Raw genomic sequence first — 55,892 nt, forward strand, 5'->3', positions numbered from 1 at the left:
GGCGATGATCGTCCTGTCGGAAACGCCGGATACCCGGATATCGGCGGCGGCGCAGTGACGGTGCTGCGAACGGCCGGAATTCGCCCTCAGGCCCGAGGTGACGAGCGGCCGGCGCCCTGCCCTGTCGGCAATGTAGGCGAGGATACCTCTCAGTTTCGGCGGAAAGCAGCCGGCGCGGACGCTGACGGTCTGCAGGCCATAGGCAAGCGTTTCATTTTTCTTCAGCGGTCCGATCGACAGCTTTCGCATGTTCTGAGCGTTCGCGCCGTCGATGCAGGAGAGGCTGAAAAGGCCGGCCAGTACGATTGAGAATGCAGGATGCATCATTTCGTCCCCCACTTGGGAGCACCGCACAGCGCGGCGCTCATGTTTGCGGGCGGCAAAACTCTCCTCAAAAATGGCCAATTTAAGGAACATCCTACCTAGTATATCACGTACATGCCTTATTTTACGTCGAATTGATACATTCAATATACCTAAAATGGGGTATGAATTGCCCTTTTCGCGAGAGCGCCGGAGCATATTCACACCAAATCGGGGCGTCAATTTTCCCCACTCGAAAACCCCGCCCTACAATAAACGCGTCCCGTCATCGGATACCCCGGCAGGCGTGCCGGCGAGGCGGGATCGGCGCGGAGCGTGAGGGTAGGACGCAAAACCTCATGATCCGGGTCCGCGGAAAATGATCTCCCTCCGGTGACGGCGGTATCCCTTGCAAGAGGGTGCCGAGTTGAGCCCGGACGTGCCTGTGAGGCACACATGGTCTCGCCGCGAAGTTGGGCGAGAAGGCAGAGAGATCGGAGTCGCGGATAAAAACCGCCGAACGGGGCGCTGGGAAGCGCCATATCTTACTTACTCAATCGAGGTGATTTCCAGCGCCCCGTCCGAGTGAAGTGCATGGTTGAAACCACGGGCCTTCGGGCGGCGTGGGGTTTTGGTGTGTTGGTGGATTGGGATGTGAAGAGAGAGGTTTTTGCCGTGGAATACCCCCCTCTGCCCTGCCGGGCATCTCCCCCCACAGGTGGGGGAGAAGACTCGCGGTGACCGCCCAAATCAATCGTGGCTTCGGCAGCGCCACAGATTAAGCCCTCCCCCTTGTGGGGGAGGGTTGGGAGGGGTCTTCATTCCAGCCCTTCCCGCTTGACCGCCCGCCAGTCCCCGGCAACAAACTCAAGACCACAACAGGAGCCCATCCATGTCCCAATCGCTCTTCCTCATTACGCTCGTCATCGACGACTACGATCGCGCCAAGGCGTTCTACTGCGATGCGCTGAGCTTCGAGTGCCTGCAGGACGAGGTGCAGCCGGAGGGGAAGCGGTGGGTGGTGGTGAAGCCGAGGGGCGCAAGCGGGGCCGCGTTTCTGCTGGCGCAAGCGGCCAACGAGCGGCAGAAGGCCGTGGTCGGAAATCAGACCGGCGGGCGTGTCGGGTTCTTTCTTTCGACCGACGACTTTGCCCGCGACCACGCCGCGATGACCAGGGCCGGCATACGCTTCCTGGAGGCGCCGCGGCACGAGGTCTACGGCACCGTCGCGGTGTTTTCCGATCCTTACGGCAACACCTTCGATCTCATCCAGCACGCCACCACCACAGCCCCTTGATCACAAGCCATCCGACGTGCATAAGCCGCGACGTTAGCAACATGGGCCGTTGGCCCTGGGGCCCTCCACAAGCCTAATCGAGGACATGATGAACGAATTCAAGAAACTGGTCTTTTCGGGCGTTCAGCCGACCGGCAATCTCCATCTCGGCAACTATCTCGGCGCGATCCGCAAGTTCGTGGCGCTGCAGGACGGCAACGACTGCATCTATTGCGTGGTCGACATGCATGCGCTGACCGCGCAGCTGGTGCATGAGGACATGCCGAACCAGATCCGTTCGATCGCCGCCGCCTTCATCGCCGCCGGTATCGACCCGAAGAAGCATATCGTCTTCAACCAGTCGGCCGTGCCGCAGCATGCGGAACTCGCCTGGATCTTCAACTGCGTGGCGCGCATCGGCTGGATGAACCGCATGACGCAGTTCAAGGACAAGGCCGGCAAGGACCGCGAGCAGGCCTCGCTCGGTCTCTACGCCTATCCGAGCCTGATGGCCGCCGATATTCTCGTCTACCGCGGAACGCATGTTCCCGTCGGCGACGACCAGAAGCAGCATCTGGAACTTGCCCGCGACATCGCGATGAAGTTCAACCTCGATTACGCCGAGCATATCCGCAAGGCCGGATACGGGGTGGATATCACCGTCGGCAAGGAGCCGGTGCATGCCTACTTCCCGATGGTCGAGCCGCTGATCGACGGCCCGGCGCCGCGCGTCATGTCGCTGCGCGACGGCACCAAGAAGATGTCGAAGTCGGACCCATCCGACCTGTCGCGCATCAACCTGATGGACGACGAGGATGCGATCTCCAAGAAGATCCGCAAGGCCAAGACCGATCCGGACGGCTTGCCGAGCGAACTCGACGGCCTGCAGGGCCGCCCGGAGGCCGACAACCTCGTCGGCATCTACGCGGCACTCGCCGACACGTCGAAGGCCGAGGTGCTCGCGGAATTCGGCGGACAGCAGTTCTCGGTGTTCAAGCCGGCGCTGATCGACCTCTCGGTCAAGGTGCTGTCGCCGATCACCGCCGAGATGCGCCGCCTGATGGCCGATACCAGCCATATCGACGCAATCCTGCGCGATGGCGGCGAGCGAGCTCGGGCGCGCGCCGAAGTGACGATGAAGGAAGTCCGCGACATCGTCGGCTTCCTCTACTAGCAAGTTGAGCCGGGCGGCTTCGGCCGCCCGGGCTTCCTGGGCCTCGAAGGCCCACACTTGTCGAAGACCGGACTGCGGCGTACTCTCCTTCAAGCCATGAGGAGGCCAAGATGCGCGACCGGAACCTCATTCAGATCGGCATGATGGAGGTTCGGCTGCTGGTCGATGAGGACCAGAGCGCGGGCAGCATGGTCATGTTCGAATTCGTCGTCCCCTACCAGTCTCGCGTGCCGGCGGCGCATTACCACGAAGATGTCGACGAGGTGATCTTCGGTCTCTCCGGAACGATGACGACCACCGTCGACGGCGAGCGCTGCGAGGTGCGGGCCGGCGACACGGTGTTCATTCCGCGCGGCATCGTCCACACGCATGAGAACCTGCACCAGGAAACAGCACGCGCGCTGATCACCATGACGCCGGGGCTGATCGGCAGGCGGTTCTTCGAGGAGATCGCCTCGGCCATCAATGTCATCGGCAAGCCTGACATCGAACATGTGAAGGAAATCATGCTGCTTTACGGACTGGTTCCCGCCGGACGATAGGTCCGGCTGCATGCCTGTCGGGGACCGGACAGTTCGCGGCAAAAACGGGGACTTGCAAATCTCCCGGATCAAGTGTCAGAGTCCCGCTCATGGTATCAAAACGACTCTCACGGCTCGAAGGTCACCGCCGCAAGTTCATGGCCGTGATCGATGACACGCCCGAATGCCAGCGCGCCGTTCATTATGCCGGCCGGCGCGCCAAGAATTCCAATGGCGGATTGGTGCTCGTCTACGTGATCCCCGACGGCGACTTCCAGCAATGGCTGGGGGTCGAGGAGATCATGCGGGCCGAAGCACGCGAGGAAGCCGAAGCGGTCGTGGCCAAATCGGCGCAGCTGGTGCGAGAGAATATCGGCATCGAGCCCGAGATCGTCATCCGCGAGGGAAGCGCGGCCGAGCAGATCAACGCCGTCATCGAGGACGACCGCGACATCGCCATTCTGGTGCTGGCCGCGAGCTCCGCCAAGGAGGGGCCCGGACCCCTTGTGTCGTCGGTCGCCGGCCGGGGTGCGGCCTTTCCCATCCCCGTCACTGTTTTGCCTGATACACTGAGCGATGAGGAACTGGACGCGTTGGCATAAAGCGCTTTCTTGAGTATCAGTCTCTTGAATAGCAACGCCAAACGGCTTATTTCTACTTTTGAAGAATTCTAAATACGTCGCGGGCGCGCGCCTGCCGCACGGAGAGCACCATGTTTATCCAGACCGAAGCCACGCCGAACCCGTCCACGCAGAAGTTCCTGCCGGGCAAGATCGTCATGGAGAGCGGCACCGCCGAGTTCCGCAACCGCGAGGAAGCGGCCGCCTCGCCGCTCGCGGCTCGCCTGTTCGAGATCAACGGCGTGACCGGCGTCTATTTCGGCTACGATTTCATCAGCGTCTCCAAGGAAGACCAGGAATGGCAGCATCTGAAGCCCGCCATCCTCGGCTCGATCATGGAGCACTTCATGTCCGGCAAGCCGGTCATGGGCGCCTCCTCGGTACTCGGTGAAGCAGCCGATGCCGATGGCGAGTTCTTCGACGAGGGTGACGAGACGATCGTGCTGACGATCAAGGAACTGCTGGATACGCGCGTGCGTCCGGCCGTTGCCCAGGATGGCGGCGACATCACCTTCCGCGGCTTCAAGGACGGCACCGTCTATCTCAACATGAAGGGCTCGTGCGCGGGTTGCCCGTCCTCGACGGCAACGCTGAAGCACGGCGTCCAGAACCTGCTGCGCCATTTCGTGCCCGAGGTCCAGGAAGTCGAAGCCGTCTGACGAGCTGAACCGACATTCGCGACGACGCGGCGTTTGCAAGCGCGGCGTCTTGCGATGTATGGAGCGGTGTAAAGATGGGCAGGAACGGTTTATTCGGAAATAGATGCCATGATCATACTGGCGCTCGACACCGCGGGGTGGATTGCGCTGCTTCTGTCTATGACAGCAGCAGGAATACGGTGCTGGGGGAGGCATCGGACATGATCGGCAAGGGGCACGCAGAGCATCTGATTGGGGTTATCGACCGCGCGCTGGATCAGGCGGGCGTTCGGCTCGCCGATGTCGAGCGCGTTGCCGTCACCATCGGTCCGGGGTCTTTCACCGGTATCCGCGTCGGCGTCGCCGCCGCCCGTGGCTTTGCCCTTTCGCTTGGCGTGCCCGCCGTCGGCATCACGACGCTCGCTGTCATGGCCGAGGCAGAGCGTGAACGCTCGCCGGGCCGACGGGTGCTGGCCGCCATGGATGCCAAGCGCAACGAGATCTATCTGCAAGCCTTCGACGCAGACGGCACGCCGCTCGATGACGCCAGGGCGGTGACCGTCGAGGACGCGCAGGCCTTCGCGGCCTCCTTCGACGGCGTGGTCACCGGCTCGGCGACGCCCTTGCTGCGGCCCGATGCTACCGGCGAACACGCCAACCATTTCCCCATCTCCATCGTGGCGCGCCTTGCCGCCGCCGCCGATCCCTCTTCCGGAAAGCCGAAGCCACTTTATCTGCGCGGACCCGACGCCAAGCCGCAGGCCGGGTTTGCGATTGCGCGAGTATGACCATGCTGGAATCCTATCTTTCGCTGAAACCGGAATTCGAAATCATCCCTATGGATGCCGATGATTGCCATGCGGTCTCGACATTGCACGGCGAACGCTTCGCGCGCCCCTGGGGCGATGGCGAGTTCTACAGCCTGCTCAGCCAGAACAACGTCTTCGGCTTCGTGGCGCGGCAGACCAACGCCTTCCTGAAAAAGCCGCTGCCGGGCTTCGTCCTGGCGCGCGAGGTTGCCGGCGAGGCCGAGATCCTGACGATCGCCGTGCAGGCCAAGGTCGGGCGGTCGGGTCTCGGGTGGCGGCTGATGCAGGCGGCGATGCGCGAGGCCAAGCAGCGCGGCGGCGAAAGCATCTTCCTCGAGGTCGACAAGGGCAACGTCGCCGCACTCGGCCTCTACCGCAAGCTCGGCTTCGATCAGGTCGGAGAACGGCGTGGATACTACAAGGACGCCAATGGCGAGGTATCCACGGCGCTTGTCATGAAGCGCATTCTTCGCTAGTTCCGTCTTGAAACGCAGACTATCGGAAGGCACCTCATGACGGAAGCTGACAAAACCCTTGAGGATCTTTGCACCGAGCGCGGCATGCGCATGACCGAGCAGCGCCGCGTCATCGCGCGCATCCTCGAGGAATCGGCGGATCATCCCGACGTCGAGGAGCTCTATCGCCGCTCGGTGAAGGTCGATGCCAAGATCTCCATCTCCACCGTTTACCGCACCGTCAAGCTGTTCGAGGACGCCGGCATCATCGCCCGCCACGACTTCCGCGACGGGCGTTCGCGCTACGAGACGGTGCCGGAAGAGCATCACGACCACCTGATCGACTTGAAGACCGGTATCGTCATCGAGTTCCGCTCGCCGGAAATCGAGGCGCTGCAGGAGCGGATCGCCCGCGAGCACGGTTTCACGCTGGTGGACCACCGGCTCGAGCTCTACGGCATACCGCTCAAAAAGGACGATCACTGATATCATGCGTGCAGCCGCGGAGTGTTCGATTTGATCGCCTGGCTGCGCGTCGCCTTCGCCGGCATCGTCATCCTCCTCGCCAGCATCCTGCTCATGCCCTGGCAACTTCTGGCCCTGCGCTACGACTGGAAGATGCGCCGCCGGCTGCCGCGCGTCTGGCATCGCATCATCTGCTTTTCTCTCGGCATTCGGGTGCGCGTTCACGGGCGGATTGAGACGCACAGGCCGTTGATGCTCTGCGCCAACCATTCGTCGTGGATGGACATCATGGTGCTGTCGTCGATCGCCGACGTCGCCTTCATCGCCAAGAACGAGGTGCGCGACTGGCCGATCTTCGGAACGCTCGCCAAGCTGCAGAAAAGCGTCTTCGTGGTGCGCGAGGAAAAGCGCAACACCGGCAACCAGGTGAACGAGATCGCCGCGCGCATGGCCGACGGCGAAATCGTCGTCCTGTTTCCCGAGGGCACGACGTCCGATGGCAACCGGCTGCTGGAGGTGAAATCCTCGCTGTTCGGCGCCGCCGCCATGGCCATTCCCGCCTCGCCGACCGGGACCGTCATCGTGCAGCCGGTGGCGATCGCCTATACCGGCGTGCATGGGCTTCCGATGGGCCGCTATCACCGCCCGCTCGCCTCCTGGCCCGGCGACGTCGAGATGCTGCCGCACCTGAAGGACATGCTGCGCTGCGGCGCCTTCGAGGTCGACGTCCATTTCGGCGAAGCGGTCTCCTACGGCGCCGAGACCAAGCGCAAGCAGGTCAGCTCGACGATCGCCCAGCGCATCCGCGCCATGCTGGGCGCGGCGTTGAGAGGCCGGGACGCGGGTTGAGGCAAGATTCCCTTTTCTCCCGGCGCAAAAACCACTAAATAGCCGCCATGACCCAGGACAGCGCCCTCCTCCCGGCCCCGGAGACAACACTCCGCGATGGCAGCAACAGCCGCAAGGTTTTCATCAAGACCTATGGCTGCCAGATGAACGTCTATGACTCCACGCGCATGAGCGATGCTCTGGCGCGCGACGGCTACGAGCCGACGGAGGACATGGAGCAGGCCGATCTCGTGCTGCTCAACACCTGTCACATCCGCGAGAAGGCGGCCGAGAAGGTTTACTCGGCGCTCGGGCGGCTGCGCGACATGAAGAGGGAGCGCAATAAAGAGGGCCGCGAGTTCATGATCGGCGTGGCCGGTTGCGTGGCGCAGGCGGAAGGCGAAGAGATTCTCCGCCGGGCGCCCGCCGTCGACGTCGTCATCGGGCCGCAGACCTATCACCGCCTGCCGGAAGCGTTGCGCCGCGCCAAGGAAGGGCAGCGCATCGTCGATACGGAATATGCGCTGGAAGACAAGTTCGAGCATCTGCCGATCGCCGAGAAGACCAAGATCCGGGCGCGCGGCGTGACCGCGTTTCTGACCGTGCAGGAAGGCTGCGACAAGTTCTGCACCTTCTGCGTCGTGCCCTATACGCGCGGCTCGGAAGTGTCGCGCCCGGTTTCGCAGATCGTCGAGGAAGCGCAGAAGATGGTCGAGGGCGGCGTGCGCGAGATCACGCTGCTCGGCCAGAACGTCAATGCCTGGCACGGACTTGGCCCTGATGGCGAGGAGTGGACGCTGGGCGACCTGCTCTACCGGCTGGCCGAGATCCCCGGCCTTGCCCGCCTTCGCTACACCACCAGCCATCCGCGCGACATGGACGACCGCCTGATCGAGGCGCATCGCGATCTCCGCGCGCTGATGCCCTACCTGCATCTTCCGGTGCAGGCGGGCTCCGACCGGATCCTGAAGGCCATGAACCGCCGGCACACCGCGGCCGAGTATCTGACGCTGGTCGAGCGCATCCGCGCGGCGCGTCCCGATATCGCGCTGTCGGGCGACTTCATCGTCGGTTTTCCGGGGGAGACAGACGCCGATTTTGAGGATACACTGAAACTCGTTGAGAAGGTCCGCTACGCGCAGGCCTTCTCGTTCAAATACTCGACGCGGCCGGGCACGCCCGGCGCTGATCTGAAGGACCAGGTGCCGGAAGAGATCAAGGCAGAAAGGCTCGAACGCCTGCAGGCGCTTCTCCTGAAGCAGCAGCAGGAATTTGCCGAATCCTGCGTCGGAAAGACCATCGAACTGTTGCTCGAAAAGCCCGGTCGCATGTCTCAACAACTTATCGGCCGTTCCCCCTGGCTTCAGTCGGTGAATGTTGATGCAAAAGCATCGCAAATCGGTGACATTATCAATGTGCGAATCACAGGTACCGGACCCAACAGCCTGTTTTCCGAGATCGTAGAGGCTGGTGCCTAACTCAAGGAGCTCGACCGCTTGAACGGACAAGAATTGGTTTCTTCTTCACCGCGCCACCCACGCATCGCGAGCGACGCCAATCACTTTATTCTGACGTTCGAAAACAACCGGTTCGCCAGCGAACTGTTTGGTCAATTCGACCAGAACCTCAAGCTTCTCGAGGAACGCCTGAACATCGACGCCCGAGCGCGAGGCAACTCCGTCGTGATCTCGGGTGACATCGTCACCACCAACCAGGCGCGCCGCACGCTGGACTATCTCTACGACAAGCTCCAGAAGGGCGGCAGCGTGGAACGTTCCGACGTCGAGGGCGCGATCCGTATGGCTGTGGCCGCCGACGATCAGCTGAGCCTGCCGACGATGGAGAAGAAGGCCAAGCTGACGATGGCGCAGGTTTCCACGCGCAAGAAGACCATCATTGCCCGCACGCCGACGCAGGATGCCTATCTGCGCGCGCTGGAGCGTTCCGAACTCGTCTTCGGCTGCGGCCCCGCCGGTACCGGCAAGACCTATCTGGCCGTCGCCCACGCCGCGCAGCTTCTGGAGCGCGGCGTCGTCGAGAAGATCATCCTCTCCCGCCCGGCCGTCGAAGCCGGCGAGCGCCTCGGCTTCCTGCCCGGCGACATGAAGGAGAAGGTCGATCCCTATCTGCGCCCGCTCTACGACGCGCTCTACGACATGATGCCGGCCGACAAGGTCGATCGCGCCATCACCGCCGGCGTCATCGAGATCGCGCCGCTCGCCTTCATGCGCGGACGTACGCTGTCCAACGCCGCCGTCATCCTCGACGAGGCGCAGAACACGACATCAATGCAGATGAAGATGTTCCTGACGCGTCTCGGCGAGAACTCGCGGATGATCGTGACCGGCGACCCGAGCCAGATCGACTTGCCGCGCGGCGTCAAATCCGGCCTGGTCGAGGCGCTGCAGCTCTTGAACGGTGTCGAGGGCATCTCGATCATCCGCTTCAAGGACACGGACGTCGTGCGCCATCCGCTGGTCGGCCGCATCGTTCGCGCCTACGACGCGACCTACCTGACGGATACACCAGAGGCCGCGCAGCAGGACTGATGGCCGAACTCGACATACAGATCAGCATCGAGGAGGGCGAATGGCCCTCCGAGGACGCGCTCCAGGCGCTGGCCGACCGCGTGCTGGAAACGGCCGCGACCTATCTGCGCGAGACCGAGAAGCAGCCGTTTCCGAAAATGGTCCCCGAGGTGTCGCTGGTCTTCACCGACGATGCGTCGATCCAGGACATCAACGCGGAATGGCGCGGCAAGGACAAGCCGACCAACGTGCTTTCATTCCCCGCCTTCCCGGTTCAGCCGGGCAAGGTTCCGGGGCCGATGCTTGGCGATATCATCATCGCCAGGGAGACCGTGGCCCGCGAGGCGGTCGAGCTCGAGAAGAGCTTCGACGACCATCTCACCCACCTGATGGTGCACGGCTTCTTGCATCTCTTCGGCTACGATCATAATAATGATACCGAAGCCGAGATAATGGAGGGGCTGGAGACTCGCATTCTGGCGAAACTCGGCCTATCTGACCCATACGAGGGTCAAGACCTTAAAATGGAACCATGAGCGACTTTACGACGAGACCGGCCACCGAGGCCAAGGACACCGCCGATCAATCATCCTCCGACGAGGGTGGCAGTAGTAGCAGGCAGTCCGGACGATCCCAATCCTTCTGGTCGCGGGCTGCCCGCATATTGAGACCACAGCAGGGTTCGCGCATCCGCGAGGACCTGGCCGACGCGCTGATGACCGACGCGGCCGATGGCGATGCCTTCTCCGCCGACGAGAAGGCGATGCTCAACAACATCCTGCGCTTCCGCGAAGTGCGCGTTGCCGACGTGATGGTGCCGCGCGCCGATATCGAGGCCGTGGACCAGACGATCACCATCGGCGAGCTGATGATCCTGTTCGAGGAATCCGGCCGCTCGCGCATGCCCGTCTATGCCGAGACGCTGGATGATCCGCGTGGGATGGTGCACATCCGCGACCTCCTCTCCTATGTCGCCAAGCAGGCGCGCAACAAGCGCCGCGCGCCGACCAAGGCCGCCAAGGGCGCCGATCCGATCGTCGAAGTCGCGCCCGAGAACCTGAAGGCGCCGCGCTCGGCCAAGCCGAACTTCGACCTCGCCCGCGTGGACCTGCAAAAGACGCTTTCCGAAGCGGGCATCATCCGCAAGATCCTGTTCGTTCCGCCCTCGATGCTCGCCTCCGATCTTCTGCGCCGCATGCAGGTGAACCGCACGCAGATGGCGCTCGTCATCGACGAGTATGGCGGCACCGACGGGCTAGCCTCGCATGAGGACATCGTGGAGATGGTCGTCGGCGATATCGACGACGAGCACGACGACGAAGAAGTCATGTTCAAGCGGGTCTCCGAGGACATGTTCGTGGCCGACGCCCGCGTCGAGCTCGAGGATATCGCGGAAGCCATCGGCCCGGATTTCGACATCACCGAACAGGTCGACGAAGTCGATACGCTGGGCGGGCTGATCTTCTCCGAGCTTGGCCGCATTCCGGTGCGCGGCGAAGTCGTTCAGGCGCTGCCCGGCTTCGAGTTCCACATCCTCGACGCCGACCCCCGCCGCATCAAGCGCGTGCGCATCACCCGCAAGCGCCAGGCGATCCGCCGGCGGGCGAAGAACGACGGCGACGGCGTGACGGGCCTGGATCACGGCGACGAACGGCAGAACGAGACGCCAACGGCAAATTGATCGGCGCGCACCACGACAAGGTGCGGCTTTATTGAAACACTGCGACCTCAGTTGATTCGCGGATTTTTTGAGGTGCGCATGGAGCGGATTGCGGACAAGGTCATCCTGGTCTGGGGCTATAAAAGGGTGATGCTGGCAGTCCTTGCCGGTGCGTTCGGCGTTCTGGCCCTTCCGCCCATCGGCTTCTTCGCCGCGATGTTCGTTTCCTTCACCCTTTTGGTGTGGCTGATAGACGGCGCCGCGTCCGCGCCCGGCAGCAGCCTGATCGGAAGGCTATGGCCTTCATTCGTCACCGGCTGGCTGTTCGGCTTCGGCTATTTCGTCGCCGGTCTCTGGTGGCTCGGGCAGGCGCTGATGATCGAGTCCGACGAGTTCGCCTGGGCACTGCCGCTGGCGATCCTCGGGCTCCCGGCATTCCTGGCGATTTTCTACGGCGTCGCAACGGCGCTGGCGCGCGTTTTCTGGTCGGACGGCGTTGGCCGGATCGCGGCGCTGGCGGCGAGCTTCGGCCTGCTGGAATGGACGCGAAGCGTGATCCTGACCGGTTTTCCCTGGAACGCCATCGGCTATGGCATGACGCCCGTGCCTGTCATGATGCAGTCGGCCCACATCATCGGGATCATGGGCATCACCGCTCTGTCGGTCTTCGTCTTCGCCGCCCCCGCCCTGCTCGGCACCAAGCAGGGCGCCAGGACGGGCATCGGCCTGGCCGTGCTGCTGCTGGCGGCGCATCTGGGATACGGCACCTACGTGCTCTACGGCGCGCCGAAGCCAGTTGCCGCCCCGGGTTCCGGCCCGAGCCCGGTCGTCAGGTTCGTGCAGCCGATGATCGACCAGAGCGACAAGATGGACAGCAATGGCGACCGCGCGGCGATCTTCGAGAAGCACCTGAAGCTTTCGGCGGAGGCGCCGAAGGATGGTGGCAAAAAGCCCGACATCATCGTCTGGCCGGAGACCGCCATCCCGTTCATCCTGACCGACAACAAGGACGCGCTGACCCGGATCGCCGATACGCTCGACGACAACCAGGTACTGCTTGCCGGCGCCGTCAGGGCCGAGGATATGGGCCCCGGCAACCCGCCGCGCTACTACAACTCGATCTACGTGATCGATGGTCGTGGCCAGATCATCGCCGCCGCGGACAAGATGCACCTCGTGCCGTTCGGCGAGTACATGCCGTTCGAGAGCCTTCTCAGCTCGTTCGGCATCCAGAATGTCGTCGAGATGCCCGGCGGATTTTCTCCGGCCGCCTCGCGGCAGCTTCTGACACTGCCGAGCGGGCTCAAGCTCTACCCGCTGATCTGCTACGAGATCATCTTCCCCGGCGAAATGACCGGCGATATCGCCTCGGCATCGGCCATTCTCAACATCACGAACGATGCCTGGTTCGGCTCCACGCCCGGCCCCTACCAGCACTTCCTGCAGGCGCGCGTGCGCGCCGTGGAAACCGGCCTGCCGCTGATTCGCGATGCCAATAGCGGCATTTCCGCCATGATAAGTCCTCGCGGCGAAATTATTGCGGGGCTTGGACTGAACGAAACCGGCTTTTTTGACGCAACCCTTGATAGTTTCGTCTCTTCGGCCGATCTGCCGTCGTCACGCGAAAGGTACTTCTGGTTGATCGAAACACTTCTGCTTGCAATTGCACTCGTCTCGCGTTTTGGTTTTGTTTTCAAGCGTAATTGACCAAAAACCCCTAAAATTGCATAGTGGTTAGGATCGGCATTCTTAACGTATGGTTCAAGGTGAATAGATCGCGCTTTGCAACGTGGCGTTTTGGGGATGGGTTTGGGCGTGCCGGTTTAAACAAGGGCAGATTATTGTTAGGGCAGCACCATGATTGAGAATAAGAAGAAGCCGAACCCGATCGACATTCACGTCGGCAGCCGTATTCGCCTTCGCCGAACGATGCTTGGAATGAGCCAGGAAAAGCTTGGGGAGAGCCTCGGCATTACATTCCAGCAGATCCAGAAATACGAAAAAGGCACCAATCGTGTCGGCGCCAGCCGGCTGCAGAACATCTCCAGCATCCTCAACGTTCCGGTCTCCTTCTTCTTCGAGGACGCGCCCGGCGAAAACGCCGGCATGGCGGGCGGCATGGCGGAAGCCTCCAGCTCCAACTACGTGGTCGACTTCCTGTCCTCGTCGGAAGGCCTGCAGCTGAACCGCGCTTTCGTGAAGATCACCGATCCCAAGGTGCGCCGCAAAGTCGTCGAACTGGTCAAGGCGCTCGCCGCCGAAGCCGACTCCGAATAAGCATCCCTCAGAAGTCACACTCGGGAAAGCGGCTGTAAAGGCCGCTTTTTTGCGTTTTTTGGGCATAATTTGCCATTTTGTCACAGATATAAAGATATATTTATGTCCTTCTGCGCTTGTTTTTCGGCCCTGAACTGAGTACCACTACGCAGCTTTTTATTCTTTGAGGGGAATCCCGGAATGCGTGCCAATTACCTCTTCACCAGCGAATCCGTAGCCGAAGGTCACCCGGACAAGGTCTGCGACCGTATCTCCGACGAGATCGTGGATCTGGTGTACCGCGAAGCCGCGAAGACCGGCGTCAATCCATGGGGCGTGCGTATCGCCTGCGAAACGCTGGCAACCACTAACCGCGTGGTCATCGCCGGTGAGGTTCGCCTGCCGCCGAGCCTGATGAAGAAGGACAAGAACGGCGCCGACGTCATCAACCCGTCGAAGTTCAAGACCGCCGCGCGCCGCGCCATCAAGGACATCGGCTACGAGCAGGACGGCTTCCACTGGAAGACGGCCAAGATCGACGTTCTCCTGCACTCGCAGTCCGCCGACATCGCACAGGGCGTCGACAACGCCGCCGACCAGCAGGGCGACGAAGGTGCCGGCGACCAGGGCATCATGTTCGGTTACGCCTGCAAGGAAACGCCGGACCTGATGCCGGCGCCGATCTACTACTCGCACAAGATCCTGCAGCTGCTCGCCACCGCCCGCAAGAGCGGCGACGGCGACGCCGCCAAGCTCGGCCCCGACGCCAAGAGCCAGGTCACCGTTCGCTACGTCGACGGCAAGCCGGCCGAGGTCACCTCGATCGTTCTCTCCACGCAGCACCTCGACGACAGCTGGGATTCGAAGAAGGTCCGCGCCGTCGTGGAACCCTATATCCGCGAAGCCCTCGGCGACCTGCCGATCGCCAGCGATTGCAAGTGGTACATCAACCCGACCGGCAAGTTCGTCATCGGCGGCCCTGACGGCGACGCCGGCCTGACCGGCCGCAAGATCATCGTCGACACCTACGGCGGTGCCGCGCCGCACGGCGGCGGCGCCTTCTCCGGCAAGGACACGACCAAGGTCGACCGTTCGGCGGCCTACGCCGCCCGCTACCTCGCCAAGAACGTCGTGGCCGCCGGTCTCGCCGAAAAGTGCACGATCCAGATCTCCTACGCCATCGGCGTCGCCCAGCCGCTGTCGATCTATGTCGACCTGCACGGCACCGGCAACAAGGTGAGCGAAGATCAGGTCGAAGCGGCGATCCGCAAGACCATGGACCTGTCGCCGACGGGCATCCGCCGCCACCTGGACCTCAACAAGCCGATCTACGCCAAGACCTCCGCATATGGCCATTTCGGCCGCAAGGCTGGCCGTGACGGCTCGTTCTCCTGGGAAAAGACCGACCTGGTGAAGCCGCTCAAGGAAGCGATCAAGGCCTAAGACAATGACTGACATGGAACGTCGCGGACGCGCGACCGAGGCTTTCTTCGGTCGCCGCAAGGGTAAGCAACTTCGCGGACAGCAGGCGGAGAAGCTCAGCACCCTCTTGCCGGCGTTCATCATCGACCTCTCGGCGGCTCCTCCGGAGCCGCTGAGCACGCTCTTTCCCGTCGAGACCAACCGGCTGAGGCTGGAGATCGGCTTCGGCGGCGGCGAGCATCTGATCCACCGCGCCGTGGAAACGCCCTCGACCGGCTTCATCGGCGTCGAGCCCTTCGTCAATTCGATGCAGAAGCTGCTTGCCAGCGTCGACGATGCCGGCGCCCGCAATGTCCGCGTCTACAACGACGACGCGACGCAGCTGATCGACTGGCTGCCGGACGGATCGATCGACCAGATCGACCTGCTCTACCCGGACCCCTGGCCGAAGCGCAAGCACTGGAAGCGTCGCTTCGTATCGAAGACCAATCTCGACCGCTTTCACCGCGTGCTGAAGCCCGGCGGCCTGTTCTGCTTCGCCTCCGACATCGACACCTATGTGAACTGGACGCTTCTGAAGTGCCGCGACCACGGCGGCTTCGACTGGCAGGCCACCAACGCGGCGGACTGGCTGACGCCCTACGAGGGCTGGCCGAGCACGCGCTACGAGGCCAAGGCCCGGCGCGAAGGACGATCCTCGGCCTATCTGACGTTCAAGCGCGTCTAAACGATCTTTGTAGGGAAATACGGGCCGATGCGGCCCCTCAGAAACAAAACAACGGCGCTCCGGGGAACGCCGTCTGTTTTCATGCTGACCCGCCTTAGTGCAGGCTGACCGTCTTCAACTCGTCTTCAGCGGCCTTGAAGAAGGTGCTGGAGCGGTTGTCCGTGAGGAGGATCGGCGTTCCGTCCGCGCCGAAGAGCGCCCAGAGATCGACATTGGGATCGATATCGGGAGCCTCCGGGAAACACCGGGGAACATCCTCGGAGCGGATTTTCCTGATATAGGCGACCTCGCCGTTGCCGATGCCGGCAAGCTCGGTCTTGGTCAGGTGCGAATTGGCTTCTTTCATCAACATTCCTGTACCTCCAGAGAGAAGGGACCAACGGTGCGATTTGCGCCGTTGTCCTACTGTGGGACCGAAATGTTAATTTTCTTCACCATACGCGACGGCTCCGGGCGAATGAGATCCACCGACAGCAGGCCGTTCTTCAGTCCGGCGCCGAGAACCTGCATGCCATCGGCGAGCACGAAGGTGCGCTGGAACTGTCTCGCGGCTATGCCGCGATAGAGATATTCGCGCTCGCCCTGCTCGACCTGGCGGCCGCGGATGACCAGCTGGTTTTCCTCGACGGAAATATCGAGTTCTTCCTCGCTGAAGCCGGCGACCGCGAGCGTGATGCGCAGGCGCTCCGGATCATCGGTGATGCGGTCGGCGGCGAGGCGCTCGATATTATAAGGGGGATATCCGTCACTCGCCTTGGAAATCCGCTCCAGCGTCTTTTCCATGGCGTCGAAACCCAGCAGCAGCGGGCTGGCGAAAGGCGTCATACGGCTCATCAGCGTTCCAAGTCCTTGATGCAAGCGACCCTTCCGGACCTGAAGACAGCATCCGGATGTTGCTAATATGGGAAGGGATGGCGTCATTCGCAAGACAGCGGCGCAAGACAGGACGCAACACGGCGGCGCAAGACCTATGCGCCGTCCGCACGCGGTCGCGCCGCCTTGACAAAGCCCGTCCGGCCTCGCATCAAATCCTGCCCCGCGCCGGCTGTGCCGATTTGCGGCGGGAAGATAAACAGATTGTGCATGCATCGATATGTGCGTCGATACAGGCACCGGGAGGATGGGACGTACGGAATGGCAAACCCGAGAAAGATCATTATCGACACCGACCCCGGTCAGGACGATGCGGCCGCGATCATGCTGGCCTTCGGCAGTCCCGAGGAACTGGAACTGCTTGGGATCACCACCGTCGCCGGCAATGTGCCGCTCTCCTACACCAGCCGCAATGCGCGCATCATCTGCGAGCTCTGCGGCAAGACCGACACCAAGGTTTTCGCCGGCGCCGACAGGCCGATCGCCCGGCCGCTCGTCACCGCCGAGCATGTGCATGGCAAGACCGGCCTCGACGGTCCCGAGCTCGACGAGCCGACCATGCCGCTGCAGACAGGACACGCCGTCGACTTCATCATCGAGACGCTGCGCAGCGAGCCGGAAGGCACCGTGACGCTCTGCACGCTCGGGCCGCTGACGAATATCGGCCTCGCCTTCCAGAAGGCGCCCGATATCATCGGCCGCGTGCGCGAGCTCGTCATGATGGGCGGCGGCTTCTCCGAGGGCGGCAACATCACGCCGGCGGCCGAATTCAACATCTATGTCGACCCCGAGGCAGCCGACATCGTGCTCCGCTCCGGCGTGCCTGTCGTGATGATGCCGCTCGACGTGACGCACAAGCTCTTGACGCTGAAATCGCGCGTCAAGCGCATGGCCGAGATCGGCACGCGGCCGGCGATCGCGATGGTGGAAATGCTGGAGTTCTTCGAGCGTTTCGATATCGAGAAATACGGCTCGGACGGCGGCCCGCTGCACGACCCGACGGTCGTTGCCTATCTGCTCAAGCCCGAACTGTTCAAGGGACGGATCTGCAACGTCGAGATCGAGGTTAAGTCGGAGCTGACCGTCGGCATGACCGTGGTCGACTGGTGGCACGTGACCGACCGCAAGCGCAACGTGACCGTGATGCGCGATGTCGACGCGGACGGCTTCTTCGATCTCCTGATCGAACGCTTCGCCCGCATCTGACTGTCTTGAATGAGATCAGGCCCGCTTAGGCGGGCCCGATCGGATCAGGCGTCCTTCTGGTCGAAGACCGAGTTGGTTTCGGCTTCGACGATCTTCGGGCCGCCCTTGGCGACGCCGACCATGGCGGGGCGCAGGACGCGTTCGCCGATGGAATAGCCGGCCTGGACGACCTGGACGACGGTGTTGTTCGGCACGTCGGGGTTCGGCACTTCGAACATCGCCTGGTGAAAGTTCGGGTCGAACTTCTGGCCGACCGGCTCCAGCTTGCGCACGCCATGGCGTTCCAGCGTCGTGAGCATCGAGCGCTCGGTCATCTCGACACCTTCGATCAGCGTCGTCAGGCCGGCATCGGCGCCGGCGCGGGCCTCTTCCGGGATGGCGTCGAGCGCGCGGCGCAGGTTGTCGGAGACAGCCAGCATGTCGCGGGCGAAGCCGGCCGCGGAATAGGACTTGGCATCCTTGACTTCGCGCTCGGTGCGGCGACGCAGATTGTCCATGTCGGCGGCGAGGCGCAGATAGCGGTCGCGCAGCTCGGCATTCTCAGCCTTCAGGAGCTCGATCGGATCGGGCTCGGCTGCGGTCTCGTTCTCGACGTTTGCGGCGGCGTCGGCTGCGGCTTCTTCCGCGGCTGCGTCAGGTCCGTTCTTCGTCGTCTCGTCAGTCATGACGTTCTCCGGTCATTGGTGGCTTTTGGATGTGCCCGATATCGAACTTTGAACATCAAAAATCAAGTCTGCGTGACGAAGAAGGTCGGAAACACAGGCATGTTCGGCCCGTGACGACCGCATATGAAAGCGACCAAGAGGCGGCAGCCACATGTCATTCTTACTTTCGCAAAACCTAATACGGTGCCACACTCATCTCTCAACCTGGGAGGTGCTGAGATGGCCGACGAAAACGTCTATGTCGGGAAATGCTTTTGCGGTGCCGTGGAACTGACCGTGACCGGCACGCCTGTCGCGATGGGCTATTGCCATTGTCGCTCCTGCCAGCACTGGTCGGCCGGGCCGATCAACACCTTCACGCTGTGGCAGCCGCAGGCGGTTCGGGTGACCAAGGGTGGCGAGCATGTCGAGAGCTTCCAGAAGACCGACTACAGCGTGCGCAAGTTCTGCGACACCTGCGGCGGCCATCTCTACAGCGAGCATCCGCTCTGGGGCGTGACCGACGTCTATGCGCCTGTGATCCCCGGTCTCGATTACCAGCCGACCATGCATGTAAACTACGAGGACACGATCCTGCACGTGAAGGACGGGTTGCCGAAGTTCAAGGACATGCCTTCGGAAATGGGCGGTTCCGGCGTGCAGCTGCCGGAATAGCGCTATTTGGACGGGCGCGAGAGCCTTGCCATCAGCTGTGCGGTGTAATCGACCATCGGTACGATGCGCGAATAGTTGAGCCGCGTCGGGCCGATGACGCCGACGGCGCCGACGATGCGGTCGTCTTCGTCGCGATAGGGCGCCACGATCAGCGAGGAGCCGGAGAGCGAGAAAAGCTTGTTTTCCGAGCCGATGAAGATGCGCACGCCCGGGCCGCTTTCGGCCAGATTCAGCAGCTCCAGCAGACTGTCCTTCTTCTCGAGATCGTCGAACAGCATGCGCAGGCGATCGAGATCATCGGGATTGCCCAGCCCCTCCAAGAGATTGGCGCGGCCGCGGATGATGAGCTGCGCGGGCTTGCCCTCGTCGGCGGTGCCGGACCAGACGGCGATGCCGCGCTCCACCAGATCCCGAGACAGCGCGTCGAGCTCGTGGCGCACGTCGTCCTTGAGGTGGCCGAGCTGGCTGCGCAGTTCGGGCAGCGTCTGGCCCGTCATATGGGCGTTGAGGAAATTCGCGGCTTCGGTGAGCTGCGAGGAGGTGACGCCGGCGGGCAGTTCGATGATGCGGTTTTCGACCTGGTCGTGATCGCCGACGAGAACGGCCAGCGCCTTGGTCGGCTCCAGGCGGATGAACTCGACATGCTTGAGGACGGGATCGCTCTTCGATGTGATGACGAGACCGGCGCCGCGCGACATGCCCGACAGCATGCGGCTTGCCTCGTTCATCATCGCTTCCATCGGGCCGTCGCGGCTATCCGCCCGCACCTGCCGGTCGATATTGGCGCGGTCCTCGGCGGAGAGGTCGCCGACCTGCATGAAGGCATCGACGAAGAAGCGCAGGCCGACCTGGGTGGGCAGACGGCCGGCGCTGACATGCGGGGAATAGACGAGGCCAAGCTCTTCCAGATCGCTCATGACATTGCGCACGGAGGCCGGCGACAGCGACATGGGCAGGATGCGTGAAAGATTGCGCGAGCCCAGCGGCTCGCCCGTCTCCAGATAACCCTCGACGATGCGACGAAAGATTTCCTTGGAGCGTTCGTCCAGCGCGGCAACGGCGTCCGAAATCGTCGACGACCTGAATTCCATTAAGCCTTGCGCACCCATGCTGACAATGATGTCGCAAAATATAGCCAATCTACCCGCGCGCGCAAAAGGGAATTTGCAAATGCGCGCCGCCAATCGTAGAAGCGGTCAACAACAGACCTGCACCGATGATGAAGCCTGGGATCGCCCCCGCGTTCCGGCCCCGTGCACCGAGGAGAATAGGATGCGGCCTTCCGGCAGAAAAACCGACCAGATGCGCAAGGTCACCTTCGAGCGCAACTTTTCCAAGCACGCCGAAGGCTCCTGTCTTGTGAAATTCGGCGACACGCACGTGCTCTGCACCGCGAGCCTTGAAGAAAAGACGCCGCCGTGGCTGCGCAACACCGGCAAGGGCTGGGTCACCGCCGAATACGGCATGCTGCCGCGCGCCACCGGCGACCGCATGAAGCGCGAAGCCGCCGCCGGCAAGCAGGGTGGCCGCACCCAGGAAATCCAGCGCCTGATCGGCCGCTCGCTGCGCGCCGTGGTCGATCTCAAGGAACTCGGCGAACGCCAGATCACGCTCGACTGCGACGTGATCCAGGCCGATGGCGGAACGCGCACGGCATCGATCACCGGTGCGTGGATAGCGCTCTACGATTGCCTGAAGTGGATGGAAAGCCGCAACATGATCAAGGTCGAGCGGGTCCTGAAGGACCACGTCGCCGCGATCTCCTGCGGCGTCTTCGCCAGCCAGCCTGTCATCGATCTCGATTACCTCGAGGACTCGTCGGCCGAGACCGACGCCAACTTCGTGATGACGGGCGCCGGCGGGATCGTCGAGATCCAGGGCACGGCCGAGGGTACGCCGTTCAGCGAGGAAGAGTTCGGCGCGCTGATGGCGCTTGCCAAGAACGGCATCGCCGAGCTGGTGGAACTGCAGAAGGCGGCGATTGCCTGAGGGTTTGAGGTGTGAAGGCTAGGGCAGCTGAGAGGCTGTAGCAAGCAAGGCCCCTCCCCAACCCTCCCCACAAGGGGGAGGGCTTAACCCGGCGGCACCGCCGAACCTCGATGGAGGCAGGCGGGCGCGCCCAGCGGTTCTCCCCCCTTGTGGGGGAGATGGCCGGCAGGCCAGAGAGGGTCTTTTGGCGCCCCGGAGAATGACAGCATGATCGACGGCATTCTTGAAACCGCGCTTTATGTCGACGACCTCGATGCCGCCGAGGGTTTTTATGGCGGTGTTCTCGGGCTTGAGAAAGTTCTGCGCCATGACAACCGGCACGTCTTCTTTCGCTGCGGACCGGGCATCCTGTTGATCTTCAACCGCCGCGAAACGATCAAGCCGCCTTCATCGGACGCACTGCCGGTTCCGCCGCACGGCACGACGGGCGCGGGGCATGCCTGTTTCCGGATGCGTGCGGAAGCGATTGACTTGATCGCGGAAAAGCTCAACAAAGCGGGCGTTTCCATCGAAAGCGATTTTAGCTGGCCGAACGGGGCGCGATCGATCTATTTCCGCGATCCTGACGGCAACAGCCTGGAATGCGCCGAACCCAAACTTTGGAATCTTTGAAGGACCGCCATGCGCAAGCTCGATACCCGCACCATCGTCGTTGCCAGCCACAATGCCGGCAAGATCCGCGAGATCGCCGACCTGATCGGTCCCTTCGGCTTCTCGGCGAAATCGGCAGCCGAACTGAAATTCGACGAGCCGGATGAAACCGGCACGACCTTCGAGGAAAACGCCGCGATCAAGGCGCTGGCTTCGGCCAAGGCATCCGGCCTGCCCGCCCTTTCCGACGACAGCGGCCTTGTCATCGACGCGCTCGGTGGCGCGCCGGGTGTCTATACCGCCAACTGGGCGGAAACGGCCGACGGTACGCGCGATTTCGCGATGGCGATGCAGAAGGTCGAGACGGCTCTCGAGGAAAAGGGTGCCACCACGCCGGAGCAGCGCAGCGCGCGCTTCGTCAGCGTTCTTTGCCTGGCATGGCCGGATGGGCATACCGAGTTCTTCCGCGGAGAGGTCGAGGGCTTCGTGGCCTGGCCGCCGCGCGGTACCGCCGGCTTCGGCTACGATCCCATCTTCCAGCCCGAGGGCTACGACACCACCTTCGGCGAGATGAGCGCCGAGGAGAAGCACGGATGGAAGCCCGGCGACCCCGCGGCATTGTCCCACCGCGCCCGCGCCTTCAAGATCTTCGTCGAAACCTGCCTTAACGCCTAAGAGCGATCGTGGACACTTTGGAACAGCCCAACCTGACGCGCCATGCATCTCTTTTGCCCGATACCGGCGAGCCCGGCTTCGGCGTCTACGTGCATTGGCCGTTCTGTGCCACCAAGTGCCCCTATTGCGACTTCAACAGCCATGTGCGTCACCAGCCTGTCGATCAGGAGCGCTTTACCGCCGCCTTCCTGAAGGAGATGGCGACGATGCGGCAGCTGAGCGGCCCGAAGACGGTCACCAGCATCTTTTTGGGCGGCGGCACGCCCTCGCTGATGAACCCCTCGACGGTCGCGGCCATTCTCGACGGTATCGCCAGGGAATGGAACATGCCCGATGGCATCGAGATCACCATGGAGGCAAACCCCTCCAGCGTCGAGGCCGAGCGCTTCCGGGGCTACCGCGCCGCCGGCGTCAACCGCGTGTCGCTCGGCGTGCAGGCGCTGAACGATCGCGACCTGAAATTTCTCGGGCGGCTGCACGATGTCGAGGATGCGCTGAAGGCGATCAAGCTGGCGCGCGACATCTTTCCGCGCATGTCCTTCGACCTGATCTATGCACGGCCGAAACAGACAGTCGAGGAATGGGAGCGCGAACTCAAGCAGGCGATCTCCTATGCCGTCGACCACCTGTCGCTCTACCAGCTGACGATCGAGGAGGGCACGCCCTTCTTCGGGCTGCACAAGATGGGAAAGCTCGTCGTGCCCGACGACGACCAGTCGGCGCTGCTCTACGAGGCGACGCAGGACATCACCGCCGCCGAGGGGATGCCCGCCTACGAGGTCTCCAACCACGCCCGCCCGGGTGCCGAGAGCCGCCACAACCTCACCTACTGGCGCTACGGCGACTATGCCGGCATCGGCCCCGGCGCCCATGGCCGGCTGACGCGCGGGCCGGTCAAGCTCGCCACCGCCACCGAGCGCAAGCCGGAAGCCTGGCTGGAGCTCGTGGAGCGCGACGGCCACGGCATGCTCGACCAGGAGCAGCTCGGCTATGACGAACAGGCCGACGAACTGCTGCTGATGGGACTGCGATTGACTGAAGGCGTCGATCTCGCCCGCTGGCAGCAGCTCTCGGGGCGCGACCCGGACCCGAAGCGCGAAGAGTTTTTACTGGAACACGGGTTTATCGAACGGATCGGCAATTCGCGCATCCGCTGCACGCCGTCGGGGATGCTGATTCTGGATTCGGTGGTGGCTGATCTGGCTTGTTGAGTGAGAGTGGGGTCAGGGGCGCTTGCGTTGTGCCGTGAAGCCCCCTCATCCCCGGTGCAACAAGTTGCACCTGACCTGCCGGCACCTTCTCCCCTATGGGGAGAAGAGATTCGTGGCAAGCCACTCGCTCCGACCTCCCCTTCTCCCCCGTGGGGAGAAGGTGGCCCGAAGGGTCGGATGAGGGGGCTCCGGGCTCTTCGCTATCCTCTTGTTTTGAAACATAAACCTCTGACGTCACAACCAATAGCCCCCTCACCCTACCTCTCCCCGAGGGGAGAGGGGGGAGCAAGTGGCGCTCACACCACCCTCCTCCGCACCCGCGAAAACACCCTTCCATCGATCGCAGCCAGTCCGATCGCGATCATCGTCATGCCGATCAGATGCTTGGCCTGCAGCTGCTCGCCGAGGATGGCGGCGCCGAGCAGGATGGCGCTGACGGGGATGAGGAAGGTGACGAGCATGAGGTTGGTGGCACCGGCCGTGGCGAGGATGCGGAAGAACAGGACGTAGGCGACCGCCGTCGAGAGCAGCGCCAGGCCGAGGAGCGCCATCCAGGCCTCGGCCGAGGGCGCGGCGAACGTCCAGGGTTGGTCGACGACGAGGGCGATGGGGAGCATCAGCACGCTGGAGGCGGTGACCTGGCCGGCGGCGGGCAGGAGCGGCGCCATGCCCATCCGCCGGAAGCGGCGGCCATAGATGCCGGCGAAGGAATAGGAAAGTGCGGCGCCCAGAACCGCGAGCTGCGCCAGCACATTGGTTCCAAGATCGCGCAGCGCATCGAAGCCGATCATGTAGGCGACGCCGGCGAAGCCGACGAGGACGCCGAGCAGGCGGTTTCCGGTCATCTTCTCGTCCGACGTCAACAGATGCGCGACGACGACGCCGAAGAGCGGCGTGGTTGCGTTGAGGATCGAGGCGAGGCCACTCGCGATGTGGGTCTGCCCCCAGACGATGAGGCAGAAGGGGATCATGTTGTTGATCAGGCCCATGACGAAAAAGGCCGCCCAGGATTTGCCGTCGCGCGGCATGGCGTGGCCGGTGGCGCGCACGATCAGGTTCAGCGCGACGGCGGCGATCAGGACGCGGCCGGTAACGATCGTCAACGGCGGCAGGGTTTTCACCAGGATGCCATTGAAGAGGAAGGAACCGCCCCACAGAAGCGAGAGCACCAGCAACAGCCCCCATTCGGCAAGGCCCATCTGCTTGTGCGGCATAGCGTCTCTCCCTTTTGCGATCCTCTTCAGTGATGTCAGGCATAGCGCCCGGCGCGCGCCGGTGCCACCCGATTTCCGCGGGCTCGCCGCGAATGTCTTCGACACACGAAAAAGTGGACAGCCTCACTCATAAAACGCTTTCCCGGCGGGCATTTGGTGATTATCATAGTCAGGATTAAGACGCATACGGGCAAGGCCGAACCTCAGTCATGACAGTTCAACAGATCGCGCGGACGGCGCCAGGGCTTCCGCAGCCGATCGGCTTGTCTCCCGCTTTTTCCGGCGACCACGCATGGTGCCGCGACAAGATGATGCTGGCGGATGAGCTGGTCGGTGGGGTTGCTCTGTCTGCATTCTTCGAGGATGGCGGCTTCGAGCGGGCGATCGACCGATACACCGAGGTGACAAAGGGCACGGATCGCCGCGCCGTCGTCTCCATGTGGTCGCTCTATTATTTCGCCGGACTGACGATTCCCTATCTGCTCGCCCGCCGCCTTTCCGGCCAGGTGCTGCCGGTGGCGTTCGAGAACATGACGATCGCGCTCACCGAGGATGGATTGCCGCGCGCCTTCGGCGTCGCCCATCGCGGCATGATCGGCGAAAAGACGAGCGAGGACGAATTTTCCGTGACCGGGCCATTGATGTCGGGCCATATCGACATCGCCGTCGAGCGCCTGAAGCGCTGCGGCCTCTCGGCGAAGCTCCTGTGGAACAACGCCGCCGTCTACATCGACTACACGCTGCGGCTGACCGATGCCGATAATGGCGGGCGTTCGGCGCCCGACCTGCCGCTCTTCGTGCGCGGCTGCCTGCCGGATGGCGGGCCGAACCCGTTGTGCGGCAGCGTCAAACGGATCGAGGAAGGCGGGCAGATGGTGCAGCGGCGCAAGCTCTGCTGCCTGCGCTACATGCTTCCCGGGGTCGCCAGCTGCGGCAATCGCTGCGCCCTGCCCAGCCAGCGCAATCCGCAATAGTCTCGGTTCAAAACCGATGACGGCGCGGCACTTTCCCAAGCCTTGAGACAATCGATGTCGGCTCGAGCGACAGCCGTCGTGCACGCGCTCGCCGATAAGCCGTGTCCTTGGCCTTGACCAGCCGCGGGCCAAACGCAAACGGCCGGGATCGCTCCCGGCCGTTTGATGTCTCAGGCGGTCACGCCCTATTCGTTGATCAGGCGCTTCAGCAGCTCGATCTCGTGCGACAGCTTGCTGTCGCCGGAGATCAGTTCCTCGATCTTGCGCACGGCGTGCAGCACCGTCGTATGATCGCGACCACCGAAGCGGCGACCGATCTCCGGGAAGGAGCGCGGCGTGAGCGTCTTCGCCAGATACATGGCGATCTGGCGCGGCTTGACGATGACGCGCGTGCGGCGGTTGGACACCAGTTCCTGGCGCGACACGTTGTAGTGACGCGCGACGATGCGCTGGATGTCCTCGATACGCACACGGCGCGGCTCGCCGGAGCCGACCAGATGGGCGAGAAGCTCGTCCACGCGCTCGACGGTCAGGTTCGGCTCGAAGGAGCGACGGAAGAGCAGCTGGTTGAAGGCGCCTTCCAGTTCACGGCCGCTGGCGGTGATGCTGCGGGCCACGTGGTTCAGAAGCTCGCTCGACATTTCCAGCGACGGGTCATCGGCACGGGCGACATCGAGACGGCGCTGGAGGATTTCGAGACGCATCTCGTAATCCGGGCCGTCAAGCTCGATGGCCACGCCACCCTGCAGACGCGAACGGACGCGCGGATCGAGCGATTCCAGCTCCCAGGGCGCACGGTCGGCCGCGACCACGACCTGCTTGGCGCTGTCGAGCAGCATGTTCAGCAGGTGGCAGAACTCGTGCTGGATCATCTTGCCCTGCAGGAACTGCATGTCGTCGATGATCAGAAGGTCGATGTTGCGCAGGCTATCCTTCAGCGTCAGCGCATCATTGTCGCGGATCGCGGTCGCGAAACGCCACATGAAATATTCCGCCGTCAGATAGACGACGCGCAGCTGGCGCGGGTTCTGCACGGCCGCATTGGCGATTGCCTGCAGCAGATGGGTCTTGCCGAGACCGACCGTGGAGTGGACGAAGAGCGGGTTGAAGCGCACCGCGCCCTGACCGGCTTCGGCAATGGTCTTCGCCGCCGCAAGGGCGACGCGGTTGGAGCTGCCCTCGACGAAAGTGTCGAAGGTGAAGCGGTTGTCGAGCGGCGAGCCGAAGAGCGGCTGGCCAGAGGTCGCCGGACGCGCCGCAGACGCCGCCGAAACGGCCTGCTGGACGATCTGGCCGGCCTGCTGGGCGACCGGGCGACGGATCGGCGCGACCGACGATGCCGGTTCCTGCACCGGCGCTTCTTCCGGCTTGCCGGTTGCGCGTGCCGCCGTGCGAACCAGGATCTCGACCTTCAGGATTTCAGCATCTTCCGCCTGGAAAATGCCGGTGATCAGATCGAGATAGCGATTGTTGATCCAGGACTTCAGAAAAGTTGTTGGTACAGTCAGCCGCACGACGCTCTTGGAGACGGAATGGAGCTTCAGCCGGCCAAACCAGCTTGCATAGACATCCGGACCGACCTGCGCCTTCAGGCGCGCACTGGCTCTGTCAAAAAGTATGCCATCATTCTTCATGTCTCCCTTTTCCCCCGCCGCTTCTGGGCAAATAGAGCCTAACGTCTGAGAGACCTTGTCCGAGCTGTCCAAGGCACTCGCCGCCATCGAATTCATGTGCATATTGCCGCCTTATAGTTCCTCGGCCGACCTAATCCTGGTCGCCCGATCATTTCCCCGCTTATGACCTGGCAGCAGCACCCTCATGCTCCACTACCGGCCGGTTCACTCAAACGCGTGCCTCTTAACGAGAGGCGACTGCTGGAGGCGAAGTCGATCGCTTCATGCGATCTTTTTGCTTCCCGTCTCCTACCGGTGCCGTTCCTCGTCCAACGACACCAGCCTGCCTGCCTGCGTATGCTTTTTCCTTATCCCAGGATCGCACGCACAGCGTGCAACCCTGAAAAAAGGCGCACAGATGATCCCGTTCCGCGGCAGCCACAGCCGCGGTGCAATCGGCACCAGTGCGTGAAAATCCGGAGGTCGAAACTTCCGCAACAAAAGACACAAAAGCATCGTCCCGCCGACGTGGCAGTTTCAGACCAAGCCTTAAAACAGGTGATGTCCGAGCCCCTTGTTGGGAGGCATTTAGGCAGGATCGGGGGTGGAGATCAACGGGGAATTTTACTCAAAATTAAGCGCAGCCGGTTGACTCCGGAGACACTTTTAGGGCGCTGCACGAGAGCGAAAAAAGAATCGCTTTTGAATCAAGGAGATTCAGGAAACCGGCAATTTCGACACGCATAAAAAAAAAAAAAGAAAAAAGCTTCTTGACTCCTTTTAGACGCCGCAGCGGGAGGTCTGAGTCTCTTCGTCCAACAGCAACCTGACACAAGTCATTGTTATCACTCATTTTTTTGTGTCATTCGCTCGACACGAAATCGTCGCCAAATTAACCATAGTTCGGGCACTTGGCGGAATCGAAAAAGCCCGACAAAGTTGCCGGGCTAATCATATAGCTGTCTTTATTAACGGAAGCTTAAGCGGTCGCGCCGACCGACAGAGCCTTCACGCGGGCCGCGAGACGCGAGACCTTGCGGGATGCCGTGTTGGCATGCAGGACGCCCTTGCTTGCTGCGCGTGCCAGTTCCGGCTGCGCGGCCTGGAAGGCTTCCTTGGCCTTGGCAGCGTCGCCGGCTGCGAGTGCTTCTTCGACCTGACGAACGAACGTGCGAACGCGCGAGCGACGAGCCTTGTTGACGTCGGTACGGCGGGCGATCTTGCGGGTCGCTTTTTTCGCCGAAGTTGTATTGGCCATGGATGCCTCTCTCAAGAATTCGAACAAACTCCGCTACCGCCGCGGGCCTTGCAGCCACTTCCTACACAGCAATGCGGGAGCATTATCGGAAAACCGGACTGGCTTCCCGAACCTTGGGCGGGCATATAACCCTAAAGCCGACCGGCGTCAACGCGCATTTTCAGGGAACCGTCGCCTTTTCGCCCAGGGACGAGTTTGGGGCTCAGCGGTTCTTGAAGGCGGGTTTACGCTTTTCGATGAAGGCTGTCATCCCTTCCTTCTGATCTTGTGTCGCGAAGAGGCTCTGGAACAGGCGGCGCTCGAAGCGCAGCCCCTCCTCCAGCGTGGTCTCCAGCGCCCGGTTGACGGCCTCCTTGGCCATCAGCACCGAGGGGCGCGACAGGGAGGCGATCCTGGCGGCCGCCTCGAGCGCTTCATCGAGCAGACGATCGGGGGCGACCACACGCGAAACGAGTCCCGCGCGCTCGGCTTCGTCCGCATCCATCATGCGGCCGGTCAGCACCATGTCCATGGCCTTGGCCTTGCCGACGGCTCGGGTCAGGCGCTGCGAGCCGCCCATGCCGGGGATGACACCGAGCGTGATTTCCGGCTGGCCGAATTTCGCCGTCTCCGAGGCGATGATGAAGTCGCACATCATGGCGAGCTCACAGCCACCGCCGAGCGCGAAGCCCGAGACGGCGGCGATGACGGGTTTGCGGATTTTCGCGACGTCGTCCCAGCCGCCGAGGAAATCGCGGCTGTAGACGTCGGCGAAATCGAGCGGATGCATTTCCTTGATATCGGCACCGGCGGCAAAGGCGCGCTCGGAGCCGGTCAGGACGATGGCGCCGATGGCGTCGTCGCCTTCAAACGCGGCGTAAGCCTGCAGCAGTTCCTTCAGAACCGTCGAGTTCAGGGCGTTCAGCGCCTGCGGGCGGTTCAGCGTGATCAGCCCCACGGCGCCGCGGGCCTCGACGATCAGCGTTTCATAAGACATGTGTTCCTCCCGGTCGGGCCAATGCCCAGGCTTACTTCTGGCAGGTGGGGCAGTAAAAGGTTGAGCGCCCGGCCTGAACGATGCGGGCGATGGTACCGCCGCAATCGGGCGTCCGGCAAGGCTGCCCTTCGCGATCATAGACGGAGAAGGAGTGCTGGAAATAGCCGAGCGAGCCATCCGTCTGGATATGATCGCGCAGCGACGAGCCGCCCGCCAGAATCGCATCGGCGATGACGTCGCGGATAGAGGAGACCAGCAGGTCGAGCTGCTTCGTCGGCTTGCCGGTCGGCGTCACTAGGGTGGACGAGGCGCGCGTCGGCTTCAGGTGCGAGCGCCACAGCGCCTCGCATACATATATATTGCCGAGGCCGGCGATGTTCTTCTGGTCGAGCAGCGCGCTTTTCAGCGGCTGCGCCTTGCCCTTGAAGCGCTCGGCCAGATAGGCGGCGCTCAGCGCATTGCCGGTCGGCTCCGGGCCGAGCCCATAAAGAAAGGGATTGATGTCGAGTGCGGTGCGGTCGGCCATGTCCATGAAGCCGAAGCGGCGCGGGTCATTATAGATGACGCGGCTTTGTCCCGAGGGTCCTTCCAGATGGAAGATCACGTGATCGTGCTTTTCATCCTTGGAGCGCGGATGGTGGAATTCGCCCGGGGTTTCGGAGATGGGGGTGTCGGCGATCGGGCCGGCCTCGATGCGGAAGGAGCCGGACATGCCGAGATGGGCGATGATCGTGGCGCCGCTATCGAGATCGATCAGCAGGTACTTGGCCCGGCGGCCCAGTGAAACGATGGTGCGGCCGGATGCCTTTTCGCCGAAGGCCTCTGGAAACGGGAAGCGCAGGTCCCCGCGCCTAAGCTCCAATTTGACGATGCGGGCACCCTCCATGGTGGGCGCGAGGCCGCGTTTGACGGTTTCGACTTCTGGCAATTCCGGCATCTTAACCCATCTATATCGAACATGTTTCAACCGCCCGCGATGTGCGCTATAGCGCCATGGTGTCGCGGACCGGACCGTTGCCCACAGATAGCGTCGCCTGCCTGATTTCGCTATGGTCGCCGCGTTGATTTAAGAGATTGGAGTATTCGATGTCAGACAGCCGCACTTCCGCCGACGGCGGCATGGAAACATCATACGGCTTCCGCGAAGTGGCAGGCGGCGAAAAGCAGGGCCTCGTCAACGACGTCTTCCACAAGGTCGCCAAGCGCTACGACATCATGAACGACGTCATGTCTGTTGGCATGCATCGCGTCTGGAAGGATGCGATGATCGCGGCGCTGAACCCGCGCAAGGAGCCCGGCTACAAGACGCTCGACGTGGCCGGCGGCACCGGCGACATCGCGTTTCGCATCATCGAAGCCTCGAACCGGATGGCGCACTCCACGGTGCTCGACATCAACGGATCGATGCTGGCTGTCGGCGCCGAGCGCGCGGCAAAGAAGAAGCTCTCCGACAATCTGACCTTCGTCGAGGCCAACGCCGAGGAACTGCCCTTCGAGGCCAACAGCTTCGACGCCTATACGATCGCCTTCGGCATCCGCAACGTACCGCGCATCGACGTGGCGCTCAGCGAAGCCTACCGCGTGCTGAAGCGCGGCGGCCGGCTGCTGGTGCTCGAGTTCTCCGAAGTCGACATGCCGCTGCTCGACCGCGTCTACGAAAGCTGGTCGTTCAACGCCATTCCGAAGTTCGGCAAGGCGATCACCGGCGATGCCGAACCCTACCAGTATCTGGTCGAATCCATCCGCAAGTTCCCCAACCAGGAAAACTTCGCGGCGATGATCCGCAATGCCGGTTTCTCGCGCGTCAGCTACACCAATTACACCGGCGGTATCGCCGCCCTTCACTCCGGCTGGAAGCTTTAAGCCGGAATGAGCACGCAAATCGTTCCTCCCTCATTCCTGTGCTCGTCACAGGAATCCAGCGCACTCCCGTCCGGGAGTGCGAGAGACACTTTTACGCGACATGATTCCCTCACGGCGCAGACGCGCCGTGGCTGGATTCCTGTGACAAGCACAGGAATGAGGGCAGAGATTGCTCCAACGCCGGCTATAGGCTTGAGCGCATGAGCACTGTTTCGGCATATTTCCAGCTCTGGCGGGTTGGCTGGATTCTCGTGCGCGAGGGCGTCGTCTCGGCGCTGCCTTCCGACGAGCTTCCGCCGTCCGTCGCGGCTGCCAAATCCTTCGTCGGCATGTTCGCGCGCAAGCGTGCCAAGACCCAGAAGCGCAGCGACCGGCTCTCCAAGGCCGTCGAGCGGCTGGGACCTTCCTATGTGAAGATCGGCCAGTTCCTGGCAACGCGTCCCGACGTCGTCGGCGTCGAGTTCGCCGACGACCTATCGCAATTGCAGGACCGGATGGCCTTCTTCCCCGAGGGGGCAGCCAAGGCCAATATCGCGGGTTCTCTTGGCCGTTCGGTGGATGAGCTTTACGTCAGCTTCGGCGAGCCGATCGCGGCCGCCTCGATCGCGCAGGTGCATCCGGCCGAGGTGATGACACCTCAGGGCCGCAAGAAGGTCGCCGTCAAGGTGGTGCGCCCGGGCGTGCGCCAGCGCTTCACCCACGATCTCGAGGCGATGTATCTCGTCGCCCATCTGCAGGAGCGCTTCATGCCCTCCAGCCGGCGCCTGAAGCCGGTCGAGGTGACGAAGACGCTGGAGCAGACGACCAAGGTCGAGATGGATCTCCGGCTCGAGGCGGCGGCCCTTTCGGAGATCGCCGAGAACACGCGAGATGATCCGGGCTTCCGCGTTCCGACCGTCGACTGGGAACGAACAGGACGCGACGTCATCACCATGGAGTGGATCGACGGCGTCAAGATGTCCGATGTCGAGGGCCTGAAGGCCGCCGGCCACGATCTGAATGCGCTGGCCGACACGCTGATCCAGTCGTTCCTGCGCCATACGCTGCGCGACGGCTTCTTCCATGCCGACATGCATCCCGGCAATCTCTTCGTCGATCCCAAGGGCATGATCGTCGCCGTCGACATGGGCATTGTCGGGCGTCTCGGAAAGAAGGAACGCCGCTTCCTCGCCGAGATCCTCTACGGCTTCATCACCCGCGACTATATCCGCGTCGCCGAAGTGCATTTCGAGGCGGGCTATGTGCCCGGCCACCACAATGTGGAGAGCTTCGCGCAGGCGATCCGGGCGATCGGCGAGCCGATCCACGGGCAGCCGGCCGAGACGATCTCGATGGGCAAGCTGCTGACGCTGCTGTTCGAGGTGACCGAGCTGTTCGACATGGCCGCACGGCCGGAGCTGGTGATGCTGCAGAAGACCATGGTCGTGGTCGAGGGCGTGGCGCGTATCCTCAACCCGCGCTTCAACATGTGGAAGGCATCCGAACCCGTCGTCGGCGAATGGATACGCAACAATCTCGGACCGAAGCGGATCGCGACCGATATCAAGGATGGGCTAAAGGCCGCCGTGAAGCTTGCCGAAGCGGCACCCGAGATCGCCGCCAAGACCGAGAAGTTCCACCACGAACTACTCAAGATGAGCGAGAACGGCCTGCGCTTCGATGCCGAGACGGCCGAGGCGATCGGCAAGTCGGAAGCCCGCCACAGCCGCTCCGGCCGCTTCGCGCTCTGGCTGATCGCGCTGACGCTTGTTTATATCGCCTGGGTGGTTAGCTGAGCGCTACCACGCGCGTAGCCAATGATGAAAAAGCCCGCCTTGCCGCGGGCTTTTTCTATTTTTTTGCTATCGGCGCGACAGCCGTGCGGCGGCGAGTGCGGCGACCATGCCGATCGCCAGCAGTGTCAGCGTGAACATCACGACCGCATTCCAACCATCGGCGCCCCAGAAATAGCCGCCAACGGAACCGGCGACGCTGGAGCCGATGTAATAGGACAGGAGATAGAGCGACGAGGCGTGGCCCTTGGTGCCCTTGGCCAGTCGCCCGACCAGCGCGCTTGCGACCGAGTGGGCGACGAAGAAGCCAGAGGTCAGGAGCACGATGCCGAGGATGATCAGCGGCAGCGAGGCCGAGAGCGTCAGCGCCACGCCGATCGCCGACAGGGCGATGCCAGAAGGCAGCACGACGAAGTGGCCGAAGCGGTCTCCGAGCAGGCCGGCGATCCAGGAGGCGGCGATGCCGAAGATGTAGACCGTGAAGATCAGGCCGAGCTCGGTCTGGTTCAGATTGTACGGCACTTCGACGAGGCGGAAGCCGATATAATTATAGACCGTGACGAAGGTGCCCATGGCGAGGAAGCCGATGGCAAACAGGAAGGGAAGCGCCGGGCTCCTGATATGGCCGGCCCAGGCGCCGAGGTGGAAGCGGGCGTTGAAGCCCTTGCGCGGGGTGAAGTTGCGCGAGGCGGGCAGGAGCAGGAAGAAGCCGACGGCCGCCGCAAGGCCGATGGCGCCGAGCGTGCCGAGCGCGATACGCCAGGAGAAGAACTCGGCCAGCGTGCCGGTGACGACGCGACCGGCCATACCGCCGAAGGCGTTGCCGGCGATGTAGAGGCCCATGGATGCGCCGAGGCCGCGCGGATCGATCTCTTCCGAGAGATAGGCCATGGCGACGGCGGGGACGCCGCCGAGGAGCAAGCCTTCAAGGGCGCGGATGACCAGCAGCGCATGCCAGCTCGGGACCAGCGCGCAGGCGATGGTGCAAAGCGCGGCACCGAGCAGCGAGGCGAACATCAGGCTGCGGCGGCGGAAGCTTTCGGAGACGGCGGCGGCGCAGAAGATGGCGAAGGCGAGCAGGCCCGTCGACAGCGACAGCGAGAGCGAGCTCGCGGCCGGGCTGATGCCGAAGTCGCTGGAGAAGATCGGCATCAGCGGCTGGACGCAATAGAGCAGCGAGAAAGTGGCGAAGCCCGAGAGAAAAAGCGCGATGCTGGCGCGCCTGTAGGCCGGCGTGCCGCGCAGCAGGAACTGCTTTTCTTGCGCTGCGAGTTCCTGCGGCGCGTTTTCAAGCGGCTGGCGGGCGGCATTCTCGATGACGGTCAGATGGGGACGGGAGGGGATTTCCGAGGGGACGGACTGCTTGTCTGCGGCGCGTGGCATTGAGGACCAACCTTTCACGCCCTTTGATCTAGCCAACGGGTCATCATTTGTCCAATATATGAAACTGGCTTTCTTGATAGGTTTTGGAGATACCGATGGAGCTGCGCCATATCCGCTATTTCCTTGCGGTGGCCGAGGAGCGGAATTTCACCCGTGCTGCCGCGAGGCTCGGCATCGGCCAGCCGCCGCTCAGCCAGCAGATCCGCGATCTGGAAAACGAGATCGGGGCGGCGCTGTTTCACCGGGTGCCGCATGGCGCGGAGCTGACGGAGGCGGGATCGGCGTTTCTGCCGGAGGCGCGCGCCGCGATTGCCTCGGCCGAGAAGGCGAAGCTTGCCGCCCAGCGGGCGACGCGGGGCGAAACCGGGCGGCTGGCGCTCGGCTTCACCGCGTCCTCGGCCTTCAACACCGCCGTCAGCGGCACGATCCGCCGGTTTCGCGGGCAATGGCCGGATGTGAGCCTGTCGCTCACCGAGATGAACAGCAACTGGCTGATGGAAAAGCTGATGCGGCAGGAGATCGACGCGGCCTTCATCCGTCCCGGGCTGGAAGACCCCAAGGATGTGCTGCTGAAGCGGCTGGCGGACGAGCCGATGCTGATCGCGCTGCCGGCGCACCACCCGCTGGCCAAGCTGAAGACCGTGCCGCTCGCCGCGCTCGCGGGCGAGCCCGTCATCCTCTTTCCGCGCACGGTCGGTCTCAGCCTCTACGACGATATCGTGCGCGGCTGCCGGGATGCGGGGTTCGAGCTTGTCGTGACGCAGGAGGCGCCGCAGATCCCTTCCGTGGTCAATCTGGTCGCGGCCGATCTCGGCGTATCGATCGTGCCGGCCTCGATCGCGCATCTGGCGCTCGACGGCGTCGCCTATCGGCCGATCGAGGGGCCGCCGCTGGTGGCCCGGCTCGGGCTGGCGATGCTGAAGGCGCGACGCTCTCGCGTCGTCGGCAATCTGATGAGCCTGATCTGATCAACCTGATGGGTCCCAGTAGGGCGGATCGCCGAAGGTCTTGCGCAGGTGATCGGCGACGGCGCGCAGCTTGGCGGAGGGATTGCGGCCCTCGGGATGAGCCATGTAGATGAATTCGGCTTCCGGCTTGTAGCCGACGTCGATTTCGGCAAGCAGCCCCTCGCTCACGGCCGGGCCGGCGATGAAGGCGGGCAGAAGCGCGATGCCGAGGCCGGCCACCGCCGCATCGCGGATCATGTCGCCATTGTTCATGCCCAGCACCTGGCTGGCGCGCACGACGATGGCGCCATCGGACGTCTGGAAGCGCCAGTCGGAGACGCCGCGATTGGTGTAGAAAATGCCCTTGTGACCATCGAGATCGTTGAGCGTCTTCGGCGCGCCGTGACGTTCCAGATAATCGGGGGACGCGACCAGCAGACGACGGCTGCGGCTGAGCTTCCAGACGACGAGGCGGGAATCGACGATCGGCCCGTTGCGCACGATGGCGTCGTAGCCTTCCGATGAAACATCCACGCGGCGATCATCGATATCGAGCACCAGCTGGATCTCCGGGTGCCTGGCCAGAAACGGATAGAGCGCCGGGCCGAGATGCATGCGGCCGAAGGTGACGGGGGCGGCGATCCTGAGCGGCCCCGAGAGCGTGCCGCGCCGCTCGGCCATCTCGGCCGTGGCGTCCTCGATCTCGCGGACGATGCGGGCGGCGCGTTCGAGAAAGGCGGTGCCGTCCTCGGTGAGCGTCAGCTTGCGGGTGGTGCGGTGGAGCAGCATGCCGCCCAGCGAGCGCTCCAGTTCGGCCAGCCTTTCGCTGACCACCGATTTCGACAGGCGAAGCCGTCGCGCCGCCTCGCTGACCGAGCCGGATTCCACCACCGACACGAATGCCGTTATTCCCTCAATCCTGATCATCGTTCGGCATTTCCGAATTCGAGTTCCGCTATTTGGAGACTAATCCGAACAAAAGGAAAATGCCATCTTCCACTCATCGAACGGGGCGGCAAACGCCACCCCAACTCAAAAAGGAGATGGAAGAATGAACCGCCTGAATGGAAAAGTCGCCATCATCACCGGTGCCAGCGCCGGCATCGGCCGCGCAACGGCCAAGCTATTCGCCGCCGAAGGCGCCAAGGTCGTGGTCGGCGCCCGCCGCCAGGCCGAGCTCGACAGCCTGGTCGAGGAAATCAAGGCCGCCGGCGGAGACGCAGTCGCCGTTGCCGGTGACGTGCGCTCGGAGGATTATCACAAGGCGCTGGTCGCCACATCAGTCGAACGCTACGGCAAGCTCGATATCGCCTTCAACAATGCCGGTATCCTCGGCGAGGCCGGCCCGAGCACCGGCGTATCGGAAGCCGGATTCACCGAAGCGGTGACGATCAACCTGACGGCCTCCTTCCTTGCCGCCAAGCACCAGATCGGCCAGATGGAGAAGAATGGCGGCGGCTCGGTGATCTTCACCTCGACCTTCGTCGGCTACAGCTTCGCCTTCCCCGGTGTCGCAGCCTATGCCGCCAGCAAGGCCGGCCTGATCGGCCTGACGCAGGCGCTCGCCGCCGAATACGGCCCGAAGAACGTGCGCGTGAACTCAGTGCTCCCAGGTGCCGTCGACACCGACATGTATCGCGAGATGAACGATACGCCCGACAAGAAGGGCTTCGTCACCAACCTGCATGCGCTGAAGCGCGTGGCAACGCCTGACGAACTGGCCCGCTCGGTGCTCTACCTCGCTTCCGACGATTCGAGCTTCGTGACCGGCACGGCCTCGCTGGTGGATGGCGGCGCCTCGATCACCCGCACCTGACACGCACAACTCATCGATCACCTTCGCCTTTCGGAGGGGGTGATCGCGAGAGGACAGCAAGGCATTCTGCCGACCGCCCCCCAACAACACATCATGGGCAAGCAGCCCACCCCACAAGGATCTCAATCCATGTCACGCCTTCAGAACAAGACTGCCCTCATCACCGGCGGCACCAGCGGCATCGGCCTGGAAACCGCCCGCCAGTTCATCGCCGAGGGCGCCCGCGTCGCCATCACTGGCAGCAGCGCCAACAGCGTCGCCGCCGCCCGCGCCGAACTCGGCGACAAGGCACTCGTCATCCAGGCCGATGCCGGCAATGTCGCCGGGCAGCAGGTCGTCGCCGAGGCCATCAAGAATGCCTTCGGCCATCTCGACATCCTGTTCGTCAATGCCGGCGTGGCGGAATTCGGCCCGCTCGAACAATGGAGCGAGGCCGCCTTCGACAAGTCGATCGCGATCAACGTCAAGGGTCCGTTCTTCCTGATCCAGGCTCTCCTGCCGATCTTCTCCAAGCAGGCCGCGATCGTGCTCAACACCTCGATCAACGCGCATATCGGCATGCCGAACTCCAGCGTCTATTCGCTGACCAAGGGCGCGCTCTTGACGCTCGCCAAGACGCTGTCGGGCGAACTGATCGGTCGCGGCATCCGCGTCAACGCCGTCAGCCCCGGCCCGATCGCCACGCCGCTCTACAGCAAGCTCGGCGCATCGGAGGCGGATTCGAAGGCGATGGCCGATCATATCCGGTCGCAAATCCCGGTCGGCCGCTTCGGCGACGCCGCCGAAGTCGCCAAGACCGTGATCTTCCTCGCCTCCGACGAGGCCGCCTACATCGTCGGCAGCGAACTCGTCATCGATGGCGGGATGAGCAATCTCTGAAAGAGCGCAACGAGTGTCGATCCGGGGAAGCGCCATGGGCGGTGCTTCCCCGGATCGCCGTCATGCAACGCGGCGCCGGCGACGGGTTCTCACGTAGATCCAGTCGAGCACCAGCATGACGACGAGCGACAGGCCGACCAGCGGGAAGATGATGCCGCCGATGACGAGGATGGCGATCAGCCCGCGAAACACCCGCTTGTCCGACGGCATCGGTGGGACGCCGAGCGAGCCTGACGGGCGGCGCTTCCACCACATGACGCCGGCCGATACCGCCAGCAGCACGATGGCGACGCAGGCGGCGAGCAGGACGAGCTGGTTGGCCAGTCCGTACTGCTGTCCCATATGGACGTTGACACTCCACTCCAGCGCCTTGCCGAGCGGTCCGTAATCGGCGTAGCTCATGTCGATCAGCGGCTTTCCGGTAAACTGATCGAGGTGCACGACGCGCTGCTTGGAGAGATCGTCTGGATAGACCGAACCGGTATAGACGCCCATCGCATCCGTCGGAATATTGACGGCATAGCCGCGCTGCAGGCCGAGGCGGTCGAAGGTGGCGACGGCCTCATCGAGACCGATCGGCGTCATACCCTGGCTATCGCCCGACGACTGCGGGACCTGCGCCTGCTCGAGCGACCAGGTGGTCTTCGCGACGTGTTCCATATGTTCGCCCGACATGGGCACGGCGATACGGACACCGGCCGGGTAGCCGAAGTTGCTGCCGTTCGCCCACTCGTTGACCTTGGCGCCCCACACGCCGGACCACGGCATGCCGGTGACCGCCAGGAAGACGATGAAGCCGCCGACGAAAAGGCCGAGAACCGCGTGGGTATCGCGCCAGAAGACGCGTTTGCGGGGCGTGCCGCGAACGCTGAGAACGCCGCCGGTCTGCTTGCGCGGCCACCAGAGATAGATGCCGGTGCCGACGAGCAGGATGGCCCAGCCGGCGGTGATCTCGATCATCGCCCGGGCGAAGGAACCGAAATATTTGAGGCTATGGAGATAGCGGATCGTCCACATGACCGTGCCGCGATCGGGAAGCGAGCCCAGAACCTTGCCGCCATAGGGATCGACATAGACGGCGATATTGCCCTTATCGGCAGTGTTGACGGTGATCTCCGCCGATGCCCCGGGATCGACGGGATCGGTGAACTTGATTGCCGTGCCGGGATAGGCGGCAAGTGCGGCCTCCACCATGGCGGATGGCGGCCGTGTTGCCTGCTCGCTGACCGCGACGCGCTTCAGATCGGCATGGAGGACGTTGTCGATCTCGTCCTTGAACAGATAGAGCGCGCCGGTGACGGCAAGCGAGAGCAGGAAGGGCAGGACGAGAAGCCCGGCGTAGAAATGCCAGCGCCAGACGGCGCGGTAGAGATCGGAAGGGGAATGCACGGCGGCGCTCGTGCTGTCCCGACCGATGGTGAAATCGGACATGATGTGTCTCCTAACGATGAACAATGAAGCCGGCATCGGTGACGCGCCGGCAATCGGACGTCAGGAGATCAGCGGTGGCGCCCGGGGCTCGCCGATCAGGCCACGCAGGGTGGGTGTTATGGCGTTGCCGGCGGAAAGGACGACGGGGGCGATGCCGATGGCATCGACGTGGAGGATCGCGCTGTCGGTGCCGAGGATGGCCGGCGCCGGGTGAGCCGCAAGCCGGCACAAGGTCGAGCACGGACAATCGGCGGCCTTGCCATGCGACTTTCCATGCGATGCGCCGTCGCTGTTTTCGAGACGATCCACGCCATCGATGGCGCTTTGACCCGTCATGGTGCAGATCGAGCCCAGGGGATCGACGGCGGATGCCGCCATGGCGCCCTGCGCCTGCCCGGAGATCAGGCCCTGGATCAGCAGAATGCAGGCGACGAGCAGCGCGATGGCGCTTGCCGATACCCTGTCCCGCAGAACTGTCCTGATCATCCCCATATCCGCTGCATGCCACAGCGCGTCGACAATGTCACGCTTGCGTCAGACGCCTCGACATGCTATTATATTCAATCTAATCATACAGTTAGATTTAATCCATCCGATGATGCGACCTTTGGCCACTTCGGTGCTCGACCGTTCTCGAACGACGTGCGTTCACCTGTCCCCTTCCGCCCGTCTCATGTCGTAGGTGGACGCTTGTCGCGGCGCGAGATCAGGCATGGTGGCATTCGTAGCTTCTCGACTATCCGCTTCCTTCCATTTCACGCGGCTCCATCCGTTCCGGAGACCTCCATGCTGTTCGGCATTCTCAGCGGCATCGCCACCTGCGCCTTGTGGGGGCTGACATTTGTCGTGCCGCGCGCCATCGCGCCGTTCACGACGCTCGACCTCACCGTGGCGCGATACGGCCTGTTCGCGCTCACCAGCGTGGCGCTGATGGTGCACCCGCGCTTCCGGCCACGCAGTATCAAGCCCCGGCCGATGATCACAGCGCTGCTGCTCGGCGGCATCGGCTATGTCGGCTACTTCGTCAGCGTCGCCTATGCGGTGCGGTTCGCGGGAGCGGCCATTCCGCCGTTGGTGATCGGAACCATGCCCGTGATCCTGGCGATGATCGCCAATTTCCGCGACCGTTCCGTTTCATGGCGGCTGCTTGCGCTGCCGCTGATGCTGATCGCGGCCGGGATCGCCTGGGTGAACGTCTCCGTTTTCGCATCGACCCCGACGGGCGACCGGGCGATGATCGTCTACGGCATCGCATCGGCGGCGATCGGCCTCGTCCTCTGGGTCGTCTACGGACTGGCCAGCACCGCCACGATGCAATCGCCCGATGCGCCCGACATCCTGCAATGGACGGGTCTGCAGGGCATCGGCGCCGGGCTCGGCAGCCTCGTGCTGATCCCGCTGACATCGCTGAACACGCCCATCGTCTATACCGACATCGACCTGATGCGTTTCGTGCTGTGGTCGCTGATCATGGGGCTTGCCGGCGCGTGGCTCGCCACGCTTTTATGGATGATCGCCTCGAAGCGGTTGCCGCTGGCGCTCGCCGCGCAGCTGATCGTCGCCGAAACCGTGTTCGGCCTGATCTTCGGCTTCGTCTTCGAACAGCGGCTTCCGACGCTTGCTGAAGCAGGCGGCTCCTTGCTGCAGCTCGCGGGTGTCGGCATGGCGATCGCGGTCTTCAGCCATGTCAGGCAACGGCAGCACGCGTAAGCGACGGAGCTCGCGCCGATTGCTTATTATCCGCCAAAGGCTTAGGGTTCTGCCAGTCAATTCCAGGTTGGACGGAAGACATGGTTCTCGGCGGCAAACGCATCCTCCTCATTATCTCCGGCGGCATCGCGGCCTATAAAAGCCTCGAGCTGATCCGACGCCTTCGCGAGCGCGGCGCCTCGGTCCGGCCGGTGATGACAGCGGGCGCGCAGCAGTTCGTGACACCGCTTGCCGTCGGGGCGCTCGCCGCTGACCACGTGTTCACCGACCTGTTTTCGCGAGAGGACGAGCAGGATGTCGGCCACATCCGGCTGGCGCGCGACTGCGACCTCGTGGTGGTGGCGCCGGCGACCGCCGATCTGATGGCGAAGATGGCGAACGGGCTGGCCGACGATCTCGCCTCGACGGTGCTGCTTGCCACCGACCGGCCAGTGCTCTTGGCGCCGGCGATGAACCCGCATATGTGGAGCAACGCCGCGACCAAGCGGAACGTCGCGACACTCAATAGTGACGGCATTCATTTCATCGGGCCGATGTCCGGCGAGATGGCGGAAAGCCGCGAAGCCGGCGTGGGCCGCATGGCCGAACCTCTCGATATCGTCGCCGCGGCGGAGCGATTGCTCGATACCAGCCCGAAGCCGCTTGCCGGCCGCAAGGCGATCGTCACATCGGGGCCGACACATGAGCCGATCGATCCGGTGCGCTATATCGCCAACCGCTCGTCCGGCCGCCAGGGCCACGCGATCGCGTCGGCGCTTGCAAGGCTTGGGGCGGAGGTGACGCTGGTTTCCGGGCCGGTGACGATCGCCGACCCCGCTGGTTTGAAGACCATTCACGTCGAGCGGGCCGAGGATATGCGCGACGCGGTGCTGACCGCGCTGCCCGCCGATATCGCGGTGATGGTCGCGGCGGTGGCGGACTGGCGGGTGGCATCCGCGTCCGACCAGAAGATCAAGAAAAATCCAGGCGAGATCCATTCCGACGCTGGCGCTCACCGAAAACCCCGACATCCTGAAGACGATCGGGCATCACACGCTGCGTCCGAAGCTGGTGATCGGCTTCGCCGCCGAGACGCAGGATGTCGACAGCAATGCGAAAGCCAAGCTCGAGCGCAAGGGCGCCGACATGATCGTCGCCAACGACGTGTCGCCCGCGACCGGCATCATGGGCGGCGTGCGCAACCGCGTCAGGATCGTCACCCGCGACGGCATCGATCAATGGCCAGACATGGCCAAGGAGGATGTCGCGACCAAGCTTGCGGAGCTGATCGCCGAACGGCTCAGGCGGGGATAGCGACGGGCGCTGATTTGGCCGGCGCCACGAGCGGCTGGAACGGCGTGACGTCGAGGCCGCCATCGGTCAGCGTAACCGCGCTACCGTCGGGAATTTCCGCCCAGGCATCGACATCGTCGTTGAGCGGCTCGGAGACGAGGCAATAGCCCTTGCCGACTGGAGACGCATAGAGTGTCGGCGCCTTGCGATCGGTCGCGTAGCGGATGGCATAGAGCGCATTGCCATCGGAAAAGGCGGCGGTGTAGCGCACCAGCGTGGAGCCGAGAATGTTCTCCGACAGACTTTCGACGAAGCGGATCATTTCCGACATCGCCGCGATCGGCGTCTGGCGCAGGCCGAACTGAAGCGCCAACAGGAACATCAGTTCGGAATCGGTGGTGCCGCCACGCGCGTTGAAGAGATCATCATCAAGCATCGCCTCCATCGACCGGCGAAGGCGCTCGAAGCCCGCTATCTGGCCGTTGTGCATGAAGGACCAGTTGGAAAAGACGAAGGGATGACAATTGTCCCGCCGCGTGCCGCCGCCGGTCGCGGCCCGGACATGGGCGAGAAACAACGGCGAGCGGATCTGCCGCGCCAGACTTTTCAGGTTGCAATCGGACCAGGCAGGAAGCGTGTCGCGATAGCGGCCGGGCTCGGGGTGATCGCCGTACCAGGCGATGCCGAAACCATCGCCGTTCGTCGCCGTTTTGGCGCGGGTGGCGCAGTGGGATTGCTCGATGAGGGAATGCGCGGGCGACGAGACAAGCTCCTCCAGATAGAGGGGTTCTCCGCGATAGGCTGCCCAGCGACACATGCTATTCACTCCGCAACCCGCCGGGATCGTGGCGGGACAATGCTGAAACGCATCGACGATTGTCGAATCCGATGGTTAATAAGAACTAAACAAGGATGTGGCTTGCAACCCGAACATGACGTTTTTCCGACATTGACGACGATCAACTTCCGCAATGCAGCATTTTGTTTTGTGAACGTGGTTGCGGACGGCCCGCGCGAACCGGTGCGTACTGCCAGCATTGCGCGCGGTGTCTTGATGAAAACGAGGGGATGGCTTATATTCAAGGAGTGGAAGGCAGGTTGGCGCCTGCCTTCCACTTGCTTAGGCTTTGAAGTTGACCCGGACCTCTAGCAGCCAGCTGGTCCGGGTTTTTCTTACCCTAAACGTGATGCTAAGTGGAGACCACATAGCTCACCTCCTTGTGAGAGGGCGAGGCCGATCGCCGCGGTCGAGGTTGCCCATCTTCCCCGATCCCGCCGGCTGGCGCGGCGGACGCTGCTTTGCCGCTCACGGCGCAAGCAATATCATCCCTTGGTTGCAATCTCCATTACCACCAAATTAGGCCTTGCATCCCGCTGAAATGCTCTTACCTTTCCTCTATCGGAAACAGAACGAAAGGAAGGTGATCCAATGTCTAATGAGATTTCGGACCTCGTAACGGGCTTGGAAGTGGTGACGAAGGCGAGGCAGCCCTCGCTCTGAAACCCGCCTTCCTTGGATCGCCATAACGGTCCGGCCGGTTTACAGGCCAAAACTCATGGAAAGGGTCGCTAGCGCGGCCCTTTTTCCATTTTGGAGTCTCGCATGCCAGCCCGAGATTGACGACGATGCTCGCAGAGCATATTCATAAAGTCATCAGATGACTTTATGAGGCGCTCGTGCAACCGCTTTCGAAAATCAATCTCGCTGAGACCGCCACGGAAGCGATTCGCACCGAGATTCTCGCCAAGCGCTGGGCTGTCGGCGACAAGCTGCCCAACGAAGCGGCTCTCTCCGCGATGCTCTCCGTCAGTCGCGGCACGGTCCGCGAAGCGGTGCGGGTGCTCGTCTCGCAAGGCTTGCTCGAGACACGGCAGGGGTCGGGAACCTATGTGCTGTCGACCACGGATACCGCATTGCCGCTGACCATGGCGCGGCGCGCCGGACTGCGCGATCTCTTCGAGGCACGATGCGCGCTCGACGTCGAGGCAGCCAGACTGGCGGCACTGCGCCACACGCCACGGACGATCGCCACGCTGCGCGCGCTGCTCGCCAGCCGCGGCAATTTCGAAGGCGGCGACAAGACAGCCTTCATCGAGCGCGATCTCGCCTTCCACAAGGCGGTGATCGCCGCGTCCGAAAATCGCGCCATGATCGAGATCTACGACTTCTTTTCCGCCTCGATCGCCGAGACCATCGAGGCGACGCTGGGCGCGGATATTCCCGAGCCCGACATGCAGGCTCACTCCGCCATCATCGACGCGATCGCCACCGGCGATGCCGAAAAGGCGGATGCGGCGGTGCGCGGCTTCATGGCTCCCGTAATCACAGCCCTCGACCGGATGATCCTTTCATGACCTCGCCTTCGCAAGACGCCGCCCATCTTTACGATCACGCCGATGAACAGCTGATCGATGCGGAAGCCGACAGCGTGCCGCAGCCGCAGCCGCCGATGGGAACGAGCGTGACGGGGCGGATCGTGCTCGGCGTCAGCCTCGTGCTGATCGCCTTCAACCTGCGTCCGCTGTTTTCAAGCGCCTCGGCGCTGCTGCCGGAAATCCGCAGCGAGCTCGGCCTGTCGGCACTGGGCACCAGCCTGCTGACGACACTGCCTGTCGTTTGCCTCGGCGCCTTTTCGCCGCTGGCGCCGAAGCTCGCGCAACGCTTCGGCGCCGAGCGGACGCTGCTCGGCGTGCTGTTGCTGCTGGCGCTCGGAACGGCGCTGCGCGGGTTCTCCTCCATACCGCTTCTGTTCATCGGTTCGGCGCTCGCCGGTGCCTGCATCGCCGTCGGCAATGTTCTGCTGCCCGGTCTGGTGAAGCGGGACTTCGCCGACCGCGCGGCGCTGATGACGGGTTTCTACACGATGGCGCTGTGCGCGGGTGCGGCCGGCGCGGCGGGCTTGACGCTACCGCTGGAGCGCGCCTTCGGCGGCTCGATGGCGGCAGCACTTGCGATCTGGGCCCTGCCCGCCCTCCTCGTCGGCCTGATCTGGCTGCCGCAGGTGCTGTCGACGAAAACACAGGTCAAGCGCAGCGGCTTTTCGGTCGAGGGGCTGTGGCGGGACAGGCTTGCATGGCAGGTGACACTGTTCATGGGGCTGCAGTCGGCGCTGGCCTACTGCGTCTTCGGCTGGCTGGTGCCGATCCTGCGCGAGCGCGGCATGGATGGCGTCACCGCCGGCGCGATCGTTTCCGTGTCGGTCATGGTGCAGGCGGCGTCCTGCCTTGTCGCGCCGCAGATCGCGGTGCGCGGCAAGGATCAGCGCGTGATCAACGCGACGCTCTGCGTCGTCGCCGTGGTGGCGCTGCTCGGGCTTCTCTTCGCGCCGCTTTCGACGGTCTGGTTCTGGGCCGTGCTTCAGGGGATCGGCCAGGGCGGGTTGATCGCGGCGGCGATGACCACGATCGTTCTGCGCTCGCGCGACCCGCACGTAGCGGCGCATCTTTCCGGCATGGCGCAATGCGTCGGCTATCTGCTTGCCGCCATCGGCCCGCTGATCGTTGGCCTCATTCGCGGCTGGACCGGGAGTTTCGCCTGGACCTCGGTGCTGTTCGTGGCGCTCGGCACGGGGGCCGCGATCAACGGCTGGAACGCCGGGCGCGCGCAGCATGTGAACGCGCGGACGGTCGAGAAGACCGCCGATTGAGGCCTTCACCATCTGTTGATGCCATCTCCGGTGCAGCCAATGCTAGGCTCCGCGCGAAAATGGCATCCGCGGAGGAATAGTCGTGCGCTTTCGATCCCTTGTCCTGGCCACCGTTCTAGCCTCCGGGCTCATCGCCGCAGTCACCCCATCCCTGACCTTTGCGCAAGGTGCAGCGCCGTCGTCCGGCGGATCGCGCGACGGGGTCCTGAAGCTGCTGCCGTCCGATTCGATCACCCAGCAGGAGATCACCATCGACGGCCGCAAGCTCGCCTATACCGCGACCGCCGGAACGCTCGACATGTTCGGGCAGGATGGCGCGCAGACGGCGGCGATCTTTTATACCGCTTACGTCAAGAAGGATGGCGAACCCAACCGGCCGCTGACCTTCGTCTTCAACGGTGGTCCGGGCGCAGCCTCCGCCTTCCTGCATCTCGGTCTCGTCGGACCACGGATCGTCGACTTCGGACCGAAGGGGGACGATGGCGCGAAAGCCCGGCTGGTCGACAACCCGAACAGCTGGCTCGACTTCACCGATCTCGTGCTGATCGACCCTGTTGGTACCGGCTGGAGCCGGACGGTGAAGCCCGATGACGCGGCCAAATACTACAATGTGAATGCCGACGCCGAGAGCGTGGCCAAGGCGATCGCACTCTACGTCACCCACAACAACCGGGCGGCCTCGCCGAAATATCTGCTGGGCGAGAGCTATGGCGGCTTCCGGGCGGCCAAGGTGGCTAGCGCGCTCAAGGACACGCAGGGCATCATCGTCTCGGGTGCGCTCATGCTGTCGCCGCTCATCGAGGGGCAGCTGATGTTCGGCGCGGACGAGTTCGCGCTTGGCGCGGCGCTGGAGCTGCCGTCGCTGGCGGCGGCCGAGATGGATCGGCAAAAGGCCTTCGACGAGACGAAACAGCGCGAGGCCGAACGGTTCGCGCTCGGCGAATATCTGACGACGCTGGCGGGGCCGGCGCCAACGGGTGACGCGGCAAAGGCGTTCTATTCCAAGCTTTCGGCGATGACCGGCATCCCCGAGGATGTCGTGGAAAAGAACCGCGGCTTTCTCGGCAATGCCTTCGCCAAGCAGGTCGGCAAGAGCGACGGGTTGGTCGCCAGCCCCTATGACGCGGCCTTCATGACGCCCGATGCGTTTCCGGAGACATCCGACGCGCGTGGCGACGACGCCATTCTCGACGGCTTCACCCGGGCCTATGGCGGCGCGTTTTCCGACTACGCCCGCAACGAACTCGGCTTCAAGACCGAGATGACCTACTCTTTGCTCGACAGCGACGTGAACCGCCAGTGGGAATGGGGCGGCCGTCGTGGCGGGGGCTCGCGCCTGCAGGCAAGCGTCACCGACGATATCAGGCAATTCCTGGCCGCCGTTCCGAGCTTCCGTCTGCTGATCGCGCACGGCTACAGCGATCTCGTCACGCCCTACGGCGTCAGCCGCTATGTCGTCGATCACCTGCCGGCATCGCTTGCCGAAAACAGGGTCGGCCTGAAGGTCTATAAAGGCGGGCACATGTTCTACACACGCAGTGATCAGGCCGCTTTGTTCACGCGCGACGCCAAGGCTTTCTATGCGGCCAATGCCGCTGTCACGCCGGGCGATTGAGCTTCGCGAACGCCCCGGCGAGCCCGTGCCAGGTGGGCTCGTGACTCTTTAGGGTTGTCATCGGGGTTTCCTGCCACATCTAGACCGCATGTCCTATCAAGCGCAGCCATCCAGAATCTTGAAGCCGCAGCAGGTTTCAGGGGCCTCGTTTCTGTTCAATCTGCTCCGGTCCTCGGCCGCCGACTGGGCGCTGTTTCTCGATATCGACGGCACCCTGCTCGATCTCGCCGATACGCCCGATGGCATTGTCGTGCCCCCCGCCCTGCCGCAGCAGCTCGACCAGCTGTCGCGCAAGCTCGACGGTGCCGTCGCGCTGGTGACCGGCCGGGCGCTGCCCTATGCCGACGCGCTGTTTGCCCCCTACAGCTTTCCGATCGCCGGCCTGCATGGGGCGGAACTGCGCCGCGCGGATGGCCGGATCGACCGGGCCGAGCCGACGGCGCAATTCGAGACGCTCAAGGCGGAGCTGCGAAAGGCGACGTCCAGCTTCGACGGCGTGCTGATCGAGGACAAGGGGCGCGGTCGCGGCCCACTACCGGCTGGCGCCGCAGCGGCAGGCCGAACTCGAGCCGTTGATGGAGACATTCCTCGCCAAGGCCGGCGAAAACTGGACGCTGCAGCGCGGCAAGATGGTGCTCGAAATTCGTCCCGCCAGCGCCGACAAGGGCCACGCCGTCGAGACCTTCCTCTCCGAAGCACCGTTTGCCGGTCGCCGTCCGATCGCCATCGGCGACGACATCACCGACGAGGCGATGTTCCACGTCGCCAACCGGCTGGGCGGCCATTCGATCCGCGTCGGCGCGCCGCTATCAGGCACGGCGGCGCAACTGACGTTGCCGACCGCGGTCGCCCTGCGGGAACTCATCGCGCATCTGGCCGTTTGACGATCGCGCCTTACCGATTGCCATTTTTGCGTACTGCCGTTTTTGAAAGGAATATTGCGTGAGCCGTCTTGTCATCGTTTCCAACCGTGTCCCCGTTCCCGAAAAGGGCGGCGCGGCAGCGGCGGCCGGCGGTCTTGCCGTGGCCCTGCAGGCCGCGCTGCAGGAGCGCGGCGGCATCTGGATGGGTTGGTCGGGCAAATCGAGCGGCGACACGGAACCGGGTCCGCTGCATATCAGCGAGGACGGCCGCATCACCTATGCGCTGACCGACCTCACCGAAAAGGACGTCGAGGAATATTACTTCGGCTTCGCCAACCGCGTGCTCTGGCCGATCTGCCACTACCGGCTGGATCTGGCGGAATACGGGCGCAAGGAGATGACGGGCTACTTCCGCGTCAACCGCTTCTTCGCGCACCGCCTGGCGCCGATGCTGGAACCCGACGACACGATCTGGATTCACGACTACCACCTGATCCCGCTTGCCGCCGAGCTGCGGCAGATGGGCGTGAAGAACCGGATCGGCTTCTTCCACCATATCCCCTGGCCGCCGGCGGACGTGCTCTTCACCATGCCTGTGCATGAGGAGATCATGCGCGGGCTTGCCGCCTACGATCTCGTCGGCTTCCAGACCGACCATGATCTCGAGAACTTCGCCGGCTGCCTGCGCCGCGAGGAGATGGGCGACGCGCTCGGCGATGGCCGCTTCAACTCCGGCGACAAGATCTTCAAGGGCGGCGCCTATGGCATCGGGATCGAGACCGAAGCCTTCGCCAACTTCGCCCGCAAGGCCGTCAGCCACGCCATGGTGCACAAGGCGCGCCAGAGCATCGAGGGCCGCGACCTGATCATCGGCGTCGACCGGCTCGATTACTCGAAGGGGCTGACGCAGCGCATCGACGCCTTCGAGCGCTTCGTCTTGAACAACCCCGCCCACCAGCGCAACGTGACCTATCTGCAGGTAACGCCGAAATCGCGCTCGGAGGTGCCGGAATACGAGCAGATGCAGCGCACGGTCGCCGAACAGGCAGGGCGCGTGAACGGCGCGCTCGGCACCGTGGACTGGGTGCCGATCCGCTACATCAACCGCTCGCTCAGCCGCCCGATCCTGGCCGGGCTGTACCGGCTCGCCAAGGTGGGCCTCGTCACGCCGCTTCGCGACGGGATGAACCTTGTGGCCAAGGAATATGTGGCGGCGCAGGACCCCGAAGATCCCGGTGTGCTGGTTCTATCGCGCTTCGCCGGCGCCGCGCGCGAGCTCAAAGGGGCGCTGCTGGTCAATCCCTACGACATCGAGGGAACCGCCAATACGCTGGCGCGGGCGCTCAACATGTCGCTCGAGGAGCGCAAGGAGCGGTGGCAGCGGATGATGGATTATCTCACCGTCCACGACGTGTCGCGCTGGTGTGACGATTTCCTGCAGGATCTGGCCGCCTGAAGACAGCGATGTCAGAGACCGGCTTCGGCCAGCATCCAGGCGCCGAGCTCGTCGCTCCCGGGCGAGCGGCTTTTCGGCCGCAGCAGGAAATAGCCGCGATCCGGCGCCTCCAGCGTTGGCCCGGCGAGCGCGAGAATGCCGGTCGACAGGAGCGTGTCGACCAGGCCCATCCAGCCGAGCGCCAAACCCTGTTCGCCAAGGGCTGCCTGCACCACCAGCGAATAGGTGTTGAAGCTGAGATCGCCCTGCCCGGCAAAGGCTTCGCGCCCGACACCGAGTTCAGCGAAATAGCTGCGCCAGTCGAACCAGGGCGATGGCGCCGCCGTGTCGAGGTGGATGAGGCGGTTGCGGGTGAGATCGGCGGGCGTCTCAAAGGGGCCGTTGCGCTCGATGAAGCCGGGGCTGCAGACGGGCGCCACTTTTTCCGGCAGCAGCAGTTTCGCATCGCGCCCGAATTCGGCGCGGGTGCCGAAGACGACGGAGACATCGCCCTCGCCAGAGCGATGCCGCTCCATGCGCTGCGTGGCGATGATCTGGATATCCGTATCCGGATGGACCAGACGGAAGGCGTGCATGCGCGGGATCAGCCAGAGCGCGGAAAAGGCGTAGTCCGTGTGCAGGCGGATCGAGGGGCGCTCCTTCTCGCTGCGCAGCCTGCGCGTCAGCTGGTCGATCTCATCGACGTTTCTGGCGACCAGATCGAAAAGCCGCTGCCCCTCGGGCGTGAGCTCGACACCGCGGTGCTGGCGCCTGAGCAGCGTGACGCCGATCTGCTCTTCCAGCCTGCGGATCTGGTAGCTGACGGCCGGCTGCGTGAGGCCGAGCGCGGCGGCTGCGGCCGACAGGCTGCCGGCACCGCCGATCTCCGCGAAAATGCGCATCCACCCCAGATCGATCGGCCGCTCTGCCATAAAAAATCCTGTTGGGAACCATTGAAAAAAGCTGCCTTCACAGGGACGATGCTAGTGTTGTTCAATAAAACTATCAAATGACAAAAAAGGGGAAATGAGATGACAGCAATATCCTTTATCCGCCGTCTTGCCGCCGGCGTCGTGCTTTCCGCTCTTGCCGTCGGCTCGGCCGCCGCCGCCGACGACGCATCGTGCAAGGTCATCCGCATGTCCGATCCGGGTTGGACCGACATCACCGCCACCAATGGCGTCACATCCGTCATCCTGACGGCGCTCGGCTACGAGCCCGACGTCAAGACGCTCTCGGTTCCGATCGGCTACCAGTCGATGAAAAACGGCGAGATCGACGTCTTCCTCGGCAACTGGATGCCGGCGCAGAAAGCCTTCATCGACGACCTCAACGCCGCCAAGGCGATCGAAGTGATGAACAAGAACCTCGAGGGCGCGAAGTTCACGCTCGCCGTGCCGCGCTACCTGGCCGACAAGGGCGTCAAGGATTTCGCCGACCTGCAGAAGTTCGGCGACGACTTCGGCAAGCAGATCTACGGCATCGAGCCGGGCGCGCCCGCCAACGGCAACATCCAGAAGATGATCGACGCCAACGATTTCGGCCTCAAGGACTGGAAGCTGGTGGAATCGGGCGAGCAGGCGATGCTGGCGCAGGTCGAGCGCGCCTCGAAGGACAAGTCCGCCGTGGTGTTCCTCGCCTGGGCGCCGCATCCGATGAACGAGAAGTTCCAGATCACCTATCTCTCCGGCGGTGACGCCTATTTCGGCCCGAATTTCGGCGGCGCCGAGGTCTATACGCTGGCGCGCACCGGCTGGTCGGCGAAATGCCCGAACGCGGCGACGCTGATGAAGAACCTGAAGTTCGACATCAGCATGGAAAACTCGCTGATGGGCTCGATCCTCGGCGGCGAGGACCCGAAGGCCGCGGCAAGCGCCTGGCTGAAGGCCAATCCGACGGCCGTCGATCCGTGGCTCTCCGGCGTCACAACGCTTGACGGCAAGCCGGCCGCGGACGCCGTCAAGACCTCCCTCGGCCTCTGATATTGTAAGGACATATAAGCAGCATGGCGCGCCCGAATTTTCTCATCCTGATGGTCGACCAGTATAACGGGACGCTGTTTCCCGACGGGCCGGCCGAGTTTCTTCACGCGCCGCATCTCAAAGCCATGGCGAAGCGCTCCGTGCGCTTCGCCAACACCTATACGGCAAGTCCGCTCTGCGCGCCGGCACGGGCCTCCTTCATGTCCGGCCAGCTGCCGAGCCGCACCCGCGTCTACGACAACGCCGCCGAATTCGCTTCCGATATCCCGACCTTCGCGCATCATCTGCGCGCGGCGGGATATCACACAGCACTTTCGGGCAAGATGCACTTCGTCGGACCCGACCAGCTGCACGGCTTCGAGGAGCGGCTGACGACCGATATCTATCCCGCCGATTTCGGCTGGACGCCCGATTATACCAAGCCCGGCGAGCGCATCGACTGGTGGTACCACAATCTCGGCTCGGTGACGGGCGCGGGCGTGGCCGAAATCACCAACCAGATGGAATATGACGACGAGGTCGCCTACAACGCGACCCGCAAACTCTACGATCTCTCGCGCCGGCAGGACGACCGTCCCTGGTGCCTGACGGTGAGCTTCACGCATCCGCACGACCCTTATGTGGCGCGGCGCAAATTCTGGGATCTCTACGAGGACTGCCCGCACCTCGACCCTGAAGTCGGCACGATCCCGTTCGAGGAGCAGGACCAGCATTCGCAGCGGCTGTTGAAGGCCTGCGACCATGACGCCTTCGAGATCACCCGCGAGCAGGTGCGCAACGCACGGCGCGGTTATTTCGCCAACATTTCCTATATCGACGAGAAGGTCGGCGAACTGCTCGACGTTCTCAAGCGCGGGCGCATGGCCGAGGATACCGTCATCCTCTTCGTCTCCGACCATGGCGACATGCTGGGCGAGCGCGGTCTCTGGTTCAAGATGTGCTTCTTCGACGGCTCGGCGCGGGTACCGCTGGCAATTGCCGCACCCGGCTGGGAGCCGAAGCTCATCAGCCAGCCGGTCTCGACGCTCGACGTGACGCCGACGCTGGCGGCGCTCGCCGGCATCGACATCACCAAGCTCAAGCCCTGGACCGACGGCGAGGATCTGACGCCGCTTGCCAAGGGAACGGGTACGCGCGGGCCGGTGCCGATGGAATATGCGGCCGAGGGCTCGATCGCGCCGCTGGTCGGCCTTCGCGACGGCAAGTTCAAGCTGACGCTCTGCGACGCGGACGCGCCGATGCTCTTCGACCTCGACGCCGACCCCAGGGAATTGAAGAACCTCGCAGCCGAGCCCGCCTATGCCGAGACGCTGGCGCATCTGACCGCGCAGGCGGAGAAGCGCTGGAACCTTGCAAGCTTCGACGCCGCCGTGCGCGAGAGCCAGGCGCGGCGCTGGGTGGTCTACGAGGCGCTGCGCAACGGCGCCTACTATCCGTGGGACTACCAGCCGCTGCAGCGCGCCTCGGAACGCTACATGCGCAACCATATGGATCTCAACGTGCTGGAAGAAAACCAGCGCTATCCGCGCGGCGAGTGAGATTGCCGTTTTGGTGGCGAATGGTTGGGCTCGCCATCGAACGGGTAGAATTCTCATGAAAATCAGCGCCCGCAACCGCCTCAAGGGCAAGGTCGTCGAGATCACGCTCGGCGCCACCACGGCGCATGTGCGCATCGATATCGGCGGCGGTTCGATCGTGACGTCGTCGATCACCAACGAGGCGGTGACGGAACTCGGGCTGACCGTCGGTTCCGACGCCTATGCGGTGGTCAAGGCGTCCGACGTGATGGTTGCGGTGGATTGATTGGGCGATTGGGTGAGGTTGTGCCGTGTGGCCCCCTCATCGCCTCGCTACGCTCCGGCACTTCTCCCCGCTGGGGAGAAGGGACAAGTGGCGGCGTTTTGCCCGAAATTCAGGCCTAAAACCTAAAGCGACGACGGCGATAGGGGCGAGTGGCCAGCAACGAGTCTCTTCCCCCCAGCGGGGGAAGGTGCCGGCAGGCGGATGAGGGGGCCGCGCGGCACACCGCCAGCGACCTACCGCATGGCCAACCCGCTTACGATCCAGCTATCACGCCGCCTTGGCGACGTGATATTCCTTGATCGCGACCATCTTGATCGCCGGGAAGCGTTCGGATTCGTAGCGCAGCGAGAAGCTGTCCTGCGCCAGGAAGACCGGGTCGCCGTCGAGGTCGCGGGCGATGTCGCCGCGCTTGACGTTCAGGAACTTGTCGAGCTCGGCCGGCTGGTCGGACGAGATCCAGCGGCAGACGGAGAAGCGCGACATTTCGAACGAGACCGGCAGCGTGTATTCGGCCGACAGGCGCTCCTTCAGAACGTCTAGCTGCAGCGCGCCGACGACGCCAACGATAGCCGGCGAACCATCTTCGGGCGAGAAGAGCTGCACGACACCCTCTTCGGCCATCTGCTGCAGGGCTTCCTTGAGCTTCTTTGCCTTCATCGCGTCTTCCAGGCGCACGCGGCGCAGGATTTCGGGCGAGAAGTTCGGCACGCCCTGGAACACCAGCGCCTCGCCTTCGGTCAGCGTGTCGCCGATACGAAGCGTCCCGTGGTTCGGGATGCCGACGACGTCGCCGGCGAAGGCGGTATCGGCCAGCTGGCGCTGCGAGGCGAAGAAGAACTGCGGCGCGGTCAGGCCGAGCTGCTTGCCGGTGCGGGCGAGACGTGCCTTCATGCCGCGCTCCAGCTTGCCGGAGCAGATGCGGGCAAAGGCGATGCGGTCGCGGTGGTTGGGGTCCATGTTGGCCTGGATCTTGAAGACGAAGGCCGTCATCTTGTCTTCGGCGGCGTGGACGGTTCTGACATCGGCGACCTGGTCGCGCGGCGGCGGCGCGAAGTCGCCGAGCGCGTTGATGAGATCGCGGACACCGAAATTGCGCAGCGCCGAGCCGAAGAAAACAGGCGTCAGGTGGCCTTCGAGGAAGGCCTTGCGGTCGAACGGGCGGCAGGCCTCGATCGCCAGTTCCGTCTCGTCGACGAAGGCCGAGCGCTCGTTTTCCGGCAGTCGGTCGGCGACGGCCTGCGGGCCGTTGACCTTGGTGGGGGTCACTTCGGTATCGGAGCCGCGCACCGTGTTGTCCGCCAGGTGATAGGAACCGCAGAAGGTCTTGGTGCGGCCGATCGGCCAGGTGACCGGAGCTGTATCGAGCGCCAGCTTCTCTTCGACCTCGTCCAGGATCTCGAAGGGATCACGGCTTTCGCGGTCCATCTTGTTGATGAAGGTGATGATCGGGATGTCGCGCATGCGGCAGACTTCGAAGAGCTTCAGCGTTCTCGGCTCGATACCCTTTGCGGCGTCGATGACCATGACGGCCGCGTCCACCGCCGTCAGCGTACGGTAGGTGTCGTCGGCGAAGTCTTCGTGGCCTGGTGTGTCGAGAATGTTGAAGACATTGCCTTCGTACTCGAAGGTCATCACCGAGGTGACGACCGAGATGCCGCGCTCGCGCTCGATCTTCATCCAGTCCGACCGGGTCTGGATGCGATCCTTCTTGGCCTTGACTTCGCCGGCGAGCTGAATGGCGCCGCCGAACAGCAGCAGCTTTTCGGTCAGCGTCGTCTTGCCCGCGTCCGGGTGGGCGATGATAGCGAATGTGCGGCGGCGGGAAACCGCCTCGGCGAGACTTTCGGCCATGATATTCAATCCTTCGAGTTGCCGCGTATCTAACGACTCCGT

54 protein-coding genes and 3 pseudogenes (1 of these 57 running past the window's edge) are annotated in these 55,892 nt (G+C 63.5%); 40 read left to right on the top strand and 17 right to left on the bottom strand.

Translation table 11 applies throughout. The features are described 5' to 3' along the window. Positions 1-324, bottom strand: the 5' portion of a protein-coding gene (locus tag P3R82_RS23975) for a DUF882 domain-containing protein (RefSeq protein WP_283196413.1). 99 nt of this gene lie to the left of the window's left edge; 324 of the gene's 423 nt are visible here — the first part of the coding sequence; it begins with the start codon at positions 322-324; the stop codon falls past the left edge of the window. 871 nt (positions 325-1,195) lie between these two features. On the opposite strand from P3R82_RS23975, the gene P3R82_RS23980 reads away from it, so the two are divergent. The 17 genes and pseudogenes from P3R82_RS23980 to P3R82_RS24060 all read left to right on the top strand — a co-directional run bounded on the left by P3R82_RS23980 (position 1,196) and on the right by P3R82_RS24060 (position 15,682). After that, positions 1,196-1,600, top strand: a complete 405-nt coding sequence (locus P3R82_RS23980; protein ID WP_283195599.1) for a VOC family protein — start codon at positions 1,196-1,198, stop codon at positions 1,598-1,600. Positions 1,601-1,688: 88 nt separating this feature from the next. Next, positions 1,689-2,753 carry a tryptophan--tRNA ligase gene (gene trpS / locus P3R82_RS23985; RefSeq protein WP_283195600.1) on the top strand — a complete coding sequence of 355 codons (1,065 nt, stop codon included), beginning with the start codon at positions 1,689-1,691 and terminating at the stop codon, positions 2,751-2,753. A gap of 110 nt (positions 2,754-2,863) precedes the next feature. Further along, complete coding sequence (locus P3R82_RS23990; protein WP_183901179.1) at positions 2,864-3,295, top strand: cupin domain-containing protein; 432 nt, start codon at positions 2,864-2,866, stop codon at positions 3,293-3,295. 89 nt (positions 3,296-3,384) lie between these two features. Further along, positions 3,385-3,876, top strand: coding sequence for a universal stress protein (locus P3R82_RS23995; RefSeq protein ID WP_112943828.1), 492 nt, complete (start codon positions 3,385-3,387; stop codon positions 3,874-3,876). Positions 3,877-3,986: 110 nt separating this feature from the next. Then, positions 3,987-4,553, top strand: a complete 567-nt coding sequence (locus tag P3R82_RS24000; protein WP_183901178.1) for a NifU family protein — start codon at positions 3,987-3,989, stop codon at positions 4,551-4,553. A 108-nt stretch (positions 4,554-4,661) separates the two neighbouring features. Beyond that, positions 4,662-5,320, top strand: a pseudogene (gene tsaB / locus P3R82_RS24005) (tRNA (adenosine(37)-N6)-threonylcarbamoyltransferase complex dimerization subunit type 1 TsaB). Continuing rightward, a complete protein-coding gene (locus tag P3R82_RS24010; RefSeq protein ID WP_283195601.1) occupies positions 5,317-5,817 on the top strand; it encodes a GNAT family N-acetyltransferase in 501 nt (166 codons plus the stop codon). Before tsaB ends, P3R82_RS24010 begins: the two are co-directional and overlap by 4 nt. A gap of 36 nt (positions 5,818-5,853) precedes the next feature. After that, positions 5,854-6,282 (top strand): Fur family transcriptional regulator, encoded by a 429-nt coding sequence (locus P3R82_RS24015; RefSeq protein ID WP_183901175.1) that lies wholly within the window; start codon positions 5,854-5,856, stop codon positions 6,280-6,282. A 30-nt stretch (positions 6,283-6,312) separates the two neighbouring features. Continuing rightward, positions 6,313-7,110, top strand: coding sequence for a lysophospholipid acyltransferase family protein (locus tag P3R82_RS24020; protein WP_283196414.1), 798 nt, complete (start codon positions 6,313-6,315; stop codon positions 7,108-7,110). 47 nt (positions 7,111-7,157) lie between these two features. Further along, a complete protein-coding gene (gene miaB / locus P3R82_RS24025) occupies positions 7,158-8,567 on the top strand; it encodes a tRNA (N6-isopentenyl adenosine(37)-C2)-methylthiotransferase MiaB (RefSeq protein ID WP_283195602.1) in 1,410 nt (469 codons plus the stop codon). 18 nt (positions 8,568-8,585) lie between these two features. Further along, complete coding sequence (locus P3R82_RS24030) at positions 8,586-9,638, top strand: PhoH family protein (protein WP_111561572.1); 1,053 nt, start codon at positions 8,586-8,588, stop codon at positions 9,636-9,638. Next, on the top strand, positions 9,638-10,153 hold the full coding sequence (gene ybeY, locus P3R82_RS24035) for an rRNA maturation RNase YbeY (RefSeq protein ID WP_183901171.1): 516 nt from the start codon (positions 9,638-9,640) through the stop codon (positions 10,151-10,153). Before P3R82_RS24030 ends, ybeY begins: the two co-directional genes overlap by 1 nt. Beyond that, on the top strand, positions 10,150-11,298 hold the full coding sequence (locus P3R82_RS24040) for a hemolysin family protein (protein ID WP_283195603.1): 1,149 nt from the start codon (positions 10,150-10,152) through the stop codon (positions 11,296-11,298). Before ybeY ends, P3R82_RS24040 begins: the two co-directional genes overlap by 4 nt. 78 nt (positions 11,299-11,376) lie before the next feature. Then, entirely contained in the window at positions 11,377-12,984 is a 1,608-nt protein-coding gene (lnt, locus tag P3R82_RS24045; RefSeq protein ID WP_283195604.1) for an apolipoprotein N-acyltransferase, read from the top strand. A gap of 150 nt (positions 12,985-13,134) precedes the next feature. Next, positions 13,135-13,554, top strand: coding sequence for a helix-turn-helix domain-containing protein (locus P3R82_RS24050; RefSeq protein ID WP_018898182.1), 420 nt, complete (start codon positions 13,135-13,137; stop codon positions 13,552-13,554). A gap of 180 nt (positions 13,555-13,734) precedes the next feature. After that, positions 13,735-14,976 carry a methionine adenosyltransferase gene (metK, locus tag P3R82_RS24055; RefSeq protein ID WP_183901168.1) on the top strand — a complete coding sequence of 414 codons (1,242 nt, stop codon included), beginning with the start codon at positions 13,735-13,737 and terminating at the stop codon, positions 14,974-14,976. Between the two features lie 4 nt (positions 14,977-14,980). After that, entirely contained in the window at positions 14,981-15,682 is a 702-nt protein-coding gene (locus P3R82_RS24060) for a tRNA (guanosine(46)-N(7))-methyltransferase TrmB (protein WP_283195605.1), read from the top strand. A 94-nt stretch (positions 15,683-15,776) separates the two neighbouring features. Here the strand turns inward: P3R82_RS24060 and P3R82_RS24065 are convergent, their stop codons facing one another. Both P3R82_RS24065 and P3R82_RS24070 read right to left on the bottom strand, forming a co-directional pair. Then, a complete protein-coding gene (locus tag P3R82_RS24065; RefSeq protein WP_018898177.1) occupies positions 15,777-16,034 on the bottom strand; it encodes a DUF1150 family protein in 258 nt (85 codons plus the stop codon). 50 nt (positions 16,035-16,084) lie between these two features. Further along, positions 16,085-16,516, bottom strand: coding sequence for an Hsp20 family protein (locus tag P3R82_RS24070; RefSeq protein ID WP_047507035.1), 432 nt, complete (start codon positions 16,514-16,516; stop codon positions 16,085-16,087). A 300-nt stretch (positions 16,517-16,816) separates the two neighbouring features. On the opposite strand from P3R82_RS24070, the gene P3R82_RS24075 reads away from it, so the two are divergent. After that, on the top strand, positions 16,817-17,761 hold the full coding sequence (locus tag P3R82_RS24075; RefSeq protein WP_283195606.1) for a nucleoside hydrolase: 945 nt from the start codon (positions 16,817-16,819) through the stop codon (positions 17,759-17,761). Positions 17,762-17,805: 44 nt separating this feature from the next. Here P3R82_RS24075 and grpE read toward each other — a convergent pair whose 3' ends face one another. Beyond that, positions 17,806-18,426: a nucleotide exchange factor GrpE gene (grpE, locus tag P3R82_RS24080; RefSeq protein WP_283195607.1), complete on the bottom strand. Its 621-nt coding sequence runs from the start codon at positions 18,424-18,426 to the stop codon at positions 17,806-17,808. A gap of 219 nt (positions 18,427-18,645) precedes the next feature. Between grpE and P3R82_RS24085 the strand changes: the two genes are divergently transcribed. Further along, on the top strand, positions 18,646-19,080 hold the full coding sequence (locus P3R82_RS24085) for a GFA family protein (protein ID WP_283195608.1): 435 nt from the start codon (positions 18,646-18,648) through the stop codon (positions 19,078-19,080). 2 nt (positions 19,081-19,082) lie between these two features. Here the strand turns inward: P3R82_RS24085 and hrcA are convergent, their stop codons facing one another. Then, positions 19,083-20,171, bottom strand: a complete 1,089-nt coding sequence (hrcA, locus tag P3R82_RS24090; protein WP_183901162.1) for a heat-inducible transcriptional repressor HrcA — start codon at positions 20,169-20,171, stop codon at positions 19,083-19,085. 181 nt (positions 20,172-20,352) lie between these two features. Between hrcA and rph the strand changes: the two genes are divergently transcribed. The 4 genes from rph to hemW all read left to right on the top strand — a co-directional run bounded on the left by rph (position 20,353) and on the right by hemW (position 23,546). After that, a complete protein-coding gene (gene rph, locus P3R82_RS24095; protein ID WP_283195609.1) occupies positions 20,353-21,069 on the top strand; it encodes a ribonuclease PH in 717 nt (238 codons plus the stop codon). 207 nt (positions 21,070-21,276) lie between these two features. Beyond that, positions 21,277-21,681: a VOC family protein gene (locus tag P3R82_RS24100; RefSeq protein ID WP_283195610.1), complete on the top strand. Its 405-nt coding sequence runs from the start codon at positions 21,277-21,279 to the stop codon at positions 21,679-21,681. A 9-nt stretch (positions 21,682-21,690) separates the two neighbouring features. Continuing rightward, positions 21,691-22,335, top strand: coding sequence for an RdgB/HAM1 family non-canonical purine NTP pyrophosphatase (gene rdgB / locus P3R82_RS24105; RefSeq protein WP_283195611.1), 645 nt, complete (start codon positions 21,691-21,693; stop codon positions 22,333-22,335). Between the two features lie 8 nt (positions 22,336-22,343). After that, entirely contained in the window at positions 22,344-23,546 is a 1,203-nt protein-coding gene (gene hemW, locus P3R82_RS24110) for a radical SAM family heme chaperone HemW (protein ID WP_283195612.1), read from the top strand. 296 nt (positions 23,547-23,842) lie between these two features. Here hemW and P3R82_RS24115 read toward each other — a convergent pair whose 3' ends face one another. After that, complete coding sequence (locus P3R82_RS24115; protein ID WP_283195613.1) at positions 23,843-24,760, bottom strand: DMT family transporter; 918 nt, start codon at positions 24,758-24,760, stop codon at positions 23,843-23,845. A 209-nt stretch (positions 24,761-24,969) separates the two neighbouring features. Between P3R82_RS24115 and fhuF the strand changes: the two genes are divergently transcribed. Beyond that, entirely contained in the window at positions 24,970-25,734 is a 765-nt protein-coding gene (fhuF, locus tag P3R82_RS24120; RefSeq protein ID WP_283195614.1) for a siderophore-iron reductase FhuF, read from the top strand. Positions 25,735-25,919: 185 nt separating this feature from the next. On the opposite strand, the gene dnaA is transcribed toward fhuF, so the two are convergent. The 4 genes from dnaA to mutM form a co-directional block, all read right to left on the bottom strand. Next, on the bottom strand, positions 25,920-27,470 hold the full coding sequence (gene dnaA / locus P3R82_RS24125) for a chromosomal replication initiator protein DnaA (RefSeq protein WP_283195615.1): 1,551 nt from the start codon (positions 27,468-27,470) through the stop codon (positions 25,920-25,922). A gap of 856 nt (positions 27,471-28,326) precedes the next feature. After that, the gene (gene rpsT, locus P3R82_RS24130; protein ID WP_111563244.1) at positions 28,327-28,605 is read right to left on the bottom strand and encodes a 30S ribosomal protein S20; all 279 of its coding nucleotides are present in this window, start codon (positions 28,603-28,605) and stop codon (positions 28,327-28,329) included. A 202-nt stretch (positions 28,606-28,807) separates the two neighbouring features. Further along, positions 28,808-29,581, bottom strand: coding sequence for an enoyl-CoA hydratase (locus P3R82_RS24135; RefSeq protein WP_283195616.1), 774 nt, complete (start codon positions 29,579-29,581; stop codon positions 28,808-28,810). A 31-nt stretch (positions 29,582-29,612) separates the two neighbouring features. Then, positions 29,613-30,518, bottom strand: a complete 906-nt coding sequence (mutM, locus tag P3R82_RS24140; RefSeq protein WP_283195617.1) for a bifunctional DNA-formamidopyrimidine glycosylase/DNA-(apurinic or apyrimidinic site) lyase — start codon at positions 30,516-30,518, stop codon at positions 29,613-29,615. Between the two features lie 149 nt (positions 30,519-30,667). Here mutM and ubiE point away from each other — a divergent pair, with 149 nt between their 5' ends. Then, entirely contained in the window at positions 30,668-31,444 is a 777-nt protein-coding gene (gene ubiE / locus P3R82_RS24145; protein ID WP_283195618.1) for a bifunctional demethylmenaquinone methyltransferase/2-methoxy-6-polyprenyl-1,4-benzoquinol methylase UbiE, read from the top strand. A 200-nt stretch (positions 31,445-31,644) separates the two neighbouring features. Then, a complete protein-coding gene (ubiB, locus tag P3R82_RS24150; protein ID WP_283195619.1) occupies positions 31,645-33,219 on the top strand; it encodes a 2-polyprenylphenol 6-hydroxylase in 1,575 nt (524 codons plus the stop codon). A 66-nt stretch (positions 33,220-33,285) separates the two neighbouring features. Here ubiB and P3R82_RS24155 read toward each other — a convergent pair whose 3' ends face one another. Continuing rightward, the gene (locus P3R82_RS24155; RefSeq protein WP_283195620.1) at positions 33,286-34,599 is read right to left on the bottom strand and encodes an MFS transporter; all 1,314 of its coding nucleotides are present in this window, start codon (positions 34,597-34,599) and stop codon (positions 33,286-33,288) included. A 95-nt stretch (positions 34,600-34,694) separates the two neighbouring features. Here P3R82_RS24155 and P3R82_RS24160 point away from each other — a divergent pair, with 95 nt between their 5' ends. Next, positions 34,695-35,567 (top strand): LysR family transcriptional regulator, encoded by an 873-nt coding sequence (locus tag P3R82_RS24160; protein ID WP_283195621.1) that lies wholly within the window; start codon positions 34,695-34,697, stop codon positions 35,565-35,567. On the opposite strand, the gene P3R82_RS24165 is transcribed toward P3R82_RS24160, so the two are convergent. Next, positions 35,568-36,473, bottom strand: a complete 906-nt coding sequence (locus tag P3R82_RS24165) for a LysR substrate-binding domain-containing protein (protein ID WP_283195622.1) — start codon at positions 36,471-36,473, stop codon at positions 35,568-35,570. It abuts the gene before it with no gap. A gap of 124 nt (positions 36,474-36,597) precedes the next feature. On the opposite strand from P3R82_RS24165, the gene P3R82_RS24170 reads away from it, so the two are divergent. Beyond that, positions 36,598-37,362 (top strand): SDR family oxidoreductase, encoded by a 765-nt coding sequence (locus P3R82_RS24170; RefSeq protein WP_283195623.1) that lies wholly within the window; start codon positions 36,598-36,600, stop codon positions 37,360-37,362. Between the two features lie 129 nt (positions 37,363-37,491). Next, a complete protein-coding gene (locus P3R82_RS24175; RefSeq protein WP_283195624.1) occupies positions 37,492-38,241 on the top strand; it encodes an SDR family oxidoreductase in 750 nt (249 codons plus the stop codon). Positions 38,242-38,301: 60 nt separating this feature from the next. Here the strand turns inward: P3R82_RS24175 and P3R82_RS24180 are convergent, their stop codons facing one another. Continuing rightward, positions 38,302-39,672 carry a PepSY domain-containing protein gene (locus P3R82_RS24180; RefSeq protein ID WP_283195625.1) on the bottom strand — a complete coding sequence of 457 codons (1,371 nt, stop codon included), beginning with the start codon at positions 39,670-39,672 and terminating at the stop codon, positions 38,302-38,304. A 60-nt stretch (positions 39,673-39,732) separates the two neighbouring features. Continuing rightward, positions 39,733-40,158: a DUF2946 family protein gene (locus P3R82_RS24185; protein WP_283195626.1), complete on the bottom strand. Its 426-nt coding sequence runs from the start codon at positions 40,156-40,158 to the stop codon at positions 39,733-39,735. Positions 40,159-40,458: 300 nt separating this feature from the next. Between P3R82_RS24185 and P3R82_RS24190 the strand changes: the two genes are divergently transcribed. Both P3R82_RS24190 and coaBC read left to right on the top strand, forming a co-directional pair. Beyond that, positions 40,459-41,382 carry a DMT family transporter gene (locus P3R82_RS24190; protein ID WP_283195627.1) on the top strand — a complete coding sequence of 308 codons (924 nt, stop codon included), beginning with the start codon at positions 40,459-40,461 and terminating at the stop codon, positions 41,380-41,382. Between the two features lie 80 nt (positions 41,383-41,462). Further along, positions 41,463-42,675, top strand: a pseudogene (gene coaBC / locus P3R82_RS24195) (bifunctional phosphopantothenoylcysteine decarboxylase/phosphopantothenate--cysteine ligase CoaBC). Here the strand turns inward: coaBC and P3R82_RS24200 are convergent. Beyond that, positions 42,662-43,471, bottom strand: a complete 810-nt coding sequence (locus P3R82_RS24200) for a class II glutamine amidotransferase (RefSeq protein ID WP_283195628.1) — start codon at positions 43,469-43,471, stop codon at positions 42,662-42,664. The pseudogene coaBC and the gene P3R82_RS24200 overlap by 14 nt on opposite strands. A gap of 39 nt (positions 43,472-43,510) precedes the next feature. Here P3R82_RS24200 and P3R82_RS24205 point away from each other — a divergent pair, with 39 nt between their 5' ends. From P3R82_RS24205 to otsA, 6 genes and pseudogenes are all read left to right on the top strand, one after another. Then, positions 43,511-43,804, top strand: a complete 294-nt coding sequence (locus P3R82_RS24205) for a hypothetical protein (RefSeq protein ID WP_283195629.1) — start codon at positions 43,511-43,513, stop codon at positions 43,802-43,804. Between the two features lie 527 nt (positions 43,805-44,331). Beyond that, a complete protein-coding gene (locus tag P3R82_RS24210) occupies positions 44,332-45,009 on the top strand; it encodes a FadR/GntR family transcriptional regulator (protein ID WP_283195630.1) in 678 nt (225 codons plus the stop codon). Beyond that, a complete protein-coding gene (locus P3R82_RS24215; RefSeq protein ID WP_283195631.1) occupies positions 45,006-46,301 on the top strand; it encodes an MFS transporter in 1,296 nt (431 codons plus the stop codon). Before P3R82_RS24210 ends, P3R82_RS24215 begins: the two co-directional genes overlap by 4 nt. Before the next feature lie 82 nt (positions 46,302-46,383). Next, positions 46,384-47,916, top strand: coding sequence for a carboxypeptidase (locus tag P3R82_RS24220; protein ID WP_283195632.1), 1,533 nt, complete (start codon positions 46,384-46,386; stop codon positions 47,914-47,916). An 88-nt stretch (positions 47,917-48,004) separates the two neighbouring features. Further along, positions 48,005-48,800: pseudogene (gene otsB / locus P3R82_RS24225) on the top strand (trehalose-phosphatase). 58 nt (positions 48,801-48,858) lie between these two features. Further along, a complete protein-coding gene (gene otsA / locus P3R82_RS24230; RefSeq protein WP_283195633.1) occupies positions 48,859-50,235 on the top strand; it encodes an alpha,alpha-trehalose-phosphate synthase (UDP-forming) in 1,377 nt (458 codons plus the stop codon). 11 nt (positions 50,236-50,246) lie between these two features. Here the strand turns inward: otsA and P3R82_RS24235 are convergent, their stop codons facing one another. Then, positions 50,247-51,146 (bottom strand): LysR family transcriptional regulator, encoded by a 900-nt coding sequence (locus P3R82_RS24235; protein ID WP_283195634.1) that lies wholly within the window; start codon positions 51,144-51,146, stop codon positions 50,247-50,249. A 99-nt stretch (positions 51,147-51,245) separates the two neighbouring features. Between P3R82_RS24235 and P3R82_RS24240 the strand changes: the two genes are divergently transcribed. The 3 genes from P3R82_RS24240 to P3R82_RS24250 are packed head-to-tail and all read left to right on the top strand — an operon-like array spanning position 51,246 to position 53,999. Beyond that, a complete protein-coding gene (locus P3R82_RS24240; protein WP_283195635.1) occupies positions 51,246-52,196 on the top strand; it encodes a choline ABC transporter substrate-binding protein in 951 nt (316 codons plus the stop codon). Between the two features lie 23 nt (positions 52,197-52,219). Beyond that, positions 52,220-53,734, top strand: a complete 1,515-nt coding sequence (gene betC / locus P3R82_RS24245; RefSeq protein ID WP_283195636.1) for a choline-sulfatase — start codon at positions 52,220-52,222, stop codon at positions 53,732-53,734. A gap of 55 nt (positions 53,735-53,789) precedes the next feature. Continuing rightward, positions 53,790-53,999, top strand: a complete 210-nt coding sequence (locus P3R82_RS24250) for a molybdopterin-binding protein (RefSeq protein WP_283195637.1) — start codon at positions 53,790-53,792, stop codon at positions 53,997-53,999. 267 nt (positions 54,000-54,266) lie between these two features. Here the strand turns inward: P3R82_RS24250 and P3R82_RS24255 are convergent, their stop codons facing one another. Further along, a complete protein-coding gene (locus tag P3R82_RS24255) occupies positions 54,267-55,850 on the bottom strand; it encodes a peptide chain release factor 3 (RefSeq protein WP_283195638.1) in 1,584 nt (527 codons plus the stop codon). Between the last annotated feature and the right edge of the window lie 42 nt (positions 55,851-55,892).

This window comes from Rhizobium sp. AN80A (assembly GCF_030053015.1).
GTDB lineage: Bacteria > Pseudomonadota > Alphaproteobacteria > Rhizobiales > Rhizobiaceae > Rhizobium > Rhizobium metallidurans.

Bases quoted from the DNA above. Each gene is read 5' to 3' on its own strand.
- P3R82_RS23995 (WP_112943828.1), top strand. From the start codon at position 3,385: ATGGTATCAAAACGACTCTCACGGCTCGAAGGTCACCGCCGCAAGTTC.
- trpS (WP_283195600.1), top strand. From the start codon at position 1,689: ATGAACGAATTCAAGAAACTGGTCTTTTCGGGCGTTCAGCCGACCGGC.
- P3R82_RS24165 (WP_283195622.1), bottom strand. From the start codon at position 36,473: ATGATCAGGATTGAGGGAATAACGGCATTCGTGTCGGTGGTGGAATCC.
- grpE (WP_283195607.1), bottom strand. From the start codon at position 18,426: ATGACTGACGAGACGACGAAGAACGGACCTGACGCAGCCGCGGAAGAA.
- ubiE (WP_283195618.1), top strand. From the start codon at position 30,668: ATGTCAGACAGCCGCACTTCCGCCGACGGCGGCATGGAAACATCATAC.
- P3R82_RS24200 (WP_283195628.1), bottom strand. From the start codon at position 43,471: ATGTGTCGCTGGGCAGCCTATCGCGGAGAACCCCTCTATCTGGAGGAG.
- P3R82_RS24255 (WP_283195638.1), bottom strand. From the start codon at position 55,850: ATGGCCGAAAGTCTCGCCGAGGCGGTTTCCCGCCGCCGCACATTCGCT.
- P3R82_RS24155 (WP_283195620.1), bottom strand. From the start codon at position 34,599: ATGCCACGCGCCGCAGACAAGCAGTCCGTCCCCTCGGAAATCCCCTCC.
- betC (WP_283195636.1), top strand. From the start codon at position 52,220: ATGGCGCGCCCGAATTTTCTCATCCTGATGGTCGACCAGTATAACGGG.
- hrcA (WP_183901162.1), bottom strand. From the start codon at position 20,171: ATGGAATTCAGGTCGTCGACGATTTCGGACGCCGTTGCCGCGCTGGAC.
- P3R82_RS24060 (WP_283195605.1), top strand. From the start codon at position 14,981: ATGACTGACATGGAACGTCGCGGACGCGCGACCGAGGCTTTCTTCGGT.
- P3R82_RS24115 (WP_283195613.1), bottom strand. From the start codon at position 24,760: ATGCCGCACAAGCAGATGGGCCTTGCCGAATGGGGGCTGTTGCTGGTG.
- rph (WP_283195609.1), top strand. From the start codon at position 20,353: ATGCGGCCTTCCGGCAGAAAAACCGACCAGATGCGCAAGGTCACCTTC.
- P3R82_RS24100 (WP_283195610.1), top strand. From the start codon at position 21,277: ATGATCGACGGCATTCTTGAAACCGCGCTTTATGTCGACGACCTCGAT.
- metK (WP_183901168.1), top strand. From the start codon at position 13,735: ATGCGTGCCAATTACCTCTTCACCAGCGAATCCGTAGCCGAAGGTCAC.
- rpsT (WP_111563244.1), bottom strand. From the start codon at position 28,605: ATGGCCAATACAACTTCGGCGAAAAAAGCGACCCGCAAGATCGCCCGC.
- P3R82_RS24180 (WP_283195625.1), bottom strand. From the start codon at position 39,672: ATGTCCGATTTCACCATCGGTCGGGACAGCACGAGCGCCGCCGTGCAT.
- fhuF (WP_283195614.1), top strand. From the start codon at position 24,970: ATGACAGTTCAACAGATCGCGCGGACGGCGCCAGGGCTTCCGCAGCCG.
- P3R82_RS23990 (WP_183901179.1), top strand. From the start codon at position 2,864: ATGCGCGACCGGAACCTCATTCAGATCGGCATGATGGAGGTTCGGCTG.
- P3R82_RS24240 (WP_283195635.1), top strand. From the start codon at position 51,246: ATGACAGCAATATCCTTTATCCGCCGTCTTGCCGCCGGCGTCGTGCTT.
- P3R82_RS24065 (WP_018898177.1), bottom strand. From the start codon at position 16,034: ATGTTGATGAAAGAAGCCAATTCGCACCTGACCAAGACCGAGCTTGCC.
- dnaA (WP_283195615.1), bottom strand. From the start codon at position 27,470: ATGCACATGAATTCGATGGCGGCGAGTGCCTTGGACAGCTCGGACAAG.
- P3R82_RS24040 (WP_283195603.1), top strand. From the start codon at position 10,150: ATGAGCGACTTTACGACGAGACCGGCCACCGAGGCCAAGGACACCGCC.
- lnt (WP_283195604.1), top strand. From the start codon at position 11,377: ATGGAGCGGATTGCGGACAAGGTCATCCTGGTCTGGGGCTATAAAAGG.
- P3R82_RS24015 (WP_183901175.1), top strand. From the start codon at position 5,854: ATGACGGAAGCTGACAAAACCCTTGAGGATCTTTGCACCGAGCGCGGC.
- P3R82_RS24215 (WP_283195631.1), top strand. From the start codon at position 45,006: ATGACCTCGCCTTCGCAAGACGCCGCCCATCTTTACGATCACGCCGAT.
- ybeY (WP_183901171.1), top strand. From the start codon at position 9,638: ATGGCCGAACTCGACATACAGATCAGCATCGAGGAGGGCGAATGGCCC.
- P3R82_RS24160 (WP_283195621.1), top strand. From the start codon at position 34,695: ATGGAGCTGCGCCATATCCGCTATTTCCTTGCGGTGGCCGAGGAGCGG.
- ubiB (WP_283195619.1), top strand. From the start codon at position 31,645: ATGAGCACTGTTTCGGCATATTTCCAGCTCTGGCGGGTTGGCTGGATT.
- P3R82_RS24135 (WP_283195616.1), bottom strand. From the start codon at position 29,581: ATGTCTTATGAAACGCTGATCGTCGAGGCCCGCGGCGCCGTGGGGCTG.
- P3R82_RS24075 (WP_283195606.1), top strand. From the start codon at position 16,817: ATGGCAAACCCGAGAAAGATCATTATCGACACCGACCCCGGTCAGGAC.
- P3R82_RS24185 (WP_283195626.1), bottom strand. From the start codon at position 40,158: ATGATCAGGACAGTTCTGCGGGACAGGGTATCGGCAAGCGCCATCGCG.
- P3R82_RS24085 (WP_283195608.1), top strand. From the start codon at position 18,646: ATGGCCGACGAAAACGTCTATGTCGGGAAATGCTTTTGCGGTGCCGTG.
- P3R82_RS24170 (WP_283195623.1), top strand. From the start codon at position 36,598: ATGAACCGCCTGAATGGAAAAGTCGCCATCATCACCGGTGCCAGCGCC.
- miaB (WP_283195602.1), top strand. From the start codon at position 7,158: ATGACCCAGGACAGCGCCCTCCTCCCGGCCCCGGAGACAACACTCCGC.
- P3R82_RS24175 (WP_283195624.1), top strand. From the start codon at position 37,492: ATGTCACGCCTTCAGAACAAGACTGCCCTCATCACCGGCGGCACCAGC.
- P3R82_RS23980 (WP_283195599.1), top strand. From the start codon at position 1,196: ATGTCCCAATCGCTCTTCCTCATTACGCTCGTCATCGACGACTACGAT.
- P3R82_RS24070 (WP_047507035.1), bottom strand. From the start codon at position 16,516: ATGAGCCGTATGACGCCTTTCGCCAGCCCGCTGCTGCTGGGTTTCGAC.
- P3R82_RS24000 (WP_183901178.1), top strand. From the start codon at position 3,987: ATGTTTATCCAGACCGAAGCCACGCCGAACCCGTCCACGCAGAAGTTC.
- P3R82_RS24050 (WP_018898182.1), top strand. From the start codon at position 13,135: ATGATTGAGAATAAGAAGAAGCCGAACCCGATCGACATTCACGTCGGC.
- P3R82_RS24235 (WP_283195634.1), bottom strand. From the start codon at position 51,146: ATGGCAGAGCGGCCGATCGATCTGGGGTGGATGCGCATTTTCGCGGAG.
- P3R82_RS24250 (WP_283195637.1), top strand. From the start codon at position 53,790: ATGAAAATCAGCGCCCGCAACCGCCTCAAGGGCAAGGTCGTCGAGATC.
- P3R82_RS24205 (WP_283195629.1), top strand. From the start codon at position 43,511: ATGCTGAAACGCATCGACGATTGTCGAATCCGATGGTTAATAAGAACT.
- rdgB (WP_283195611.1), top strand. From the start codon at position 21,691: ATGCGCAAGCTCGATACCCGCACCATCGTCGTTGCCAGCCACAATGCC.
- mutM (WP_283195617.1), bottom strand. From the start codon at position 30,518: ATGCCGGAATTGCCAGAAGTCGAAACCGTCAAACGCGGCCTCGCGCCC.
- P3R82_RS24010 (WP_283195601.1), top strand. From the start codon at position 5,317: ATGACCATGCTGGAATCCTATCTTTCGCTGAAACCGGAATTCGAAATC.
- P3R82_RS24190 (WP_283195627.1), top strand. From the start codon at position 40,459: ATGCTGTTCGGCATTCTCAGCGGCATCGCCACCTGCGCCTTGTGGGGG.